Annotated in this window: 54 protein-coding genes and 2 riboswitches (1 of these 56 only partly in view); of the genes, 26 read left to right on the top strand and 28 right to left on the bottom strand. The window is 65.2% G+C overall.

Features of this window, described 5'->3' with window-relative positions:
• Positions 1-228: 228 nt before the first annotated feature.
• Positions 229-708 (top strand): SRPBCC family protein, encoded by a 480-nt coding sequence (locus AC5RUQ_RS14850; protein WP_493948087.1) that lies wholly within the window; start codon positions 229-231, stop codon positions 706-708.
• A 3-nt stretch (positions 709-711) separates the two neighbouring features.
• Here the strand turns inward: AC5RUQ_RS14850 and AC5RUQ_RS14845 are convergent, their stop codons facing one another.
• The gene (locus tag AC5RUQ_RS14845; RefSeq protein WP_493948086.1) at positions 712-2,436 is read right to left on the bottom strand and encodes a CAP domain-containing protein; all 1,725 of its coding nucleotides are present in this window, start codon (positions 2,434-2,436) and stop codon (positions 712-714) included.
• Between the two features lie 133 nt (positions 2,437-2,569).
• Between AC5RUQ_RS14845 and dcd the strand changes: the two genes are divergently transcribed.
• Positions 2,570-3,145 (top strand): dCTP deaminase, encoded by a 576-nt coding sequence (dcd, locus tag AC5RUQ_RS14840; protein WP_163167536.1) that lies wholly within the window; start codon positions 2,570-2,572, stop codon positions 3,143-3,145.
• A 20-nt stretch (positions 3,146-3,165) separates the two neighbouring features.
• On the opposite strand, the gene AC5RUQ_RS14835 is transcribed toward dcd, so the two are convergent.
• The 7 genes from AC5RUQ_RS14835 to AC5RUQ_RS14805 form a co-directional block, all read right to left on the bottom strand.
• Positions 3,166-4,347: a cation:proton antiporter gene (locus AC5RUQ_RS14835; protein WP_493948085.1), complete on the bottom strand. Its 1,182-nt coding sequence runs from the start codon at positions 4,345-4,347 to the stop codon at positions 3,166-3,168.
• Positions 4,348-4,352: 5 nt separating this feature from the next.
• Entirely contained in the window at positions 4,353-4,835 is a 483-nt protein-coding gene (locus AC5RUQ_RS14830) for a cation:proton antiporter regulatory subunit (protein WP_493948084.1), read from the bottom strand.
• Positions 4,832-5,890 carry a LacI family DNA-binding transcriptional regulator gene (locus AC5RUQ_RS14825; protein ID WP_493948083.1) on the bottom strand — a complete coding sequence of 353 codons (1,059 nt, stop codon included), beginning with the start codon at positions 5,888-5,890 and terminating at the stop codon, positions 4,832-4,834. Before AC5RUQ_RS14825 ends, AC5RUQ_RS14830 begins: the two co-directional genes overlap by 4 nt.
• The gene (locus tag AC5RUQ_RS14820) at positions 5,887-6,621 is read right to left on the bottom strand and encodes a cupin domain-containing protein (protein ID WP_493948082.1); all 735 of its coding nucleotides are present in this window, start codon (positions 6,619-6,621) and stop codon (positions 5,887-5,889) included. Before AC5RUQ_RS14820 ends, AC5RUQ_RS14825 begins: the two co-directional genes overlap by 4 nt.
• Positions 6,618-7,601 carry a DUF6807 domain-containing protein gene (locus AC5RUQ_RS14815; RefSeq protein WP_493948081.1) on the bottom strand — a complete coding sequence of 328 codons (984 nt, stop codon included), beginning with the start codon at positions 7,599-7,601 and terminating at the stop codon, positions 6,618-6,620. Before AC5RUQ_RS14815 ends, AC5RUQ_RS14820 begins: the two co-directional genes overlap by 4 nt.
• Positions 7,598-8,698 carry a Gfo/Idh/MocA family protein gene (locus tag AC5RUQ_RS14810; protein ID WP_493948080.1) on the bottom strand — a complete coding sequence of 367 codons (1,101 nt, stop codon included), beginning with the start codon at positions 8,696-8,698 and terminating at the stop codon, positions 7,598-7,600. Before AC5RUQ_RS14810 ends, AC5RUQ_RS14815 begins: the two co-directional genes overlap by 4 nt.
• A 173-nt stretch (positions 8,699-8,871) precedes the next feature.
• The gene (locus tag AC5RUQ_RS14805; RefSeq protein ID WP_493948079.1) at positions 8,872-10,275 is read right to left on the bottom strand and encodes an MFS transporter; all 1,404 of its coding nucleotides are present in this window, start codon (positions 10,273-10,275) and stop codon (positions 8,872-8,874) included.
• Between the two features lie 195 nt (positions 10,276-10,470).
• On the opposite strand from AC5RUQ_RS14805, the gene AC5RUQ_RS14800 reads away from it, so the two are divergent.
• Genes AC5RUQ_RS14800 through mnhG form a run of 6 tightly spaced genes read left to right on the top strand, consistent with a single transcriptional unit; the run spans position 10,471 to position 16,899 of the window.
• On the top strand, positions 10,471-13,563 hold the full coding sequence (locus tag AC5RUQ_RS14800) for a Na+/H+ antiporter subunit A (RefSeq protein ID WP_493948078.1): 3,093 nt from the start codon (positions 10,471-10,473) through the stop codon (positions 13,561-13,563).
• Positions 13,560-14,081: a Na(+)/H(+) antiporter subunit C gene (locus tag AC5RUQ_RS14795; RefSeq protein ID WP_493948077.1), complete on the top strand. Its 522-nt coding sequence runs from the start codon at positions 13,560-13,562 to the stop codon at positions 14,079-14,081. Before AC5RUQ_RS14800 ends, AC5RUQ_RS14795 begins: the two co-directional genes overlap by 4 nt.
• Positions 14,078-15,682: a Na+/H+ antiporter subunit D gene (locus tag AC5RUQ_RS14790; protein WP_493948076.1), complete on the top strand. Its 1,605-nt coding sequence runs from the start codon at positions 14,078-14,080 to the stop codon at positions 15,680-15,682. Before AC5RUQ_RS14795 ends, AC5RUQ_RS14790 begins: the two co-directional genes overlap by 4 nt.
• Positions 15,679-16,224, top strand: a complete 546-nt coding sequence (locus tag AC5RUQ_RS14785) for a Na+/H+ antiporter subunit E (protein WP_493948075.1) — start codon at positions 15,679-15,681, stop codon at positions 16,222-16,224. Before AC5RUQ_RS14790 ends, AC5RUQ_RS14785 begins: the two co-directional genes overlap by 4 nt.
• Positions 16,221-16,499 carry an MrpF/PhaF family protein gene (locus AC5RUQ_RS14780; RefSeq protein WP_163167559.1) on the top strand — a complete coding sequence of 93 codons (279 nt, stop codon included), beginning with the start codon at positions 16,221-16,223 and terminating at the stop codon, positions 16,497-16,499. The genes AC5RUQ_RS14785 and AC5RUQ_RS14780 overlap by 4 nt, the downstream gene beginning before the upstream one ends.
• Positions 16,489-16,899: a monovalent cation/H(+) antiporter subunit G gene (mnhG, locus tag AC5RUQ_RS14775; RefSeq protein WP_163167561.1), complete on the top strand. Its 411-nt coding sequence runs from the start codon at positions 16,489-16,491 to the stop codon at positions 16,897-16,899. The genes AC5RUQ_RS14780 and mnhG overlap by 11 nt, the downstream gene beginning before the upstream one ends.
• Positions 16,900-16,968: 69 nt before the next feature.
• Here the strand turns inward: mnhG and AC5RUQ_RS14770 are convergent, their stop codons facing one another.
• From AC5RUQ_RS14770 to AC5RUQ_RS14740, 7 genes are all read right to left on the bottom strand, one after another.
• The gene (locus AC5RUQ_RS14770) at positions 16,969-17,232 is read right to left on the bottom strand and encodes a DUF4235 domain-containing protein (protein WP_163167563.1); all 264 of its coding nucleotides are present in this window, start codon (positions 17,230-17,232) and stop codon (positions 16,969-16,971) included.
• Positions 17,233-17,353: 121 nt separating this feature from the next.
• On the bottom strand, positions 17,354-17,569 hold the full coding sequence (locus AC5RUQ_RS14765) for a CDGSH iron-sulfur domain-containing protein (protein WP_458780117.1): 216 nt from the start codon (positions 17,567-17,569) through the stop codon (positions 17,354-17,356).
• Positions 17,566-18,630, bottom strand: coding sequence for a glycosyltransferase family 2 protein (locus AC5RUQ_RS14760; RefSeq protein ID WP_493948074.1), 1,065 nt, complete (start codon positions 18,628-18,630; stop codon positions 17,566-17,568). The genes AC5RUQ_RS14765 and AC5RUQ_RS14760 overlap by 4 nt, the downstream gene beginning before the upstream one ends.
• Positions 18,627-19,688 carry an iron-containing redox enzyme family protein gene (locus AC5RUQ_RS14755; RefSeq protein WP_493948073.1) on the bottom strand — a complete coding sequence of 354 codons (1,062 nt, stop codon included), beginning with the start codon at positions 19,686-19,688 and terminating at the stop codon, positions 18,627-18,629. Before AC5RUQ_RS14755 ends, AC5RUQ_RS14760 begins: the two co-directional genes overlap by 4 nt.
• Before the next feature lie 84 nt (positions 19,689-19,772).
• The gene (locus AC5RUQ_RS14750) at positions 19,773-20,231 is read right to left on the bottom strand and encodes a DUF4383 domain-containing protein (protein ID WP_493948072.1); all 459 of its coding nucleotides are present in this window, start codon (positions 20,229-20,231) and stop codon (positions 19,773-19,775) included.
• Positions 20,232-20,352: 121 nt separating this feature from the next.
• On the bottom strand, positions 20,353-20,562 hold the full coding sequence (locus AC5RUQ_RS14745; RefSeq protein ID WP_493948071.1) for a hypothetical protein: 210 nt from the start codon (positions 20,560-20,562) through the stop codon (positions 20,353-20,355).
• A gap of 106 nt (positions 20,563-20,668) precedes the next feature.
• Positions 20,669-21,211 (bottom strand): heme-degrading domain-containing protein, encoded by a 543-nt coding sequence (locus AC5RUQ_RS14740; RefSeq protein WP_493948070.1) that lies wholly within the window; start codon positions 21,209-21,211, stop codon positions 20,669-20,671.
• Positions 21,212-21,283: 72 nt separating this feature from the next.
• Positions 21,284-21,424, top strand: a riboswitch (TPP riboswitch).
• Positions 21,425-21,489: 65 nt separating this feature from the next.
• Here AC5RUQ_RS14740 and AC5RUQ_RS14735 point away from each other — a divergent pair.
• Genes AC5RUQ_RS14735 through AC5RUQ_RS14725 form a run of 3 tightly spaced genes read left to right on the top strand, consistent with a single transcriptional unit; the run spans position 21,490 to position 24,466 of the window.
• Positions 21,490-22,113 (top strand): ECF transporter S component, encoded by a 624-nt coding sequence (locus AC5RUQ_RS14735; protein ID WP_493948069.1) that lies wholly within the window; start codon positions 21,490-21,492, stop codon positions 22,111-22,113.
• Positions 22,113-23,669 carry an ABC transporter ATP-binding protein gene (locus tag AC5RUQ_RS14730; protein ID WP_493948068.1) on the top strand — a complete coding sequence of 519 codons (1,557 nt, stop codon included), beginning with the start codon at positions 22,113-22,115 and terminating at the stop codon, positions 23,667-23,669. The genes AC5RUQ_RS14735 and AC5RUQ_RS14730 overlap by 1 nt, the downstream gene beginning before the upstream one ends.
• Positions 23,666-24,466 carry an energy-coupling factor transporter transmembrane component T family protein gene (locus tag AC5RUQ_RS14725; RefSeq protein ID WP_493948067.1) on the top strand — a complete coding sequence of 267 codons (801 nt, stop codon included), beginning with the start codon at positions 23,666-23,668 and terminating at the stop codon, positions 24,464-24,466. Before AC5RUQ_RS14730 ends, AC5RUQ_RS14725 begins: the two co-directional genes overlap by 4 nt.
• A gap of 20 nt (positions 24,467-24,486) precedes the next feature.
• Here the strand turns inward: AC5RUQ_RS14725 and AC5RUQ_RS14720 are convergent, their stop codons facing one another.
• A complete protein-coding gene (locus AC5RUQ_RS14720; RefSeq protein WP_493948149.1) occupies positions 24,487-25,314 on the bottom strand; it encodes a glycoside hydrolase family 25 domain-containing protein in 828 nt (275 codons plus the stop codon).
• A gap of 191 nt (positions 25,315-25,505) precedes the next feature.
• Between AC5RUQ_RS14720 and AC5RUQ_RS14715 the strand changes: the two genes are divergently transcribed.
• Together AC5RUQ_RS14715 and AC5RUQ_RS14710 are read left to right on the top strand one after the other, a co-directional pair.
• Positions 25,506-27,029, top strand: coding sequence for a UDP-N-acetylglucosamine 1-carboxyvinyltransferase (locus tag AC5RUQ_RS14715; protein ID WP_493948066.1), 1,524 nt, complete (start codon positions 25,506-25,508; stop codon positions 27,027-27,029).
• A 67-nt stretch (positions 27,030-27,096) separates the two neighbouring features.
• The gene (locus AC5RUQ_RS14710) at positions 27,097-28,326 is read left to right on the top strand and encodes a glutamate--cysteine ligase 2 (protein ID WP_493948065.1); all 1,230 of its coding nucleotides are present in this window, start codon (positions 27,097-27,099) and stop codon (positions 28,324-28,326) included.
• Here AC5RUQ_RS14710 and AC5RUQ_RS14705 read toward each other — a convergent pair.
• Positions 28,323-29,951, bottom strand: a complete 1,629-nt coding sequence (locus AC5RUQ_RS14705; RefSeq protein WP_493948064.1) for an HNH endonuclease signature motif containing protein — start codon at positions 29,949-29,951, stop codon at positions 28,323-28,325. The genes AC5RUQ_RS14710 and AC5RUQ_RS14705 overlap by 4 nt on opposite strands.
• A 203-nt stretch (positions 29,952-30,154) precedes the next feature.
• On the opposite strand from AC5RUQ_RS14705, the gene AC5RUQ_RS14700 reads away from it, so the two are divergent.
• A complete protein-coding gene (locus AC5RUQ_RS14700; RefSeq protein WP_493948063.1) occupies positions 30,155-30,457 on the top strand; it encodes a DUF1905 domain-containing protein in 303 nt (100 codons plus the stop codon).
• 59 nt (positions 30,458-30,516) lie between these two features.
• On the opposite strand, the gene AC5RUQ_RS14695 is transcribed toward AC5RUQ_RS14700, so the two are convergent.
• Genes AC5RUQ_RS14695 through AC5RUQ_RS14685 form a run of 3 tightly spaced genes read right to left on the bottom strand, consistent with a single transcriptional unit; the run spans position 30,517 to position 32,411 of the window.
• Positions 30,517-31,725 carry an O-succinylhomoserine sulfhydrylase gene (locus AC5RUQ_RS14695; RefSeq protein WP_493948062.1) on the bottom strand — a complete coding sequence of 403 codons (1,209 nt, stop codon included), beginning with the start codon at positions 31,723-31,725 and terminating at the stop codon, positions 30,517-30,519.
• On the bottom strand, positions 31,726-32,136 hold the full coding sequence (locus tag AC5RUQ_RS14690) for a rhodanese-like domain-containing protein (RefSeq protein WP_493948061.1): 411 nt from the start codon (positions 32,134-32,136) through the stop codon (positions 31,726-31,728).
• Positions 32,133-32,411 (bottom strand): DUF1737 domain-containing protein, encoded by a 279-nt coding sequence (locus tag AC5RUQ_RS14685; protein ID WP_493948060.1) that lies wholly within the window; start codon positions 32,409-32,411, stop codon positions 32,133-32,135. Before AC5RUQ_RS14685 ends, AC5RUQ_RS14690 begins: the two co-directional genes overlap by 4 nt.
• A gap of 13 nt (positions 32,412-32,424) precedes the next feature.
• Positions 32,425-32,539, bottom strand: a riboswitch (SAM riboswitch).
• 162 nt (positions 32,540-32,701) lie between these two features.
• Between AC5RUQ_RS14685 and opgC the strand changes: the two genes are divergently transcribed.
• From opgC to AC5RUQ_RS14670, 3 genes are all read left to right on the top strand, one after another.
• Positions 32,702-35,251 carry an OpgC domain-containing protein gene (gene opgC, locus AC5RUQ_RS14680; RefSeq protein WP_493948059.1) on the top strand — a complete coding sequence of 850 codons (2,550 nt, stop codon included), beginning with the start codon at positions 32,702-32,704 and terminating at the stop codon, positions 35,249-35,251.
• 143 nt (positions 35,252-35,394) lie between these two features.
• On the top strand, positions 35,395-36,999 hold the full coding sequence (locus AC5RUQ_RS14675; RefSeq protein ID WP_493948058.1) for a flavin monoamine oxidase family protein: 1,605 nt from the start codon (positions 35,395-35,397) through the stop codon (positions 36,997-36,999).
• Positions 37,000-37,049: 50 nt separating this feature from the next.
• Positions 37,050-37,721, top strand: coding sequence for a Rid family hydrolase (locus tag AC5RUQ_RS14670; protein WP_493948057.1), 672 nt, complete (start codon positions 37,050-37,052; stop codon positions 37,719-37,721).
• Positions 37,722-37,785: 64 nt separating this feature from the next.
• On the opposite strand, the gene AC5RUQ_RS14665 is transcribed toward AC5RUQ_RS14670, so the two are convergent.
• Positions 37,786-38,040, bottom strand: coding sequence for a hypothetical protein (locus AC5RUQ_RS14665; protein WP_493948056.1), 255 nt, complete (start codon positions 38,038-38,040; stop codon positions 37,786-37,788).
• A 231-nt stretch (positions 38,041-38,271) separates the two neighbouring features.
• On the opposite strand from AC5RUQ_RS14665, the gene AC5RUQ_RS14660 reads away from it, so the two are divergent.
• Positions 38,272-38,982 carry a TetR/AcrR family transcriptional regulator C-terminal domain-containing protein gene (locus tag AC5RUQ_RS14660; RefSeq protein ID WP_493948055.1) on the top strand — a complete coding sequence of 237 codons (711 nt, stop codon included), beginning with the start codon at positions 38,272-38,274 and terminating at the stop codon, positions 38,980-38,982.
• 274 nt (positions 38,983-39,256) lie between these two features.
• Here AC5RUQ_RS14660 and AC5RUQ_RS14655 read toward each other — a convergent pair whose 3' ends face one another.
• Complete coding sequence (locus tag AC5RUQ_RS14655) at positions 39,257-40,186, bottom strand: aminodeoxychorismate lyase (RefSeq protein WP_493948054.1); 930 nt, start codon at positions 40,184-40,186, stop codon at positions 39,257-39,259.
• A 98-nt stretch (positions 40,187-40,284) separates the two neighbouring features.
• Here AC5RUQ_RS14655 and cls point away from each other — a divergent pair, with 98 nt between their 5' ends.
• Positions 40,285-41,757 carry a cardiolipin synthase gene (cls, locus tag AC5RUQ_RS14650; protein WP_493948148.1) on the top strand — a complete coding sequence of 491 codons (1,473 nt, stop codon included), beginning with the start codon at positions 40,285-40,287 and terminating at the stop codon, positions 41,755-41,757.
• A gap of 14 nt (positions 41,758-41,771) precedes the next feature.
• On the opposite strand, the gene pabB is transcribed toward cls, so the two are convergent.
• The 5 genes from pabB to AC5RUQ_RS14625 form a co-directional block, all read right to left on the bottom strand.
• Positions 41,772-43,856: an aminodeoxychorismate synthase component I gene (gene pabB, locus AC5RUQ_RS14645; RefSeq protein ID WP_493948053.1), complete on the bottom strand. Its 2,085-nt coding sequence runs from the start codon at positions 43,854-43,856 to the stop codon at positions 41,772-41,774.
• 36 nt (positions 43,857-43,892) lie between these two features.
• Complete coding sequence (locus tag AC5RUQ_RS14640; protein ID WP_493948052.1) at positions 43,893-44,423, bottom strand: low molecular weight protein-tyrosine-phosphatase; 531 nt, start codon at positions 44,421-44,423, stop codon at positions 43,893-43,895.
• Positions 44,424-44,549: 126 nt separating this feature from the next.
• A complete protein-coding gene (locus AC5RUQ_RS14635) occupies positions 44,550-45,173 on the bottom strand; it encodes a LysE family transporter (protein WP_493948051.1) in 624 nt (207 codons plus the stop codon).
• 164 nt (positions 45,174-45,337) lie between these two features.
• Positions 45,338-46,156: a methyltransferase domain-containing protein gene (locus AC5RUQ_RS14630; protein ID WP_493948050.1), complete on the bottom strand. Its 819-nt coding sequence runs from the start codon at positions 46,154-46,156 to the stop codon at positions 45,338-45,340.
• Positions 46,157-46,176: 20 nt separating this feature from the next.
• A complete protein-coding gene (locus AC5RUQ_RS14625) occupies positions 46,177-46,683 on the bottom strand; it encodes a MarR family winged helix-turn-helix transcriptional regulator (protein WP_493948147.1) in 507 nt (168 codons plus the stop codon).
• A 215-nt stretch (positions 46,684-46,898) separates the two neighbouring features.
• Here AC5RUQ_RS14625 and AC5RUQ_RS14620 point away from each other — a divergent pair, with 215 nt between their 5' ends.
• The 7 genes from AC5RUQ_RS14620 (at position 46,899) to AC5RUQ_RS14590 (ending at position 54,510) form a co-directional block, all read left to right on the top strand.
• Positions 46,899-49,091, top strand: coding sequence for an MMPL family transporter (locus AC5RUQ_RS14620; protein WP_493948049.1), 2,193 nt, complete (start codon positions 46,899-46,901; stop codon positions 49,089-49,091).
• Positions 49,092-49,139: 48 nt separating this feature from the next.
• Positions 49,140-49,436 carry a hypothetical protein gene (locus AC5RUQ_RS14615; RefSeq protein WP_493948048.1) on the top strand — a complete coding sequence of 99 codons (297 nt, stop codon included), beginning with the start codon at positions 49,140-49,142 and terminating at the stop codon, positions 49,434-49,436.
• A gap of 240 nt (positions 49,437-49,676) precedes the next feature.
• A complete protein-coding gene (gene dnaK / locus AC5RUQ_RS14610; protein WP_493948047.1) occupies positions 49,677-51,554 on the top strand; it encodes a molecular chaperone DnaK in 1,878 nt (625 codons plus the stop codon).
• Between the two features lie 2 nt (positions 51,555-51,556).
• Entirely contained in the window at positions 51,557-52,246 is a 690-nt protein-coding gene (locus AC5RUQ_RS14605) for a nucleotide exchange factor GrpE (protein WP_493948046.1), read from the top strand.
• Between the two features lie 271 nt (positions 52,247-52,517).
• On the top strand, positions 52,518-53,489 hold the full coding sequence (locus AC5RUQ_RS14600; RefSeq protein WP_493948045.1) for a DnaJ C-terminal domain-containing protein: 972 nt from the start codon (positions 52,518-52,520) through the stop codon (positions 53,487-53,489).
• A gap of 13 nt (positions 53,490-53,502) precedes the next feature.
• Positions 53,503-53,928 carry a heat shock protein transcriptional repressor HspR gene (locus AC5RUQ_RS14595; RefSeq protein WP_493948044.1) on the top strand — a complete coding sequence of 142 codons (426 nt, stop codon included), beginning with the start codon at positions 53,503-53,505 and terminating at the stop codon, positions 53,926-53,928.
• Positions 53,929-54,123: 195 nt separating this feature from the next.
• On the top strand, positions 54,124-54,510 hold the full coding sequence (locus AC5RUQ_RS14590) for a hypothetical protein (protein WP_493948146.1): 387 nt from the start codon (positions 54,124-54,126) through the stop codon (positions 54,508-54,510).
• Positions 54,511-54,566: 56 nt separating this feature from the next.
• Here AC5RUQ_RS14590 and AC5RUQ_RS14585 read toward each other — a convergent pair whose 3' ends face one another.
• Positions 54,567-55,088, bottom strand: partial view of an aldehyde dehydrogenase family protein gene (locus AC5RUQ_RS14585; protein ID WP_493948043.1) — the 3' portion only. Its footprint extends 888 nt past the window's final position; only the last 522 of its 1,410 coding nucleotides appear in the window; its start codon lies off the right edge, out of view; it ends in the stop codon at positions 54,567-54,569.

The raw sequence follows: 55,088 nt of genomic DNA, 5'->3' as shown, positions 1-55,088 counted from the left end.
GTTCCAGGGGCAGAACATAGCTTAGCGCAGATGTGGCGGCGGGCCGTCCAAGCGGCGGGCGGGGTGCGCGTGTCCCAACATCTGGGACGTCATCCAGTAACTCTTCAATAACGTCGCGGGCGCTGGCTAGGTGGGGGCGGGGGAGTGCGGGCTAACCTGATCCGGGTAGCTGCAAAGCCGGGGGGTGCAGCTGCTGCGGCAGGTAGACGTCAACTATGAAAGATCCCGATGGCATTCGCAGAGCATGAGGTCCTCATCCGCCGCGATGCCATGGCTGTGTACCTCTACCTGCTCGATGCAACCAACCTGCCGCTCTGGCGGGACGGCGTCCGCAGCGTCAAACTGCTGCGGGGCTCCGCAGGAACCAAGGGCGCCGTGTACCGGCAGATGGTGGCAGGGCGGTCCGGCCTGAGCATCCCGGCCGACCTGGAAATCACCCAAGCAAGGCCTGGGGCTGAAATCCAGTTTGATGTCGTTTCGGGCCCGTCATGCCGGTCGGGCGGCTATTACCTGAGCACGGAAACGTCGGGCACGCGCGTCCGGTTCGCGGTTGAAGCCGAGCAGGAGGGGCCCTATGGGTTCCTGAACCCGATGACTTTCCTGAACCGGCTCGGTTTGCTTAACACGATGATGCAGCGGAGCCTCAGCTCCGAGGTAGGCCAGCTGGAGCGGCTCAAGGCCGTCTTGGAGCTCCAACCGGCCATATAGCCTTTACTGCGCCAGCCGCTGCCCCGTCCATGGGCCTGTAATGTTCGACGGCGAGGCCAGGCTTCCTGACGTCAGGTCCCAGTACTGCACCACGTCCGAGGCCCGGCGGAGCGCCACCCCAGTGGAGTTGAGTCCGGTAACGTCCCGCAGCGGGCGAATCCCCGTAACGTCGCCCCAGCCGGTGGCAATGGTCAGCCTTGTCTCCGCGCGCAGCGCGGTGGTGCCCCAGCCGCGGTGAAGCTGGACGGATCCGTCCGACCGCACGGCCAGGATGTCCTGGAACCCGTCAGCGTCGTAATCCACCATGGACAACTTCCGGGCGGTACCGATGTTCCCAATCAAAGCGCGCTCGGAGAGATCTCCCAGCCCCTTGTTGGGGTACAGGTAAAGGTTCCCGCCTCCGTCCAGTGCCAGAAGCTGGGGGTACCTGTTGTTGGCGCACCAGCCGCCCACTGCAAGGGTGAGTGTTTCCCAGCCGCCGCTCCCAAGCGTGACCGGCACCTGGAATCCGCCGGCGGCTATGCCGCGGTGCAGGGTGACGGTGCCGTTGGTCCATTGCGTCAGGAGGTCGTATGCGCCGTCGCGGTCCCAGTCTGTAGTGAACACGTCCTTGGCGCCTGCGAAGCCTGACCCGATGGACCGGGCCGCGGCGTAGGTGCGCGCCCCGGTGGCCGCGCGGGCGAGGAGTTGGCCCGCTGAGTCAACTGCCACGAGGTCGGCTGGCCCCTTGATGGCTGCGGCCGAGAGGTCCAAAGTGGGCGGCATATGCCGGCCGGGAGCGTCGCAGATGCTGGGCGTGGGCGGGGGGAACGCAGGGCCTGACACTGCGCCGCCGGGGGAATTCACGGTGCCGGCCGGCAGGCTGGTGTAGCCAAAGAAGTTCACCACGCCCCAGATTTTGTACGTTCGGTCCGTGTAAGAGATCCCGGCACCCATGACATTAAAACGTGGATCGAGCAGCATGGCGTTGTGGCCGGCAGACCCCTTCCACCACTCCACCAGTTGTGCGGCGTCACGGTCCGTGCGGATGGCGATGACTTCACCGGCGCCGTTGTTGGCATTCATGGCACGGGCGTCAGTCCAGAAACTGGCGCGGTGCTCAATGACTTCACGGGAGGCGATGCTGTCCGACCACTCCTGCGCCAGCCCTGCCACGGTGGGGTGGTACTTCACCGGGTTCAGGCCCTTGGATGCCCGGTACTCATTGATCCTGTTGAACACCGTGAGGACCGCCGCGGCATTGCTGTCCTGTATCAACGCCTCGGTCGAGGGCAAAGCAGCAGGGGACCCGGGGGCCGCCAGGCGTTGGGGCGATGGGGCCGGGTCCCCGTCCGGCCCCCAGAGCGGCGGGATCCAGGGGACTTCGGGGGCTGGTGCTGCGGCTGGTTCTGCGGCTGCGGCGGTGGCCGGCGCAGGTGCGGTGAGGGCCTCCGTGGCAGTTGCTCCCGCGGCTGGCTCCGCAACGGCCGGACCTGTGGTCCCGGCCGGTGATGCCGGCCGGATGTCCGGTTCGACGGCGGGGGTGAGCCCGGAGGCAGCCGAAGGGTCGCTCGAGGAAGCGCCGCCGTCGTCGTTCACGCTGACTGGGCCCAGGGTGACACTCCGCGGTCCCGCCGCGCTCACTGCCTGGCTCGCCGTAAGCGGCAGGGGTGCGGTGCCTGCGGACGAGGAAACCAGCGCCAGCGCGCAGAGCACGCCAATAAAAGAGGGCGCGACCAATTTATTCACTACATCCCCAGCTCTGTTGGGCCATCCGGGAGACCATCCGGCGCCTGAATCACTGAGGCAACATTAGCCCCACTAGATCACAGGAACAACGAAAGAATGCGGCTGTGGATAACCGATACGGTAATTTGGGACGGTGCTGATCTCTGACCGCGACATTCGCGCCGAAATAGACTCCCAGCGGATCGTGCTGGAACCGTACGAACCGGCGATGGTGCAGCCGTCGTCGGTGGATGTCCGAATCGACAAGTTCTTCCGTCTGTTCGACAACCACAAGTACGCGCACATCGATCCGGCCGAAGAACAGCCGGAGCTCACGCGCTTGGTGGAAGTGGAGCAGGACGAACCCTTCATCCTGCACCCGGGCGAGTTCGTCCTTGGCTCCACTTATGAGACGGTGACGCTTCCCGACGACATTGCTGCCCGGCTGGAAGGCAAGTCTTCGCTGGGCAGGCTTGGGCTGCTGACCCACTCCACCGCAGGTTTCATCGACCCCGGCTTTTCAGGCCACGTCACCTTGGAACTCTCGAACATGGCCACGCTGCCCATCAAGTTGTGGCCAGGTATGAAGATTGGCCAGCTGTGCTTCTTCCGGCTGACCTCGGCGGCCGCCTACCCCTATGGGCAAGGCGATTACGGGAACCGCTACCAGGGCCAGCGTGGGCCAACAGCCAGCCGCAGCCACCTGAACTTCCACCGCACCGCTATCTAGGCTTTCGCAACAACCGCTGATTAGGCTTTCGCGGCAATGCCCGCAGGGGGCAGCACCGTTTTGACCAGCGGTTCCACGTAGCGTGCCGCCAGTGGACCAACAACCGCCATGATCAGCACATAGGCAGTAGCGAGGGCGGCAAGTTCGTCTGGAATTGCCCCGGAGGCCAGGGCCAGCCCGGCGATGACAATCGAGAACTCGCCGCGTGCTATCAGTGTGGCTCCCGCACGGAACCGGCCGGGACGGGCGATGCCCACCCGCTTTGCAGCCCAGATCCCGGTTGCCATCTTGGTGGCTGCGGTGATGAGGGCCAGCACGAGTGCCCAGCCGAGCACCGGCGGAATCGACGTGGGGTCCGTGTTGAGCCCGAATGCCACAAAGAAGATGGCGGCAAACAGGTCCCGCAACGGTTCCAGGATGCGGGTGGCGTTGTGGGCGGTGGCGCCGGAGATGGCGATCCCGAGCATGAAGGCCCCAACCGCCGCGGACACCTGCATGGCTGAAGCCAAACCGGCCACCAGCAGCGCGGCGCCCAGGACATTCAGCAGGAATACCTCTGAGTTCTCGCTGTGCACGGCCTTCGACACCCGGTGTCCGTGGCGCAGCGCAATCATCAGGACGAGGCTCACCACGGCCAGCGCGACACCCACGGTGGTCAGTCCGCCGAGGAAGCTCACGCCGGCCAGCATCGCTGTGAGGATGGGCAGGTAGACAGCCATCGCCAGGTCTTCAAAAACCAGGATGGACAGCACTACGGGAGTTTCACGGTTGCCCAGCCGGCCCAGGTCCGTGATGACCTTCGCCGCGATTCCCGACGAGGAGATGTAAGTGACGCCGCCCATCACCATGGCGCCCACCCCGCCCCAGCCCAGCAGCAGGGCAAGGGCGGCTCCAGGGAGGAAGTTCAGGACCAGGTCGAGTACGCCGGCCTGCCAGGAGCGGCGAAGGCCAGTGAAAAGCTCGGCGGCCGTATATTCCAGTCCGAGCATAAGCAGCAGCAGGATGACGCCGATTTCCCCGGAGAGGTGGGCAAACTCATGCATGCCTTCGAGCTTGACGATCCCGCCGGCCCCGAAGGCGAGCCCGCCCAGGAGATACAGCGGGATGGGTGACATTCCGATCCGTCCGGCCAGCCTGGCCAGGAGGCCGAGGCAGAACACAACGGCCCCCAGTTCGATGAGGGTCAGGGCCAACGGGTCCATCGCGTTTATCCGTTACGCAGGATATCGGCCGCCGAGTCGAGGCCTTCCTGGGTGCCAACAGCTACCAGCAGGTCGCCAGAGTGAAGGACGACGTCGGGCCCCGGCGAGGGGAGCACCTCGCCTTCGCGCATGATGGCCACGATGGAAACGCCACAACGGGTGCGGATGCAGGCCTTCCCCATGGGCTGGTTCTGGAACGGGGAGTCCGGCGCGATCGAGAATTGCCGGGTGACGATGCCGGGAACATCCTTGTGTTCTTCAGTCAGCTTCATGGCCAGGTGCTGCCCGCTTAGGAGGTTTCCGAGGGCTGCAGCCTCGTCCCCGGTCAAGGGAATCGAAGCCTGGCACGTATCGGGATCATCCCAGGTGGAAACGATGAGTTCCATCTGGCCTTCCCGCAGCTCCACCACGCCGATTCGGCGGCCGGATGCAGTCATAAAATCTTTCCGCCGGCCGAGGCCCGGAAGATCCGTCTCATCCACGTTCATGAACCAAGCCTAGTCTGCCGCAACCCGCTTGGCGCTGGTCCTGAGGATTCCCGCACGACCAGCCGCATCGCGGTAGGGCCGGGCTCCGGGGGAGCGGGGGCATCAGGGGTAAGCGCAGCGAGCAGCTGGTGCATGGTGCTGCTTCCCAGGGCCTCCAGGTCCATCTGCACGGTGGTCAGCGAGGGCACCAGGAATGCGGACTCCGGGTGGTCATCCCACCCCACCACACTGACATCCGCAGGCACACTGTAGCCAAGGTCGTGGAGGGCGCGCATGGCTCCGATAGCCAGTTGGTCATTGGCGGCGAAGATGGCGGTGATGGAGGTATCGGCCATCAGGGTTCTTGCGGCCCTGTAGCCGGAGGCCGAGCTCCATTCCGCGTCTGCGACGCCGGCGTCCTCCAGGCCTTCGTCGCTGAGGGCCCGCCGGTACATGGCCAGGCGGTTGCGCGCGGCTGGCCACTCCTGTGGTCCGGCAATGTGGGCAATCCGTCGGTGTCCCAGGCTCGCGAGGTGTGCCACGATGGCCTGCGCTGCGGAGCCGTCGGAGATCCGGCCCTGGCCGCGCATCTTGTCGTCGTACTCCCCGGCGACTACCACTGGGATGCGTTCCTGCGCCTGCAGGAGGTCGCTGTTCGAAATCGGCACAAAGGACAGGGCCCCGGCGAACGGACCGCCATCGAGGATCTTCCGCAGCCTCGCTGTCCGCTCCGGCCCCGTTCCTTCCAGGGCCACGACGTCGAGCTGGTAGCCCGCTGCATGGGCCGTGTCGGCTGCCCCGCTGAGCATCCGGGACGGAAAATACGGCGAGGCGCCGGGCACCAGGGCCAGGAGCCGGTACGTGGCCTTGGTCCGTAGCGAACGGGCCGTCAGGTTGGGCGAGTAGTTCAGTTCCGCCATGGCCCGCTCCACCTTCTCGGAGGTGGCCGCCTTCAGCTTCGAACGGTCCGCCATGTACCGCGAAACCGTCTGGTGCGAGACGCCGGCGAGCCGCGCCACCTCATAAATGGTGGCGGCGCGGGCGGGTTGCCGGGACTCGGCCGGGGTTTGTGTCACAGCCTGGAATCTTCCCACGTGGTCAGCCGGCCGCACATGCCGTAGCCCTCACCAGTTCGCTGCCGGCCCCGGACCACTGCCGCTCCCGCCATCGAAGCTGCCGACCCGTCCTCCAGCTCCAGCAGCGCTTGCTCCGTTGCTGCCACTTGGCTGCGTACGTTCGCAGCCCAGATTTCCTTCCAGCGCTCCACTTTCGGGCGGACCAGCGCCGCGGCGAGGAGATGGAATTCAGCCAGGACCTCCGGCCCGTCACGAAGGACCGACTGATGCAGCTCGGCGTATCCTTCCAGCGCAAGGTCCCGCCGCCGGCGGGCGGCGGAGGAAATCACTGATTGATCCGCGTTCGGCGGGAGGGCCGCGTGTTGCGCATAAAGGTCCGGGTCCTGCAGGATGTGCCGCGGGAAGGTCAGCACGGAATCCCCCGCCTCCGGCAAGCCTGCGTTGGACATAATGACGTTGAGCGTCAGCTCTGCAGTGTTGACCAGGCGGTGGATTGTTCCGGGGCTGAACCAGAGCAGGGATCCTGCAGTGAGGTCATGCTCGGCCGGGCCCTCCATTGAGATGGTGTGGACCTGGCCGGCCCCGCTTGTCACCAGGTAGGCCTCGGAGGACACCGTATGCAGATGCGGGGAGCCGCCGCACAGCCCGTCACTCGCCTCCCAGTCGTAGACCCGCAGCCCACTGACGGCAGTACCGCCGGGGAAGCCGTGCACCGCATCGGATGAATTCATCGTTCCGTTCCCCGGCCTGCCCGCGGCTCAGCCGCACCTGCCAGGACATCGCGGGCGGCGGCGGCAAGTGCTTCAGCCCGGCCGGCATCCGACCCGCCGTCCGCTATCACCACCCCGTACCGGTACCGCAAGGTGGAGCCGGCCGGGAACAGGACTTCCTTGCTGAAGAACGGTGCCGGGCCCATGCAGGCGAAGGGCTCGGACCGGGCAAACCACTCCGGCTGGGGGTGATCACTGTGGGGGTCGTCAACCATCACAACCGTGGAAAAGCGGCACGTTTCATCATGCTGGCCCACGAAGGAAAGCCACGGTGCCCGCTGTCCACGCAGCTCCTCACCTGTGGCCCCACCGGGTCCGATGATCGCTCCGCCGGCGAAGGACCGGGGGCCGCGCCAGAACAGTCCGCCATAACCGGCGTTGTCACGTCCCTCCGTGGTGGGCGATCCGATGTGGATGTCCTCGCCGGAGACGTTGGTCATGGCTGAATCGAAGACCAGGATGTAGCTGTCGTCGTTATCCGGCACTACCTGGAAGGACCGCTCCTCCTCAACCACGAGCGACCCCGCCTGGGTAATCCACTGCACGGTATGAGCAAAACTGAACCTGCCGCCGTCGTCCGCGGCCTGGCGAAGCTCGCCGTGCCGCATGGCGCCGTTGTTGGGCAGCCACTGGTAGTCCTGGCCGCGGCGGTAGCTGGGGCCGCCCCAGAAGTTGTCCGGGCCCAGGTGCGGCAGCGACCAGGCGATGCCCTTGTGCCAGACGTGATCGTGCGGGCGGTAGGCGCTCACCAAGTCGCCGGTCCGCGTCCGGACAGGGTGGAAATAGGGCCTGGGTGACTCCACCTGGGGATCATCGGCGGCGTAGGTGTAGGTCAGGACAGGGACGCCGTCGAGGGACACGGCGACGGCAGCCCCGTCGTCAACCCAGCTGAAGGGGCCGGCAGTAGAGGTGGTGGAGGATGCGGGGGCGGCAGTGCTCATGCGTTGCTCTTTTCGAGTTTCCAGGGTTCGAGCCGGCCGTCGGCGCGGTCGAAGAACGGGTTTCCTTCAGTGATTTCGCCGCGGCGGACGGTCTTGCCGGTGATGGCGGAAGCGTAAATTGCGGCGGCGAGTTCCATCGTGGGGTAGGCCTCTGCAAGGGTGACCGGCGGAACGGCGCCGGAGCTGATGGCGCGAATGATGTCTGCGTACTGGGCCGGATGGCCGCTTGGCGTGACGGCGGAGCCGTCTGCCCAAAGGTCGGCGAGGTGCTCCTGTCCGGGGGCCGGGGTGAAGCGCCAGTGGGAGTCGTCGTAGCCGTAGAGGTGCTCGAGTTCAACGGTGGCGTTCTCGTAGTCGAACCGGAGTTGCGAAGTTTCGCGCGGTGAAATGACAGAGTTGATGACAGTGCTGAGGGCACCTGACTCGAAACGGACGATTGCCGTGGACACGTCCTCGGTTTCCGTGCGGCGCGCCAGCCTGCCGGCAAAGGCGGTGACTTCCTGCCACGGGCCCCAAAGGTGGAGCAGCATGTCGAACTGATGGATGCCGTGGCCCATGGTGGGCCCGCCGCCTTCAACGTCCCACTGGCCCCGCCATGGAACGTCAAAGTATTCCTGGTTGCGGAACCACAGCGTGTTGCAGAAACCGGTGAGTGCGGCGCCCAGGGCGCCGGACTCCTGCAGCGCGGCCAGCTTGCGGGCGCCGCTGCCGAACCGGTGCTGGAAGACGCAGCTGACGTGCTTGCGGGAGGCGCGTTCGGCCGCCTGCAGCTCCCGCATCTGCCGCAGCGAGAGTGCCGGAGGTTTCTCCAGCACCACGTTCAGGCCAAGGGACAGTGCCTCCAGGGCCAGGGACGCGTGCGACGACGGCGGGGTGCAGACGGCGACGACGTCCAGGCCGGCTTCGGCTGCAGCGGCCAGGCTGGGCGCCGTCTGGGCGAAGCCCATTTTCTCCGCAAATGCTGTTGCGCGGTCTGCGTCGATGTCCACCGCGACCACGAGCTCTGCGCCAGCGAGTTGAAGGGCTTCGGCGTGGGCGTGGGCTATGCCGCCCGTGCCGATGATTCCTGCTCGCGGGCGGCGGGAGGCCTGCTCCATGGATAGTGCTCCTCGTCATTGAAAGGATTCATTTTCTCGATCAGTTCAAGTATGTGATCGATAACAGAAGGAGTCAATACCTCAAGGGCCAACACGGCAGGGTAGCTGGTGGCTGCGGCGGGCACAGCAAAAGGCGAGGCAGATGCGCGTGCTGCCGCAGCGTTCGGGGAAAATCAGGCCGCGGGGATGACCGCGATGGGGGCCTTGTCCGGTGACTTCACCGGCAGCAGAACCAGGAGCCCGGCCAGGAGAACCACCATGATTCCCAGGATGCCCCAGCGTTGAGCTTCACCCGGGGCCACCAGCGGGGTGGCCAGCGTAATGCAGAGGGTAAAGAGCGCCGGCGCCAGGAAACTGACGGCCCGGCCGGTGGTGGCGTAAAGCCCGAAGAGCTCGCCGGATTCGCCATGCGGGGCAAGCCGGGCCAGGTACGCCCGGGACGAGGATTGGGCGGGACCCACAAACAGGCAAAGGAACAGCCCGAACACCCAAAAGGTGGTGCTGCCGGGCCAGTCCATGCCGAAGAAGTCATAGTTGCCGTTGCCCAGGACCAGGATGACCGTGCCGGCGATGAGCAGGCCCACCAGGGATCCGATAATCACTGACTTGGGCCCGATCTTGTCATCAAGAAAACCGCCGATGATGGCGCCCACAGCGGCCACCACATTGCCGAAGATGGCGAAGAAAATGACCTCAGACAGTTCGAAGCCAAAAGTGCCCGCGGCGATGATTCCGCCGAAGGTGAAGACCGCGGCCAGGCCGTCCCGGAAAACGGCGCTGGCCAGCAGGAAGTAGATGGTGTGCGGACTGGTGGCATAGATCGCCTTGATCCGGCGGATCAGCAGCCCGTAACTGCCCATGATTCCCAGGCGGCCAACCTGCGGAGCCTTTGGCAGTTCGGGCACGGCAAACAGCACGGGCAAGGCGAACACAAAGAACCACAGGGCAGAGAAGACTGCCACGAGCCGGATGTTCAGGCTGTCCTCCGTTGAGGCGCCGAACCACTCGAAGCTTGGTTGGACGAACAACTGCAGGACGATCAACAGCGCAACGATGCCGCCCAGGTAGCCCGCCCCCCACCCTAGGCCGCTGACCTTTCCGATGTTCCGCGGCGTGGAGATCTGGGCAAGCATGGCGTTGTAGTTGACCCCCGCGAACTCGAAGAACACGTTGCCAAGGGCGATGAGGGACACTCCCAGCAGGAGGAATTCGGGCCGGGGGAATACAAAGAAGCACAGTGCAGTGAGAATGGCGACGGCGGCCGTGTTGACTCCCAGCCAGAGCTTGCGCCTGCCGCCGGCGTCCGACCGTTGCCCGGTGACCGGAGCCAGTAAAGCGATGGCCAAGCCGGCAACGGCCAGCGCCCCGCCCAGGACAGCCGACGCCTGGTCTTCGCCCCCGAACGCGTTGGACGTGAGGTACACGGTGAAGACGAACGTGGTCATGACGGCGTTGAAGGCGGCCGAACCCCAGTCCCAGGACGCCCAGGCCAGAACCCGGCCCTTGCTGGTTGCCTGGTTCCCGGATTCAAGTTCCGAGGACGGATGGGTTGCCCCGGGAGCGCTGGCGCTGTTCATATGATGCATCGTATCCGCCGATGGCGAACAGGCGGCGGACTTCGAGCCCGTCACGCCGGGGAATGCGGGGGCAGGATACAACACGGAGGAAGGAAGAGGAGGCCGGGTCTTGATAAACTGGCTCCTCCCGAACCCAACCAAAAGCCGCCTGCTCCAACTTTTGACAATCGAATCCCTGACGTTGCGGAGATAACAGTGATCACAGTCCTGGCCGTGCACTTTACGGTGGCTGTGGTGGCGCCGTTCCTCTTCAGGGCATGGGGCCGCAATGCTTTCTGCGCACTGGCGGCTGTTCCCGCTGTCTCCTTCATCTGGCTGCTGTTCCAGCACGGCCCTGTTTACTCCAGGGACGGGGCGGTCGCCGAAGTGGTCCCCTGGATCCCGGGCCTCCAGCTTGAGTTCGCCTTCCGCATGGATGCCCTGGCATGGGTCATGTCCCTGTTGGTGCTGGGCGTCGGCTCGCTGGTCCTGGTCTACTGCGCAAGGTACTTCAAAAAGAAGGACCAGGACCTTGGCGCCTTCGGAGCCCAGCTCCTGGCCTTCGCCGGAGCCATGTTCGGCCTGGTGGTGGCGGACGACCTCCTGCTGCTGTTTATCTTCTGGGAACTCACCACCATCCTGTCCTATCTCCTGATCGGATTCGCCCGCACCAGGCTGGCAGCGCGGCGGTCTGCACTTCAGGCACTTATGGTCACCACCGCGGGCGGCCTCGCGATGCTGGTGGGCCTGATCATGCTTGGCTACGCGGCCGGCACGTACCGCATCTCGGACATCCTCCAGCAGGCGCCGGCGCTCGTAAGCGGACCTGCGGGCTCCTTGGTGGGTGCCGCCGTCGTACTCATCCTGGTGGGTGCCATCACCAAATCGGCGCTGGTTCCCTTCCATTTCTGGCTCCCCGGAGCCATGGCGGCCCCCACCCCGGTCAGCGCCTACCTCCATGCCGCGGCGATGGTCAAAGCGGGCATTTACCTCGTTGCACGGCTGGCCCCGGGCTTCGCCGAGACGTCCTTCTGGCAGCCGGTGGTGCTGGGCCTCGGGCTGGCGACGATGCTGGTGGGCGGTTACCGGGCGCTGCGGCAGACCGACATCAAGCTCATCCTTGCCTACGGCACGGTAAGCCAGCTGGGCTTCCTCACTATGGTGGTGGGGCTGGGCACGCCGGACGCGGCCCTCGCCGGCCTGGCCATGCTGTTGGCCCATGGCCTGTTCAAAGCCACCCTTTTCCTGGTGGTGGGCATCATCGACCACCAGTCCGGAACCCGCGATGTCCGCAAGCTTTCCGGGGTCTTCAAGTCCTCGCGCGCCCTGGGAACTGTGGCCGGCATCGGCGCCGCGTCCATGGCAGGTGTGCCACTGCTGGCGGGCTTCGTGGCCAAGGAATCGGTGTTGGAGGCCTTTGTCCACCACGCAAGCGACCCTGCCGCCGGTCCCTGGGGGATGGTGGTCCTGGCCGGGCTGGTCCTGGGGTCCGTCCTTACCTTCGCGTACAGTGCACGCTTCATGTGGGGTGCGTTTGCGGTCAAGGCGGGAGTCGAGCCCACACCCTTCAAGGCCGTCAAGCCCTCTTTCCTCGCCGCGCCGGCCATCCTCAGCCTCCTGACCATTGTCTACGGCCTGTGGCCGGTCCCTGTGGACGCATGGATCCAGCCGTACGCCGCGCTGTTTGCTTCGTCCGCTCCCGACGCCGGCACGCCGGCTGAGCAGGCAGGCCACCTTGCCCTGTGGCACGGTTTCACCCCGGCGCTTGGTTTGACTGCCCTGACCTTCGCGCTGGGTTTGGCGATGTACTTAGGCCGCAACACTGTTACGCGGGCCCAGTCCCTGGTGCCGCCGTGGGTGGACTCGGACAAGGCGTACCAGTACACCATCGGGGCATTGGATGACGTAGCTGTGTGGATTACCGGACGCACGCAGCGCGGTTCGTTGTACTACTACCTCGCCGTCATCCTCAGCGTCGCCTTTGTGCTGCCCCTGGCGGCCATCCTGCTGGCGGGCAAGCCGCTTCCGGACGGGATCTACCTTGTGGATCCGGGTTCGCCGCTCCAACTGGTGGTGGGTGCGGGCATCGTGATTGGCGCCCTGGCCGCCGTCAAGGCCAACAAACGGTTCCTGGCGGTCCTGATGGTTTCCGTCACCGGCTACGGCATCGCACTGATGTTTGCCCTCCAGGCCGCCCCGGACCTGGCCCTCACCCAGATGCTGGTGGAAACCATCGTCCTGGTGGCTTTTGTCCTGGCGTTGCGGAGCCTGCCGCCAGAGCTTCGGGACCGCACCGGCGGCAGATACCGCGTGGTTCGCGTTATTATCGGCCTTTGCTTCGGCGTCACCATGGTGTTCGCCGCGATCTACGCGATGGGCGCCAGGACAGCCATCCCTGTTTCGCTGGAGTTTCCGCGCCTCGCTTACGAAGGCGGCGGGGGACTGAACATCGTCAACGTCACGCTCGTAGACATCCGGGCCTGGGACACCTTCGGTGAAATCACCGTCCTTGCCCTGGCAGCAACAGGTGTCGCAAGCCTCATCTTCGTCCGTGGCCGCGGCGACCGGATCAAGAACTCCGCCAGCGTTGCCGCCGGCACTGTGGGCCGCTACCGCGGAGCCAGCCCCGGTTCCCGTGACGCCGCTGCGCTGGCCGTGAGCCGGAAGTTCGCCGCGTCTGCCCGGGACGCGTGGATTGTGGCGGGCAGGACCCTGGCCCCGGAACGGCGCTCCATCATCTTCGAGGTGGTCACCCGGCTGATCTTCCACTCCATGATCATCTTCTCGCTCTACCTCCTGCTGGCCGGCCACAACCTTCCGGGCGGTGGTTTCGCCGGTGGCCTCACCGCAGGCCTTGCCCTGACCATCCGCTACCTGGCAGGCGGGCGGTTCGAACTGCGCGAGGCCACCCCCATTAGCGCCGGCGCCCTGCTGGGCGTCGGGCTGGCAGTTGCCGCAGCCTCAGGCGTAGTGCCCTTGCTGCTGGGCGGCCAGGTGTTCCAGACGGCCATCATCGAACTCTGGCTGCCTGTGTTCGCAGACATCAAGTTCGTCACGTCCACCATCTTCGACATCGGTGTCTACATTGTGGTGGTGGGCCTGGTGCTGGACGTCCTGCGGAGCCTCGGGGCCGAAATCGACGAGCACTTTGAAAAGGGTTCCGCCGCTGTGTCCCATGACATGGCCGACGACGGGCAGGAATTTGCCGGGGACGCGCACGCCGCTGGCATAGCAGCGCAGGACGCTTCCGTACGGGATAACGGTCCGGAAGGCCTCTCCGCCGAGACCACCGGAAAGGGCCAAGCATGAGCATAAACCTGACCCTGCTGATAGTTATGGGTTCCCTCTATGCCTGCGGCATCTACCTGATCTTGGAACGCAGCCTCACGCGGGTGCTGCTGGGACTGATGCTCCTGGCCAATGCCACCAACCTGCTGATCCTGGCGACCGGCGGATACGCCGGGCTTGCCCCGCTGTATTCAAAGGACATTGCGGCCCAGGACTACAACGATCCCCTTCCGCAGGCGTTGATCCTCACGTCCATTGTGATCTCCTTTGCCGTCACGGCCTTTATGCTCGGCATCATCTACCGCACGTGGGTCCTGGCCCGCCAGGACGAAATCCAGGACGACATCGAAGACCGCCGCGTGGCGGAAACGCCAAGCTTCGACGCCGAAGACGACGCCGAGATCCCTGCCGAGACCTCCGAGTTCCCCGTGGCAACGGTGGTGGCCGGAGGCCGGGAGATATCCGCCGAGAGCGCCGCTGCAGAAGAAAAACCCGGCTCCAGAAATGTGGCCCTTGGCCCGGAAGGAGGCGGAAAGTGAACATCGCAAGCTTTGCCCCGCTCGCCGTCGTACTTCCCATCCTGGGCGCCGCACTGACCTTCCTGCTGATCCGGCACTCACGGGCGCAGCGGGCGGTCAGCATCGCGCTGCTGTCCCTCACGCTCCTGCTGGAATGTTTCCTCCTGGCCTCCGTCTGGGACGGCGGGACGGCTGCCGTGACCATCGGCGGCTGGCTGCCGCCATGGGGCATCGTGATGGTGGTGGACCAGTTCTCCTCGCTCATGCTGGTGGTGTCCTCGGCCGTGAGCCTCGCCGTGCTGGTGTATGCCACAGGGCAGGGCATGGCCGACGGCGACCAGGACGCGCCCGTCTCGATCTTCCACCCCACCTACCTGATCCTGGTGGCCGGCGTCTCCAACGCGTTCCTCTCGGGGGACCTGTTCAACCTTTACGTGGGCTTCGAGATCCTGCTGACGGCTAGCTACGTCCTCATGACCCTTGGCGGCACCGGGCCGCGGATCCGCGCGGGCGTTACCTATGTGGTGGTGTCCGTGGTGTCATCGGTGCTGTTCCTGATCTCCATCGCCATGGTTTACGGTGCCACGGGAACCGTCAATATGGCCGACCTTGCCATCAAGCTCGGCGAACTGGACCAGGGCACCAAAACGCTCCTGCACGTAATGCTGCTGGTGGCTTTCGGCATCAAGGCCGCTGTCTTCCCGCTGTCCTTCTGGCTGCCGGACTCCTACCCCACGGCGCCCGCGCCGGTTACTGCCGTGTTCGCAGGCCTGCTCACCAAGGTGGGCGTTTACGCGATGGTGCGCACCGAGACCCTGCTCTTTCCCGGTGACACCCTTAACACCCCCCTTATGGTGGCCGCACTGCTGACCATGGTGGTGGGAATCCTTGGCGCGCTGGCCCAGAACGACATTAAGCGTCTGCTCTCGTTCACACTGGTGAGCCACATCGGCTACATGGTGTTTGGCCTGGCGATGTCCTCTACGGCCGGCCTGGGCGCGGCGGTTTTCTACGTGGCCCACCACATCACCATCCAGACCAGTCTTTTCCTGGTGACGGGGCTAATTGAACGCCGTGGCGGCAGTTCGTCCGTGGACCGCCTGGGCGGCCTCGCGAAACTCTCGCCCTTGCTGGCGCTGCTGTTCTTTGTTCCCGCCATGAACCTGGCCGGCATCCCGCCGTTCTCCGGATTCCTGGGGAAGGTGGGGCTGATGCAGGCCGGCATCGAACTGGGCACGCCGCTGGCCTACGCGCTGGTGATCGGCGGAGTTGTCACCAGCCTCCTGACCCTGCTCGCGATCGCCAGGGTGTGGAACCGCGCCTTCTGGCGCAGCCCCGGCGACGCCGAACATCCGGATCCCGTGCTGCTGGCCCCGCCGATGGCAGCAGTGGCCGGACCGGGTGCCAAGCGGAATACCGTGACGCTCCTGCCGCGCACCATGGTGGGTTCCACCCTGGGCCTGGTGGTCCTCGGCGTTGCGCTCACTGTTTTCGCGGGTCCGTTGTTCACCGTCTCCGACCAGGCCGCCGAGGACATGCTGGACCGGTCTTCCTACATCCAGGCCGTGCTGGGCGAGGACACCACGGTCCCCATGGTTCTCACGTCCGGAGGAGGAAAATGAGCCGCCGGCGCATCTCGCTGCGCCAGGAACTTCCGCTCCTGGTGTGGCTGGTCATTGTCTGGGGCGCCCTGTGGCAGGACTTCAGCCCCGGAAACCTCCTGTTCGGTGCGCTGTTGGCCGTAGCCGTAGCCCGGCTGTTCTATCTCCCGCCGGTGGAACTCAGCGGCCGCTTCAACATCCTCTACGCCGTCCCCTTCGCACTCACGTTCCTGGCCAAGGTGGTGGTTGCCAGCGGCCAGGTCCTGTACCTGGCAACAGCGCGCGGGCCGCGGGTCAGGAACGCTGTGGTGGCTGTGACCCTGCGGAGCCACCAGGATCTTTTGGTCACGGCCACCGGGCACGTGATTTCCCTGATTCCCGGTTCGCTGGTGGTGGAGGTGGACCGGTCAACCTCCACCCTCTACCTGCATGCACTGAACATCAGCTCCCCGGAGGAGGTGGAGAACCTCCGGCAGGAGGTGCGGTCCATCGAAGCCGGGCTGATCAGGATCATGGGTACCAGGGAAGAACTCGAAACCGTTCGTATGGAGGCAGCATCATGATGCAGACCGTCCTGGTTGTTACAGCCGTCATTTTCTCGCTGGCCGCAGCCGGCGCCATCATCAGGATTTCGCGCGGGCCGTCGCTGCTGGACCGGGTGCTTGCCACAGACGTCCTGCTCGCCATCCTCGGCGGCGCGTTGTGTGTGGACATGGCCGTTAACCGGCACCTGAACAACCTGATGCTCGTGGTGGCCATCTCCATCATCGGCTTCATCGGGTCCGTGACTGTTGCCAGGTTTGTGGCCGATCGAAGGGAACAGCCCATTGAATCCTGAAGCCACTGCCCTCGACGGTTGGATCGACCTGCTGTCAGCCGTCTTCATGGTGGTGGGTGCCGTGATGTCCCTGGGCGCCGCGATCGGCCTGCTCCGTTTTCCGGACCTGCTGAGCCGCATGCACGCCGCCACCAAGCCGCAGGTGCTGGGGCTGTTCCTGCTGCTGGCAGCCATCGGCCTGCAGATGCGTACCTGGTGGGTGTGGCCCGTGCTGGTGGTCGCCTGGATTTTCCAGCTGTTGACGGTGCCGGTGTCCGCCCACATGGTGGGCAGGGCGGGCTACCGGACCAAGCACCTGCACCGCGAGCTGCTGACGGCGGATGAGCTGGAGGCGGTAGTGCAGAAAGCCGCCGCCAAGACCGCCCGTGAGGACGGTACCGGCGACGGCTCCCAGCCTTAAGAGTTTTTGTCCAGATATGCTGGCTTCCGAACGATTTAGCCCGGCTTACCTGGACAAAAACTACGTTTGTTAGACGATGTCCTTGCTCTTGGCGAACCGGGTGATGGCCCGCTGGGTGCCTCGGTTGGCCAGGACCTGGATGATGGTGCTGACCGAGGCCGAGATCAACGCGAAGGTCAGCGCCGACTGCAGGCTGGTGGGGATGTCCTCGTCCTTGCCGGTAGGCGGCTTCCGTCCTGTGGACTTTTCCCAGATGGTGTTGACCAGCTTGGTTCCGACGAAGCCGGCGCCAAGGCTCACACCGGTGCCGAGCAGCTTGATGAAGAGGTTCATTCTTAGTACTCCTTGCGGGCGGAAAACGGGCTGACTTCAGCCTAGCGGCATCATGGCGGCGCCCGGTGCGGCAAGGCGCCGGTTCGCTGCTGGCGTTGCGCACTCAGTGGAGGAGTGCTGTTCAAGCAACGGGCGGTTCCGTCCGAAACTTGATCATCTTGTGGGTGCCATCGCAGTAGGGCTTGATGGCCGAGGCGCCGCAGCGGCACAGTGCTACAGTCTTACGCTCGCGCGGGACGGGGTCGCCGGAGGGCGTCACGATTTCGAAGTCGCCCCGGACAATCAGGGGCCCATCCGGGCACACCACGATCGAGCTTTCGGCGGGTTCCTGGTTCATGGCTGCTCCTGGTCTCGGTTGCTGGCTGACGGCTTGATGTCTTGTTGGCGCAAAGTGGCCAGTTTTCCGGAATGCCTGCGCTGCAGTTCAGCCTCCGAGTGGGCAGCGGTCCCTAGCCGTGTCCCGGCATAGGGAACGCCGCCGGCGATGCGGAATGCCAGCGCGATCCAGATACAAACAGCCCGTTCCAGGGCCCACAGCGGGGCGCACCACACCGCCCGGAGGGGGAAGACGGCTGCGCCGTTGTTCCGTTGCCGCCCAATGCCGGCGAAGATAACCGGCGCGGCCGCCAGTCCGAGCAAGGCCCGCCCGCGGAGCCCCCGGGGGAGGCAGGCTGCTGCGGCTATCGCCGGAAGCAGGGATAACTCCGCGGCGAGGCGGCGGGGCTGGGCGAAGTCATCGTAGGCCTGGCGGGTGCGCTGCTTGAGGAAGTGCCGCGGCCCGGGCGGCCGGCGGGCAACAAACAGGTCCGGCAGGATCTTTTCCTGGCCGCCAGCTGCCTTCACGGTCCTGATGAGCTCGAGGTTCTCGAAGAGCACCGGATCGTAACCGCCGGTGGCGAGCAGTGCACTCCTCCGCACGGCCAGGGTTCCCGGGTAATCTGCGGACCAGGCCCGGTTGATCAGTGTCCTGGCCGTGTCCCACCACGCATGCCACGGCAGGGGCTCGAAGTAGTTTTGCGGCCGCACTACGTCCGCTGAGGCAAGGTGATTGACGACGGCGGTGAGCGATTCGCGCGTGTAGCGCACGTCGTCGTCGGCTATCACCAGCAGCTCAGCCCTGGCGGCACGGACGCCCGTCATGACGCCGGCTACCTTGCCGTTGCCTTCGCCCCTGCTGTGGCTGTCCCCGCCGCCCTGCATCGGACGGAGATGGCGAACGCCAGCCGGGAAGGCTGCCGCATGCCGCTCGAACAGTTCCGGGTCGGAGCCGTCCACCACGGTGACGGGTATCCACTTGACCAGGCGCCCAAGGTACGCGGCCAGGTCCGGCAGTTGCGAATCCTCGGTCCAACGCAGCGGCAGGATGTACTCTGCGGACACGATGCCCTTAGCGTTCATGCCGCCGCCGGCACTGCCGCCCTCAGCGAGGTCTCGCCGTTTTCCCAGCAGGCCAAAAGGTGCGTGGAAATCCTGCCGTCGATCGCCATTGCCGCCGTTGCACCCAACAGGACATCCCCGAGTAACCCGGGCTCAGCTTCCACCAGCCCACCCGCAAGGTCGCGGCCCGCTATCTGCTCGTGGACGGCGTCGGCTTCAACGTGCTCGTCGAAATAGTGGGTCACCTCGGTATCGAAGCCGTGCCGCCGGAAGCCGTTGCCGTACAGGCGGTTGGGCCGGGACGAGGTCATTTCGTAAAGTGCCAGGTGTCCCGTGATGGCCCCGCGAAGCCGGCGGTTGAGCCCGAAGAGGGACATCATGTTCACCGCCGCGAGGGAGATGGCGGGTACCGCGTTGACATAGGCGCCGTATTGGTCGTCCATTCCCAGTCCCCGCATGGTGCGGGCGAAGAGCGCGCTGTGCATCCGTTCCGGGCGTCCTCCGCCGTACTCGTCGGCCTGAATTTCCACCAGCGCCGCCTTCGGCCGACCTGTAAGCCTGGGGATGGCCCAGGTGTGCGGGTCCGCTTCCTTCAGCTGGTAGACGGACTTGTGGATGAGGAACTCCTTGAGCTGGTCCAGGCTCGCCTTTTTCGCCACGTAGCGGGACACGCTGGGCCCGGTGTCGGTTCCGGCCAGTCCAAACAGGACGTCGGCCACTGCGTCACTGGTCATCTCTGCTGCCGGCGGTAGGTCCAGCTCCCCGGCTGCCGCCTGGGCAGCGGCCCGTAGCGCTTCCTCGAACGGCCTTTCGAGCAGGCGGCGAACCTGGATAAGGCCCGGCTCCCACTCCCAGTCGTCGCTGACGCCTTCAAGGCCGGAGTAGTGGAGCTCATAAAGGCAGAAAAGTGCCAGCTGGACGTCGTCGTCCCCGATGATGTCTGTGGCTGCAGCGAGCCCTGCCGTGACCAGCCGGCGCAGTTCTTCGACGCGCGTCGTGGCGTCGTCGGTGCCGGCGCCAACGGCCAGGGAAGTAAAAAGGGCGCTGCTAAGGGGGCCTCGGGCTTCGGGGATTTTCATGATGCTCCTTATGGGTGGCAGTGGTACTGCCGGTGCTGCCTGTGCTGCGGCGTCGACGGTGACGGTTTCGGTTTGGCCGGCGGGTCAGGTCCGGGGCGGCGTTTTTGGGGTGGTCCGCGGTGACAGCAGGATGGCCAGGATGATCATGCCCAAGCCTAGGGCCAAGTGCAGCCAATTGTCGGCGCCGTTGAGGGGGACAAAGTTGGCGGGGGTTTGATCACCCACCAGGAGTCCGTACAGCCAAAGGACCAGGTAGACAACGCCCCCGTAGATGAGGAAGCTCCTTGCCTGCTGGTGGGTCCGGGCCAGCAACAGTCCCGCCGCCCCGAAGGCCGCGTGCACGATATTGTGCAGGATGGACACCTGGAAAACTCCCAACAGCAAGGCCCCGGAGCCGTGCCCGGCCAAGCCCAGGGCTTCATAATTGCTGGTGATCCCGGGGATGAATCCCAGGACACCCACCAGGAGGAAGAGGGCGCCCGTTGCAAGCGCTGCCTTCTGCAGGCCGGTCCTTGCTCCGGTGGCCCGGGTGCTGACTGTCATTGTCCTGTCTCCTCAAAAGCCGGGAGACAACATAGTAAGCATGATTACTAATAAAAGCTAAGTACGCTTTCCATCTGGCGGACAGCCAGCACGCGGCGGACCCCGCTGCCGGTGGTGGCACTCACCCCTCCGAGGTACTCCACACATAGGGGTTGGCCCGGTGCCCGCCCCGGCGTCCGTGCTCGTACCCTTGCTGCCAGGCCTTCCCGACGGCGGACACAAGTTCCGCCAGCAGTGGATAGTAAGGGTGGTCCGGGCCGATATAGATCATTTCCTCGGCTGCCTTGTCCACCGCCGCACGCACTTGGTTTTCGGCTGCAGGACCGATCATGGCGTCCTCCTGTTTGGAACTCCGGCCGCTGGCCTCGAATGTACTCCCAGCATTTCGCGGCGTCCATAGTCCGCTTTGATGCTGCAGTCCGTCCGCCCACTGGAGGTCAGTCCGCCCGCATGGAACCGAGGATCTCGCGCAGGGCCTGTACCACCAGGTCATGGTCCTGCACCTGGGGAAGCCCTGAGACGGTCACGGTTGCGACTGCGCCCACCCCTGTGACGTAGACCGGGAAGGAGCCGCCGTGGGCCGCATACCGGCTTTGATCGAACCAGGCGTTGTCCTCGATCCGTCCGCCCTTGAGCCGGGCGCGCAGCCCCACCAGCAGGGAAGGCACCTCATACCGGGCGGCCGTGCGCTGCTTCGCACGGATCCAGTGCTCGTTGTCCGGGGTGGCGCCGGGCAGCGCCACATGGAACAGGACCTGCTCACCCTTGGTGATGTCTATCGCGATGGAAAACTGGCCCTCCTTGCCCAGCTCCACCAGCAGCAGCCCGAGGTTGAGTGCATCGTCCAGGGAGAAGCCGGGAAACTGTAGCTCGTGGATTTCGCCTTCGATCCGGGCGATGAGCGCTTGCAGGGATCCTTCCTGCTGGATGGCATCGGAATCCGGATCGAACTCGGTCACATGCGGGGAATTGGCAGTCATGGCCCACAATCTACCCCTCCTCCGGTGTAAACTGGACCCCGCCCACAAGGGCGATTATTTACCGACAGAAACATTCAACGACAGGGGAGCGCCGCCGTCGGGCATCACTGGCCATGCCAGGGACCGCAGGTGGGCGCTGAGAGTGCGGACAGCCGCAGACCCTCGAACCTGATCCGGTTAGTACCGGCGCAAGGGAGTCGAGTTCTCGAAGTGTGCGGCAACGGCGGCAGCGCCGGTTGCTGTATCCACTTTCCCCTCCTGTTCCTCAGGAGGATCGCATGGCAACGACAGCAATCAAGAAGACCACCAGCAAGTCCTGGCGCGTTGTGGACATCGTGGTGGCAGCCCTCATCGCCATCGCCGGCGGCGTCATTTTCTGGGCCTGGTCCCAGGGCGCAGCCGCAGTCTCGGCACCTATGAACGCCGTCTATCCACCGCTTACCGGCTTGTTGGCCGGCGGCTGGATGATCCCCGCGGTGCTGGGCATGCTCATCATCCGCAAGCCGGGCGCCGCACTGTTCTGCGAGACCGTGGCGGCCACCGGCGAACTGCTCATGGGCTCGCAGTACGGCGCCTCGGTGCTGTTCTCCGGGTTTGTCCAGGGCCTGGGCGCCGAGATCGTCTTCGCGATCTTCGTGTACCGGAAGTTCAACCTGCCGGTAGCCCTGCTCGCCGGCGCCGCTGCCGGACTTTTCTGCGGCCTGAACGATTCGTTCGCGCCGTGGGGCTGGAACATCGCCTACTCCGGCGGGGACAAGCTGGCCTACATCATCTTCACCGCCATTTCCGGGGCCGTGATCGCAGGAGCCCTGTCGTGGATCGCCACCCGCGGCCTGGCGAGGACCGGCGTCCTGAGCTCCTTTGCGTCACGCAAGGCAGCATCGGAGCCCGTCTTCTCCTGATGACTGCTCCTTCCCTCCACAGCTCTGCGGTGGCGGCGCGGCCGGCTGCAGTCACGGCCAGAGGCTGGGGCTGGCGGCATGCCGGCCGCTCCAAACCCGCTGTCCGTGCCCTCGACCTGGACATCCAACCGGGTGAACGCGTCCTGCTGCTGGGCCCGTCCGGCGCAGGCAAGTCCACGCTCCTCCACGCGCTGGCTGGGGTGCTGGGGGACGCACATGCCGACGACGCTGACGCCGGCGATTCCGATGAGTCCGGGTCGCTGCTGATCGACGGCGCTTCCCCCCGGGAGCAGCGCGGCCGGGCCGGGCTGATGCAGCAGGACCCGGAGACCCAGGTTGTTCTCTCGCGCGTAGGTGACGACGTCGCCTTCGGCGCCGAGAACCTTGCCGTGCCCCGCGATGACATCTGGGCTCGCGTGCACGAGGCGCTGGACGACGTCGGGCTTTCCCACCTGCCGTTGGACCATCCGACGTCGGCACTGTCCGGCGGGCAGAAGCAGCGCCTTGCGTTGGCGGGCATCCTTGCCATGCGGCCGGGGCTGATCCTCCTCGATGAGCCAACCGCCAACCTGGACCCTGCCGGCGTGGTGGAGGTGCGCGACGCCGTGGGCCGCTGCCTCGACAAAACCGGGGCAACGTTGGTGGTGGTGGAGCACCGCGTGGCGGTGTGGAAGGACCTGGTTGACCGGATTGTGGTGCTGCAGCCCGGCTCGTCGACCGATTCCGCCGTGCTGTTGGACGGGCCGCCGGATCAGGTCCTCAGCGAAGCCCGGAGCATGCTGATCGCGGCCGGAGTCTGGGTGCCCGGCTACGTCCCGCCGACGCGTCTGCGTGCTGCCGCTTCGGCTCCCGGGACTGGCGACCTGCTGCTTGCCGCCGAGGAGCTGGCGGTGTCGCGTGAACGTCCGCGCCGCAAGCGCTTCCGGAAGGTGCCGCCGGTGCCGGTGCAGCAGGGCATTTCCGCGCAGGTCCGGGCCGGGCAGGCGCTGGCCATCACCGGGCCCAACGGCGCGGGAAAGTCGACATTCGCGCTGACCCTCGCCGGGCTGCTGGAGCCCCTAGACGGCAATGTTTCCGCCACGCTGGCGCTCAGCCGGGGAGCTGGGATTGACCCTTACCAGTGGAAGGCCGAGCAGCTGATCGAGCGCGTGGGTACGGTGTTCCAGGAGCCTGAGCACCAGTTCGTCACAGGGAAAGTACTGGACGAGCTGCTGTTCGGCCCGCGGCACCTGGGCCACGGGGAGGAGCGGGTGGATGAACTGCTGGAGCGGCTCCGGCTCACGGGACTCGTTGACGCCAACCCGTATACCCTTTCGGGCGGCGAGAAACGGCGCCTCTCCGTAGCCACGGTCCTGGCAGCGCATCCCCAGGTCCTGGTCCTGGACGAACCAACCTTCGGGCAGGACGCCAATACTTGGGCTGAGCTGGCATCCTTCCTGTCCGAGCTCCTGGACGCGGGCACGGCCGTAGTGTCCGTGACCCATGATGCCGAGTTCACGGCAGCGCTGGGCGGAATGGAACTGCGGTTGGCTGCTGCGGCGGCGGTGGCGCCATGAGGCAGGAGCTGAACCTGCGCGGCAACCACGCCCTGCTGACCCGCGCCAATCCGCTGAGCAAGTTCGCCGCCGTCTTCCTGATCACCGCAGTGTTGGCGCTGTCCATTGACTGGGTGTCCGCGTCGGTGGCGCTGGTCTTTGAGTTCCTGCTGTTCCCCTTGGCGGGCCTCACCCTGACTTTGCTGTGGCAGCGGGGCTGGCCGCTCATCCTTGCCGCAGCCGTGGGTGGCTGGAGTACCTCCATCCTGGCGCCGGACAGCGGAGCGACGCTTATCGACGTCGGCATCTGGACCATGAGCGAAGGGTCCCTGGAGCTGGGGGCCGGGTTCATGCTGCGGGGGCTGGCGATTGCGCTGCCGGCGGTCCTGTTGATGAGCTGCACCGATCCCACCGACCTGGCCGATGCGCTGGCGCAGAAGGCACGCCTTCCGCACCGGTTCGTGCTGGGGACCTTGGCCGCCATGCGGCTCGTGGGGCTGATGGCGGAGGAATGGCAGACCATTGGCATGGCCCGCCGTGCCCGCGGCGTCGGCTCCCGCGGCAGTGCCCTCCAGCGGCTGAAGGCGACGCTGGGGCAGAGCTTCGGGCTGCTGGTTCAGGCTATCCGGCGTGCTTCCCGGCTTGCCGTCACCATGGAGGCACGCGGCTTCGGCGGCGGAAGGCGGACCTGGGCGCGGGAATCCACGTACAGCGCCCTCGACCTTTGGGTTCTGGCTGCCGGGGTGGTGATGGCAGCTGCAGCGTTTGCTGCTGCGATGTGGGCGGGCACCTGGAATATGGTGTGGCTGGGGAGCTGATTTCTCACACGTCTGCTGCGTCAGCCGCAGGAGTGGTTGTAGTCGAAGCTTCTCGCCACGAACTGGGTGAGCGTGACTTCGCCGCCTGCGGTCAGCGGCGGGCCTGCGCAACTGGCTTTGGCTCCGGCTACGTCGCGCGCCCCCGCCAGCCAGCTCGGCAGGGAGTGCAGGTTGCTTGAGCTGCTGACGGTTCCCACAATCCGGCTCCATTGAAGGCCGGTTGAGTAGATCCCAACACCCTTGACGTCGATGCTGTGGAAGAAGTCCGTCATGCCCTCCAAGACTGCGCGGTTGGCATCCTTGTCAGTGGTGGACCAGGAATTTTCGCTTTCCACATCCAGCCACCAGACGTAGTCGGAGGGGTTGCTGATTCCGCGGATGTAGGCATCGTCCCAGGCCTTGGCGTAGCCGTACATGTAGGCGCACGCCGTGCCGTAGTCCTTTTCCTTGCAGGAGCCATAGGGGTTATGGACGGCCGATCCTATCGGGTACTCGTTGCTGGAGGGCCACCATGAGCCGCTGCTTCCCGGGTTGGCGGTGTTCACGTAAAGGGACACCTCAGGCTGGGTCGAATTGCCGGTTGAGCCCGCAGCCCACTCGAGCTGTTCCCGCAGGCAAGGGTTGGTGTTATTGGCCAACCCGTTGTTGACGCCGACGATGGCAAAAGCCTGGCCCGTGGGAAGGTCCTTGCGGCATTGGGGCCATGAGACGTCGTTGCCCAGTGTTGACTGTCTGCCTTCCCCTGGCGACGGCGCTGCGGAGGCCGGCCAGCCGGGGACCAGGAGCACGATGGCGAAGATCAGGCCCGCCAGCGTGGCTGCCGCTGCGGGGCCTCGTTTCCGGCGCATCAGCACCTCCGTCGTCGTCGAAGGATGAGGTTCCATCCAGTCTCCTCCGGCCCGGCCAGTAGGGTCAACAACCGGGTGGGCCGGAGGAGAGGTCACGATTTCTATCGCATGTAGTGGGTAATTGCGGGCCAGGGTAGGTTGCATCCCCGCGAATCGGCTCAAAACTAACTCATTTATGATATATTTTCGGCATGACGCAGGAAACTACGGAACACGTTGCCGCCATGCTCCGGGATGCCCGGGGCGAGAAAGGCTGGACCCAGGGCCAGCTGGCCGCAGAACTCGGAACCAGCCAGAGCGCCATTGCCCGGATGGAGCAGGGCAAACAGAATTTGAGCCTGAAAATGATCCAGCGGCTCGAGACCATCTTTGGCCGGAGCATCGTCAATGTGGGCAAACCGCAGATGACACACCTTCGCGTGGAGGGCGGGCACACGCTGTCAGGAGCCGTGGACGTCAACAGCAGCAAGAACGCCGGCGTCGCACTGCTATGTGCGAGCCTCATTAACCGCGGTACAACTATTCTTCGCCGGCTTGCGCGGATTGAAGAAGTTAATCGCATCGTCGAGGTGCTCAGCAGCATCGGGGTCGAGTGCACCTGGCTCAATGATACCGATCTCCAGCTACGCAGGCCGGCCGTCCTTGACCTGGCGGCGATGGATGTGGAAGCTGCCCGCCGCACGCGCAGCGTCATCATGCTGCTGGGGCCGCTGCTGGACGAAACCTCGGAGTACCGCCTTCCGTACGCGGGTGGCTGCGACTTGGGCACGCGCACCGTAGAGCCACATATGCAGGCGCTGCGCCAGTTCGGGCTGGCAGTGGAGGCGACGGCCGGCTTCTACAGCGTTCAGGCTCCCTCGGCCGATACCCGCGACCGTTCCTTTGTCCTGACCGAGCGCGGCGATACTGTCACCGAGAACGCCATCATGGCTGCCGCTCACCGTGAGGGGACAACGGTGATCCGCAACGCCAGCCCGAACTATATGGTGCAGGACCTCTGCTTCTACCTGCAGATGCTGGGGGTGGCCATCGACGGCGTCGGCACCACTACCTTGAAGATCACCGGGCGTCCCATGATCGATGCCGAGATCGAATACTTCCCCTCCGAGGACCCCATCGAGGCAATGAGCCTCATCACTGCCGGTATCGTCACCAACTCCGAGGTGACCATCCGCCGGGTCCCCATCGAGTTTATGGAGATCGAGCTGGCCACGCTGGGGCAGATGGGCCAGCAGCTGGAGATCTCCGGCGAGTACATGGCACGCAACGGCCGGACCCGACTGGTGGACGTCACCACCAAACCTTCGGAACTGCACGCGCCGGAGGACAAGATCCACCCCATGCCGTTCCCCGGCCTGAACATTGACAACCTGCCCTTCTTTGCAGTCATTGCCGCGAATGCCAGCGGACAGACCATGATCCATGACTGGGTTTACGAAAACCGGGCCATATACCTCACGGAGCTGAACCGGCTCGGTGCACAGGTTCAGTTGCTGGATCCCCACCGGATCTACGTCAATGGGCCCACCAAGTGGCGCGCTGCAGAGGTCGGCTGTCCACCTGCTTTGCGTCCCGCAGCCTGCCTGCTGCTGGCCATGCTGGCAGCCCGGGGAGTCTCCGAGCTGCGGAACATCTACGTTATCGAGCGCGGGTATGAGGACCTGGCGGAGCGGCTGAACACTATCGGGGCCAAGGTGGAGTACTTCCAGGACTGAGCATTCACGCTTCGTCATGAAGTCCTGAGGACCTTCAAAAGTCCCTCAGCTGCCGCAGAATGTGAGTATGCGAACATTCGGCGTTGAGGAAGAGCTCCTGATCGTTGATCCGGACAGCGGGGAGCCGCTTGCCCTCGCTGACGCCCTGCTGTCCCTCCGCCGGTTGGCGGCAGACGACGCTCCTGACGAGCCCCGGGATCTCGTAACGGAAGACAAGACCGTTTACGCCGACGACGAGATGGGCCTGAGTGCCGAACTCAAGCTGGAGCAGATCGAGACCCAGACGCGCCCGTGCCTGGAGTACGGTGTGCTGCTTGACCAGATCCGAGCGGGGCGGGCACTCGCTGACACGGCTGCCAGGAAGCATAATGCGCGGGTGGCGGCGCTGGCCACGTCGCCCCTTGGGCTGGCGAGCCACACCACCCCTGATCCACGCTATGCCCGGATGCTGGAGCGCTTTGGCCTGACGGCCCAGGAGCAGCTGACCTGCGGCTTCCACGTCCATACCTTTATTGAGTCACCCGACGAGGGTGTGGCTGTGCTGGACCGGATTCGTGACAAGCTTGCCGTCCTCACGGCAATGAGCGCGAACTCACCGTTCTGGAACGGGCTTCAAACGGGGTTTGAAAGCTACCGCACCCAAGCGTGGAACCGCTGGCCCACAGCGGGACCCGCTGGTATTTATGGGACGTATTCCGCGTACCGGAGGGTGGTCACCCGCCTTCTTGACAGCGGAGTGATGCTGGACGAAGGAATGCTCTACTTCGACGCCCGCCTGTCCCGGAACCACCCCACTGTCGAGGTCCGCGTTGCAGATGTCTGCCTCCGGGCCGAGGATGCTGCACTTCTTGCCGTTCTTGTCAGGGCTCTGGTGGAGACTGCGAGCCGTGAGTGGCACGAGGGGGTTGAGCCCGCCCCGGTACCCACCGTACTTTTGCGGATGGCTTCCTGGCAGGCCAGCAGCGGCGGACTCAGCGGGGAACTCCTGGATTTCGGTACTTTCCGGCCCGCGCAGGCTGCCGATGTGGTGCGTTCCCTGGTGGACTACCTTGCACCGGTATTGCAGGAGCAGGGTGAACTCGCCCTGGCCCGTCAAGGCGTGGAGGACATCATTGCTCGCGGGACGGGGGCAGCTGAACAGCGCTGCATCCGCGACAGGGCTTTGGCCGCGTCAGCCCCGGAGGACCTGGGCTTTGGTGCAGTGGTCAAGCATGCGGTGGATGTAACGATGCGCGGCTCCGTCAATCTTTCTGCTGGGGACGGGTCCCCGGAGCTGCTGCGCGTCCGCCAGTCTTAGCGGGCAGAGGTAGCCGTATCCAACCAGAGGTGCCAGTCCGGAAACGGGTCCTGGGGCAGTTCGTCTTCAGAAGGGCCGGGGTCCTCGGGCACATCAAAATCTGGCAGTTCAGGATCTTCCGGCGGGTCCGGGTCTTCCTGGCGGTCCAGGTTTTCGGGCAGGGCAAAGTACCCAGGCACGTATAGGTCCGAGGGCTCCGAGTCGGCCTGAACGGAGGCATCCCAAAGTTCCTCAATCCATTTCGGCCAGTGGGGTGGTTCCCAGTTCTGGTGTTCGCTTTTGTAGTGCCGGCCGGTGGGTGAGGTCCAGCCGGGTGGTTCGGTTGTGGTGGCTGGTGTTGGTTTCCAGCCGCTGGTGTGGCGGAGTTTGTGGTGTTTGGGGCAGGGCTGGCCCAGGTTCGATATTCCGGTGGTGCCGCCTTGGTGCCAGGCGAGGAGGTGGTCTGCTTCGTTGTCCAGGGAGTTGTTGCTGCAGCCCGGGAACGGGCATTTACCGTCCCGCAGCCGCAGCCAGTTCCGCATCGCCTTGGTCAGCCGGTAGCTGGTCCGGCCGATCTCCAACGGTGCCCCGTCCCGGGGGTCCACCAGCACCCGGTAAAAGGAGTCCGCTCCGTTGGCGACGAGGTTCCGTGCCATCGAGGCGGGGATCGGGCCGTGCCCGTCCAGCGTCGCCGGCTCGTCAGTCAGGCCCAGCAGGGAGAACACGGGAACGGTGACCAGCACCTGCGCCCGGGGTGCGGGGATCTCGGTGGTGGTGCCGCCCAGAAGCCAGCCTGCAGCGACATCGGCCCGGAGCTGGGTGAGGGTGCGGGTTTCGTCCGGTCCCTGCATCCCCCGGGAAACGGTGGTGAGCCGGTCCCAAATGGCGGACGCCTGGTCCGCGGGCAGACACGCGGCGACCCAACCCATCCCGTCACCATCAAGCCAGTACTCGACCCGCCGGTCCGCCACACTCCGAGCGTGCCGCTGCTCCAGGCTCTCCGGGTGGTGGCGTTCCCGCCAGGCCCGGGCCTTGGCTTTGAACCGGTACGCCGGCATCTCCCCGACCGTGGCGGCTGCTCCCGGTTTCGGCGTGTCCGGGTCCAGGAAGTGCGCCTCCAACGCAGCCGCGCCTTCACGGTCTAGGCTCGCGGTCTGGTCCACCATGGTCCGGGCGTGCGCCCAGGAAATCGTCCCGGCCTGCAAAGCAGCCAGGGTCCGGGGCAGGGAAGTGGTGAGGGCATGGGAGTCGGCGATCAGGGCACCGGCGGCCCGGTCACCGATTGCCAGCACACACCCCACCTCCGCGGCCAGGCTCCGCTCCTGCGCCGTCGCCCCATACGGCGAGGCGGCTGGAGCGTTCAGCGCTTTCGTGGCCACAGCGAAGACCGCGACCGCCTGTGCCTTCAGGGCTGCCAGTTTCGCTTCTGACCGTGCCACCGCGGCCAGGACATCCAAAGCCCCGTCAACAATCCGCTGCAACGGATCATCATCAAAACCCGCCGCAGCGTACGGGCCGACCGCGGCGTCAAGTTCACCAGCGCCACCGGAAGCAGCGACATCACCGCCAGCCAGCGCCGCAGCAAGCGCAGCGACTGCAGCCACAACAGCTTCCTCCGCCTGTGCCACTGCCGCGTTCGTTTCCATACCCCCATCATGGCGAGGGGGTCTGACAAAACAGGGCCTAAAAGTCCTCCTGCTGGAAAAGAAACTAAAAAAACTTTTCAGCCTGCAGTTCAATCCCCCGGCACGCCTGATGCTCGCTTCAGCGGCGCGAACAGCAGGGCAACAAGACAGGAAAAATCAGCAACGGTGGTGCCCCGGCAAGGGGGGCATGCCATACTCGGCGCGTGACGGCGTCGTACTCCTTCAAAGCTGAGCTGTGGCTTTACCCGGGCGAAGCAGGGTGGCATTTTTTGACGCTCCCGGCAAAAGTCGCGGATGACATCCACGAACAAAGCGCCGGCGCCAGCAAGGCATTCGGATCCGTCAGGGTGACCGCGGAGATTGCCGGGCACTCCTGGCAGACCTCGCTGTTTGCGGACCAGAAAGCCGGTTCCTACCTCTTGCCCGTGAAGAAGGCCATCAGGGACAAAGCCCGGATTAGGGAAGGCGACGAAGTGGCCGTCCAGCTCTCCTTCGAAGAGGTCTGATAGAGCCCCGCCCACATAACCGCGCCGGTGCCGGAGCCCGGCCCCACAGTCAGGTACCTCTAGATCTGCTTGAGCGCCTGTTCCAGGTCGCCAATTAGATCGTCCACGTCCTCCAGGCCCACCGAAAGCCGCACCACGCCGTCGCTCAAGCCAATGGCTGCCCGCCCCTCCGGACCCATCGCACGGTGGGTAGTAGTGGCCGGGTGCGTGATGAGGGACTTGGCATCCCCGAGGTTGTTGGAGATGTCGATGATGCGCAAACCGTCCAGCAGCGCAAAGGCGGCCTCCTTGCCCGAGCGGCCGCCCGTCGTCGCAAGCTCCAGGGTGAGAACCGTGCCGCCGGCGCTCATCTGCTTTGCCGCCAGTTCGTACTGCGGGTGAGACTTCAGGAGCGGGTACTTCACCCAGCTCACGGCGGGCTGCTGCTCCAGCCACTCGGCCAGCCGCAGGGCGGACGCGGATGAATGGTTGACGCGCAGGGCCATGGTCTCAAGGCCCTTGGTGAGCACCCAAGCGTTGAAGGCGGACAAGGACGGGCCGGTGTGGCGCATCAGCTGCTTCACCGGCCCCTCGATAAATTCCTTGGTGCCCAGGACGGCGCCACCCAGGACTCGTCCCTGGCCATCGATGTGCTTCGTGCCGGAGTAGACGATGACGTCGGCACCTAGCTGCCCGCAGCGCTGCAGCAGGGGAGTCGCAAAGACATTGTCGACGACGACGGTGGCGCCTGCCGCGTGCGCGAGGTCGCTGACCGCGGCGATGTCGACGATTTCCTGCATGGGATTGGAAGGCGACTCAAAGAAGACGGCAGTGGTGGGCTGGGACAGGGCGTCGCGCCACTGTTCCAGGTCAGGACCGTCCACGAACACCGTCTCCACACCCCACCGCGGCAGGATCTCGTTCAGGATCACAAAGCAGGAGCCAAACAGCGAGCGGGCGGCCACAACGCGGTCGCCGGCGGCCAGCAACGCACCCAGGGCGGTAAAGACGGCAGACATGCCGGACGCCGTCGCGAAGCACGCCTCGGTTCCCTCAAGGAGGCGGAGGCGTTCCTGGAAAGTGGCCACCGAGGGGTTGCCGTAGCGGGAGTACACAAAGCGCTCATCCTCGCCCGTGAAGGCGCGCTCGGCAGCGGCGGCGGATTCGTACACGAACCCGGAGTTCAGGAATACAGCCTCGCTGGTTTCCTGGAAGTTGGTGCGGTCCAGTCCGCCGCGCACGGCCTGGGTGTCGGGGCTCCAGCCGGCAGCGTCTTCGTTGAAGGTCACTTAGTTCTTTCCAAGGTTGGTGGGCAGTCCCCGGTTCTTCCAGCCGTTGACAGTGCGTTCGCCGTAACGGTCCGGCTCGCCTTCAAAGCCTTCCAGCACGTTGTAGGAGGTGAAACCGGCCTGGGTGGCGGCAATGGCGGCCGCGATGGAACGCTGCCCGGAGCGGCACAGGAATACCAGTTCGGTAGACGGATCCTCAGGCGCCTGCTGGGCCAGGGAGCTAATGAAATCAGGGTTGGGAATGCCGCCCGGGAACGTCCACTGGATGAACAGCGGATCGTTGTCGGTGGCCTTGGTGTCAGGGATGCCGATGTGGGCCCATTCGCCCTCAGTGCGGACATCCACCAGGATGGCTCCCTGCTCCAGCTTTTCCCACGCCTCCTGGGGCGTCAGGTCTCCGGCGTAGCTCATGCGTGGCCCTCACCGTCGAACTCGAGGTCTTCGCCTGCGGATTCGAGGTTATCCACTGCGGTGGCGACGGCGGCATCAGCCGAAGCGATGGCCGCCGGCAGGACCAGGGCCTGGGCAACGATGACGCTGCTGCCGTTGAACGTTGCCGCCGGGCTGCCGTGCAGCACGTAGCCCTCGGCCAAGGCGGTGGAAATCCGTTCACAGAAAGACCTGTCATCCGGACCGGTGACAAGCCGGTACGACAGTCTCTCTTCAGGGGCAGGTGCGTCGGACACGACGGATCTCCTTCTCTCACGCTTGCAACTCGAATCGGTCGATATGCCGAGTATTCACCTGAGGCACCCCGCCGCGAAAGGAGGGTTGCCGACCGGCCAGTCAGGGCTTGGCGCCGGTACTCATTACTCCCCAGAAACGTAACACTTGGCGCGCAGGGGCGCACCGCCGCCGTCGTCATGTTCCGTAACTGAACGGGGCGCGGTGCAGCAGGCGGCGATTTCCGCCACACCGGAGGAACCGACGGCGGCGGCATCACCGCAGGTGGGCCCCCTTTTCCGGCCTTTGGCGGATGCGCCGCCAGATAAAGTTTCATACGGGGCAGCCCCCATCATCAGAACCAGCACCGGGGGTCCACATCAGCACGCTAACTGCCGCGCCACAGCACCCTGCCGGCCCTTACCGGGTACGCCGGCTGCGCGTAGTTGGGGCGCTCCTTGCCACACTGCTGGTTGCCCTCGTGGCAGTGGTGTTGCCTGCAGGGTCAGCCCAGGCCGCGCGGAGTTTTCCTGAAGAGGGAAAGCCGCTGCTGGGCGCCGTCCTTGAATGGGGTGAGGACTCCGCCGCCGGTTTCGCCGACCGGCTGGGTGCTTCGCCGGCTATTTTTGGCCACGACATAGCGTTTCCCTACCGCTCATCAGAGCAAAACGACATCGAGGGATTCCTGGAACAGTCCTCCCGGCAGGGTGCCCACGCGATGCTCACAGTGAAGCCCACGATGCCGCTGGACCAGATCGACGCCGCGGCTGCGAGGCCCTTCGCCGAAAGGGTGCTGGAGCTTGCGTCCAGTTTCAAAGGACAGCTGCTGGTCCGGTTCGCCCCGGACATGAACGCAAGCTGGGTTGAGTGGGGCCAGCAGCCGGCTGCCTACCGGGGGGCATTCAAGGCTGTGACAGCGGCGTTCCGGGAGGTCGACGGCGGTGGGGGCGTTGTGATGGTCTGGGAACCGTACCTGGGCACGGATTATCCGTTCGACCGGAACCGGAACGCGCCCGCACAGGGAAGTGATGGGTTCGCGCTGCTTGATACCAACGGCGACGGCGCCTGGAACGGCTCGGACGCAGCTTACGGACCCTACTATCCCGGGGACGATGCGGTGGATTGGGTTGGCCTGACCGCCTTCCACGACGACACCGCCGGTGGTGCTGCCGTCAACACAGTTCCCCGCGCCGGCCAACTGCGGGAAATGCTCACGGCCTCCGGCGGTGAAAACTTCTACGCCAGCTATGCAGAGGGAAGGGACAAGCCGTTCCTCCTGCACACCTCCGCGTTCTACAGCCCGGCCTCCGGCGGCGCATCCGAAGCGGCCATCAAGGCCGCTTGGTGGGACCAGGTGGTGGGGACGGCCACCGCTGCCGGGTTCCGCATGACAGGCGCGGTGGTGTGGGACGAGCGGACCAGTACGCGGGACACCGGAGTGGCAAGCATCGACTGGCGGCTCACCGGAAACCCGGGCATCGCCAACGCCGCCCTGGGCACATTGGAAGCGTCCCCCATCGTCGCAGGCCCGGTCACCGAGGTCAGCTCCGGCAGCAGCACGTACGTCCGGGCAAACACCCTTACGGGGGCCGTTGCCGGGACCGTGGGCGCGGCGCTCCTCATCCTCCTGGTTGCCCTGTGGCAGATTCCCCGCCGGGTCAATGCCGCTACGGCATGGGGATATTCAGACCCGTCCAGCAGGGATGCGCGCGTGGATATGCTGCGCGGCCTGGCCATTGTCTTTGTTGTGGTCAACCACTTGGGCATGACCTCGCTGTTCCAGCTGCTCACGCAGGAGGCGGTGGGCTTTGTTTCGGGTGCCGAGCTGTTCGTCCTCTTCTCCGGACTGGTGGTCGGCATGGTGTACGGGCCCAGGGCCAAGGATGACTTCGGAACGGTGGTTGAACTAACCTCCCGGCGGGCCGGCAAGCTTTACCTGACGGCACTGATAGTCCTCATTGGCGTCTTCCTGGTCTCATTGCTGCCGATCTTCCGGACTGACCCCCTCACCACCTTTGTGGACCAGGGAACGGGCGGGGCAGGGCACGACGGCGCCGGCCGTACCTATGACCTTTATGCCGGCATGGAATCCCTGTTCCAGTTCCCGGTGCCGCCGCAGGTGCTCCCTGCCATCCTGCTGCTGCAGTTCGGACCCTGGCAGTTCAACGTGATGGGCCTTTACGTGGTGCTGCTCCTTGCCAGCCCGCTGATCCTGGCTGCGCTCAACCGCATGAAGGCAATCTGGGTGCTGGCCGGAACCCTTGCGGTCTACGCCGTGGGAGCTGCCACGAGGATCCGGCTCCTGCCCTCACAGTTCGAGGACTCGTTCCCGCTGCTCGTGTGGCAGGTGCTGTTCGTGATCGGACTCGTCGCCGGCTACCATCGGCGCAGCATCGTCGCCTGGTTGGCGGGACAGACCTGGCTGGTGGCCGCGTGCACCGCCGTCGCACTCCTGTTCGCGTTTCTCTCGTGGGGCAACCCCTACCTGGCGAACGGCTTCGATGTCCGCCTCGCCGTCATCCCGGACGCCGTGTACCGGAGCATGTACGACTTATTCTTTGGCCGCACGTATCTGGCGCCGGGCCGGCTTCTTAACGTCCTGGTCCTGGTGGTGGCGGCCTACGCCTTCCTCACCGCATACTGGAAACCCGTGCAGCGCGCACTCGGCTGGTTCCTGATTCCGCTGGGCGGCGCCACCCTCTATGTGTTCATCATGCACCTGGTGCTGATTGCCGTGGTGGCCAATATTCCAGCACTGCAGCAGGAGAACGTGCTGCTCAATACCGCCGCATATGCCGTAGTGCTGGGGCTCCTGTGGGTCATGGTCCGGACCAGGTTCCTCTTCCGGATTATTCCCACATAGCGCATTCGCGGGAGTTTCCTGCACCATCCGGGAAGCGTTTACTTCGTGGAAATATGAACGCTACAACACCGACATTGTCACAGCATTTGACGAAACATTTCCCCCATACGATCACCGCGTAACACTCCGGTGAAAGGGAAAAAATGACAGATGCGACTCGCAGGAACTTCCTCCGCTACGTGGGCATGGTGGGAGGAGCCGGGGTGATGTACGAGACCATGGCCGCGATGGGCCTGGCTCCCGATACGGCCGCTCCTGCCTATGCTGCGCCCCGGGCCAATGACCTGCAGGGCAAGGGGAAGAGTGTCGTCATCCTGGGCGGCGGCATCGCCGGCCTGACGACCGCTTATGAGTTGGGCAAGGCGGGCTACAAAGTCACCATCCTTGAGGCCCGGATGCGGCCGGGCGGACGCAACTGGACGGTGCGTGGGGGAACCGAGGAAACGGACCTCCTCGGAGTTACCCAGCGGGCGACGTTCTCCAAGGACCAGTACATGAATGCCGGCCCCGGCCGCATTCCCCAGCACCACATCACCCTGGACTACTGCAAGGAACTGGGGGTGGCGATCGAGCCGTTCACCAACCAGAATGCTGACGGATATCTGTTCCGGGAGGGCAACACCAAGCTCTCCAACACCCCTGTGCGCCACCGCGCCGCCAAAGCCGATGTCTACGGTTACGTCTCCGAACTCCTCGCCAAAGCCACAGACCAGGGTGCCCTGGACAGCTACATGAGCGCAGCGGATAAGGAGAACCTGATCACCTTCCTGCGGAATTTCGGCGCCATCGGCGGCAAGGTTCCCGGCAATGCGGCGGCAAGCTTCAAGTACACCGGCACGGGCCGCAAGGGCTACTCCGTGGCTCCGGGCGCCGGGCTGGAAGCGGGAACACCCCTGGCGCCGGATGCCCTTTCGGATGTTTTTGCCAGCGGCGTCGGCAACTATTTCTCCTTCGAATTCGGCTGGGACCAGGCCATGATGATGTTCCAGCCCGTGGGCGGCATGGACCGCATCCCGTACGCGTTCGAAGCCACCATTGGCAAGGACAAGTTCATTTACGGGGCCCAGGTCCTGTCCATGAACAACACCGCCGCCGGGGTAGCGGTGGAGTACACCAACCCGGGCGGCCAGGCCAAGAAGATCGAAGCGGACTTTGCCGTCTGCACCCTGCCGCCGCACATCGCCGCCAAGGTTCCGGGCAACCTCCCCACAGACGTGCTCGATGCCCTGAAATTCGCAAGCCCCACCGACGCCGGCAAGATCGGCATCGAATACTCGCGCCGCTGGTGGGAGGAAGACCACCGCATTTACGGCGGCATCACCAATACCAATATCGATCTCGGCAACATGTGGTACCCGTCCACCGGCTTCCACGGGCAGCGCGGCACCATGGTGGGGTACTACAACACCGGCGCCAGCGCCCGCGTGTACAAGGAACTCAGCCCGGAGAAGCGCCTGAGCCGCGCCCTGGACCAGGGTGCCAGGATCCACGGCGACGTTTACCGCAAGGATGTCGCGGCGTCGTTCTCGGTTGACTGGGGGAACACGGCCTTTTCCGAAGGCGCCTGGGTGGGCTGGGCGTCGCAGGCGGACGCCAAATACGCCAAGCTGCTGGAACCGTCCGGCAACATCTACTTCGCCGGCGACCACCTGAGCCACGCCATCGCCTGGCAGCACGGCGCCATGACCTCCGCCAGGGCCGCCGTCACCGCCCTGCACACCCGGGCGGCAGCAATGGTGGCTGGATGAAGCCCCTCCCTGCTCCCGCCATAACTCAAGCCAAACACCGAAAGAAGCCCATGCTCCGTCGCAAACTTTCCCTCATCGCCGCCGGTATCGCCGGAATCAGCCTCACCGCTACCGCAGCCTTCGCCGCACCAGCGGTCTTCAAGGACCTCACCGATCCCAAGCCCGGAACTACGGTTTCCAGCCTTCCCGCCGGACAGGACAATCCGATGATTGCCAGCGGCGTGGCAATTGGTGCGAACACTCCCATTTACAAGACCAGCGGCTTGGGGCCGTCCGCGCTTAACACCGCGGCCCCCGCCGGCAGTGAGCAGCGCTACGTGGACACCGCAGTCTTCCCCGGCGGGGTCCTCCCGCCCGGTGTCACCATCACCGAGGCGCAGGGAATCAACGCCCTCCGCAGGATTGGCGAAAACCTTGCCCAGGCTGGATTGGATTACGACGACGTCATCACCATGCGCGTCTTCCTCCAGAACCCCGCCGGTGCAGAAAAAGCCGACTTCGACGGCTGGAACCGTGCGTACCGGCAGTATTTCGCCAACACCAGCCTGTCCGACGGTTCCGCGTTCAAGGTTCCGCTGGGTTCGGCTGCTCCCGCCGAACCCTTCGTCGTCAATGCTGCCCGGCCCTCAAGGTTTGCCCTTGAGATCGAGAACCTGCCCGTGAACGGGTGGCTCGTCGAGGTGGAAGTAGACGCCGCCTACCCGGCTCCAGGAGGTAAATAGGGAAAAGGCGTGGACCGCGGCCCTGACGGGCTGCGGTCCACGCCTTTTTCGTGTTCGCGGCTTCCTAAACGAGCCCGGGGTAGCTCGCCAGGATATAGTCTGCGGCGGCCGGGCCCTTCATCCTCAGGCCGTTGCAGCCGGGAGTGAGGCGATGCTTCATGGCGTCCCAGAAGGCGGACTCCCGGCCCGGCGCCTGCTTATTGATGAAGCACCAGCTGGTGTACAGGCCGTAAAGGCGGTCATCGTCGAGGCTGTGGTCGTCGGCCCGGTCAAACTGGGTGGCTTCCTGGAGGAAAATATCGAACTGCGAATGTGCCATGACGGCGTCCCTTCGCTACGTGCGTGGTTGCCGCCGTTCGGCTACAGCAGCGTTAACATCCGAGCCTGCACAAGGCCGTGGTGTTTTGATCGATTCCTGGGGGAAACGACGGTTCAAGGCGGCGTCAACACCTCATCTACAATGTAGACTTTAGCCGTAGACTGCAAATACGGCAAGCGTCTGGAGTTACTTCCGGGCAGCGCTTGCTGCCGGCTCCAGAATGGAAAACTCATGTCCTCGCCCAAGAGCTCAGGCACGAAAGGCCGCGACCGCAAAGAGAAGCTGAGCCGTGATCTGGTGCTCACTAAAGCTTTGGAAGTTGTGGACGCGGAGGGCTTGGAGGCCCTTACCATGCGGCGCCTGGGGCAGGAGCTGGAGCGAGACCCCATGAGCCTGTACCGCTATGCGGAGAACCGGGCGGCGCTTCTGGATGGCGTCTCGGAGCTGGTGCTCAATGAGCTGCCCATCCACCCCGAGGACCCCGACTGGAAGGCCCAGCTCCGGCTCATCGCGCACAATTTGCGGCGGCTCGCGCTCCAGCACCCCAATGTTGTACCGCTGCTGGTGACCAGGCCGCTTTCCACGCCACTGGGGCTACGGCCCCTGGGCACACTGCGCCCGCTGGAGCAGATTCTCTCCTTGCTCATTGGCGCTGGCTTCAGCCCAGCCGACGCCCTCCACGTTTACCGCGCCTACTACGGGTTCCTCTATGGCCACATTTTGAATGAGCTGCAGGAATTCGTTGTGGACCCGGAAGAGAACGAAGTGCTGCTCCGGCTGGGACTGCACCGGCTGCCATCAAAAGAGTTTCCCCGGCTCCGTGCACTGGCCCCGGCGCTCGCTGACTATGACGGCGAGCGAGAACTGGACCAAGGCATAACCATCCTGCTGTCGGGCCTCGAAGCGCAGCTGACCCTCGAACCTCACGCTTCTTCCGCCTAACTGGCGGGAGTGCCGCGGGCAGCCCCTCGAAGGAAGCCCGCCGGCGGTCAGCAGTGCGGGTGTTCCAGACGTCCGGCCAGTTCACCTTGAAGCGGCGGCCGGTTATGTGCTGACAACCTGATGTAGTGGGCTTTCTCGCCCGCTGCCAGGGTTCCAGGCCCAGGCCGTCCACGGCATCCTTGTCCGCCTGGTCCTCGATGACCTCAGTGTCCTTGACCGGGAAGATCCCCGGATGGCCGTCCACCACCAGGCCAAGGCGGCCCAGGGTGTCCTGCTATTCGATGCCCGCGAACAGCTCGTTCAGCTCCGCGGTGAGCTCCTTCTGCACCGAGGGCATGCCCACCTCGTTGCCGTCAATGCGGTTCACCGGCGCAAGCATGCGCACGCTCGAAATCAGCCAGACCGCATCGGCGTCCAGCAGGTCCTGGGGCTCCAGCGGGCCGTACCCCAGTTCCCAGCCGGCCGCTTTGGCCGCAGCGAACAACGCACCTTGAGAGGTGCCGGCCAGGATGCCGCTGTCCAGCTGCGGCGTGATCAGGCGCTTGACGGAGGCGCCGTCGTCGGACGTTTCCACGTGCGCCATCAGCACGGTGGACGTGGGGCCCTCCAGGACCCGGCCGTCGGAGGAGATGAAGATGACGTCGTCCGCGCCCTGCTTGTGGGCGTGGCGCAGGGCTGCCATGTTGACAGCGTAGGAGAGCGTTTTCGCGCCGAGCAGCAGCCATGGGGCGCGCTCGGCAACGTCGCTGTCGTAGCCGCGGTCCAGGAGGATGACGTCGATGCCGGCCTCGCGCTGGCGGCGCCCGGCCGCCCCGACAGGGGAAACCTGGACCCAGGAGGTGGGGGCAGAGGCGCCCTCCACACCACGGGTCACCACGAGCTTGACCACTAGTTCGTTATCGGCCCCGGGGGCGGGCGGATGCTGGGCGAGGTGTTCGGACACGGCGGTGGCGACTGCACGGCGCCACTCCGCCTCGCCGGGAATGGCGAGGTCCAGCGCCACCGCGGAACCCGCCAGGCGGTCCAGGTGGGCCTGGATCTTCCGTACGCTGCCGTCCACTGCGAGCATCGTCTCGAAGATCCCGTCGCCCCGGGTGGCGCCCTGGTCCGTCACCAGCAGCTGGGGCTTGGTCGCATCGGCCAGCCGGCCGTCCGGGAAGGAGGGGTCGAGGAATACGAGAACCACGGAAGCTGGAGAGGTCATGGCTCCAGCTTAGTGCGGCGTCCCGCGGATAAGCTGGGCAGAGTGCCCCGGCTGGAAACCGTCCGCCGGCAGCCCGTCTCCCGGGGGTTATTCGCGTGTTGTGGCCATTTTCGCTTGCCGGTTCCGCTCCGACGTGGATCGTGGTGCTGCTGGGTGTCGCCGATCTGGTGATCAGGGTGCTGGCCGTGGGCATCATCCCCGGCAACCGGCGGCCCACGACGGCGATGGCCTGGTTGTTGGGCATATTCTTTGTCCCGTTTGTGGGCCTCATCCTTTTCCTGCTGTTCGGCAACTTCCAGCTTTCGAAGCGGCGCCGGGATCAGCAGCAGCTGGTCAACGAGAGGGTACGCGCCGGGATCTCGTCCCTGGCGGACGTGGAAAGCGACTACCCGGGCCCGGAATGGGTGACGTCGGCCGCGGAATTGAACCGGAGGCTGGGTTCGCTCCCCATGGTGGATGGCAACTCCGTGGACCTCATCCCGGGCTATCCGGACTCCATCCTGCAGATGACGGAGGCGGTGCGGAAGGCGAAGCAGTTCGTTAATGCCGAGTTCTACATCATGAGCACAGACCACATCACTGATGACCTGTTGACCGCCCTGGAGGAAGCGGCCGAGCGCGGAGTGGAAGTCCGGGTGTTGTTCGACCACATCGGCACCCTGCGGGTCAAGGGTTACAAAGACCTGTTGAAGCGGCTCAGGGCCGGCAAGATCCAGTGGAAGCGGATGCTCCCGCTCCTGCCCATTCACGGCCAGTGGCGCCGACCCGACCTGCGGAACCACCGCAAGATCATGGTGATCGACGGCGAAATCGCCTTCACCGGCTCCCAGAACCTGATCGAGCCCTCCTACAACAACCCGCGGCACCGCAAGGCCGGCCGGGAGTGGGTGGAGCTGATGGCCCGCCTCCATGGGCCGATCGTCACCACCCTGAACGTCGTCTTCGCCACCGACTGGCTGAGCGAAACCGACGAGTCCCTGGAACACCAGCTGCAGCTCCCGTCCAACCCGCATCCCGGGAACGTCACCGCGCAGGTGGTGCCGAGCGGCCCCGGGTTCATCACCGAAAACAACCTGCGGCTCTTCAACACCCTCATCTACTCCGCGCAGCACCGGATCTCCATCTGCAGCCCGTACTTCGTCCCGGACGATTCGCTGCTCTATGCCATCACGACCGCTGCTCAGCGCGGCGTGGACGTGGAGTTGTTCGTCTCCGAAAAGGGAGACCAGTTCCTGGTCCATCACGCCCAGCGTTCCTACTACGAGGCGCTGCTGGAGGCGGGCGTCCGGATCTACCTGTACAAAGCCCCGTTTGTGCTCCACGCCAAGCACTTCACCATCGACGACGAAGTGGCGGTCCTCGGCTCCAGCAACATGGACATGCGCTCCTTCTCGCTGAACCTGGAGGTGTCCGTGATGCTGCTGGGAGCCGACATCGTCACCAAGATGCGCGCTGTGGAAGACACGTACCGCGACATTTCGCACGAGCTCAAGCTGTCCGACTGGCTTAGCCGCCCGCTGGCGGCACGCTATGTGGACAACGTGGCCAGGCTGACGGCGACCGTTCAGTAAGCCACCCAGGAGGCTTAGTCCTCCGGGAACTGGGCACCCAGCGTTGACAGGACCCCGAAGGCCTTGGTCCGGATCTCCTCGTACTCCTCGCCGGCGTTGGAATCGGCAGTGATGGCCCCGCCGACGCCGAGGGTCAGTTCCGCGGTTCCATCACTGGCGTCGCGGATCACCAGAGTCCGGATGGCGACGGCGAGGTCCGTCGCCCCGTTCAGTGAGAAGTACCCGACGGCGCCGGAGTACATGCCGCGTCCTTCGCCTTCCAGCCGATCCAGGATGGCCATAGTGCTGATTTTGGGCGCGCCGGTCATGGAGCCGGCCGGGAAGCAGGCTGCCACCGCCTCTGCCCGCGACGACCCACGCCGCAGTTGGGCGTCGATGGTGCTGACCATCTGGTGGACGGTGGCGTAGCTTTCGATGGCACAAAGCCTGCTCACGGTAACGGAGCCGGGGACCGCGAAATGGCTGAGGTCGTTCCGCAGCAAGTCAACGATCATGATGTTCTCGGCGCGGTCCTTGAGGGACGTTTCGAGCTCTGAGCGCAGCCGGGCGTCTTCCGCCGGATCAGAGGCACGGCGGCGGGTGCCCTTGATCGGCTCGGCCCGCATGCCGCCGTCGGACGCTATCTTCAGGAACCGCTCTGGCGAGGTGCTGGCAAGCGTGAGGCCCCCGAACCGGAGGTAGCTGGCAAAGGGTGCGGGGTTCCTGCGCCGCAGGGCGAGGTACGTCTGCCACGGGTCCAGCTCTGCGGCCGGAACCTTGGCCGAGAGTGTGGTGGTCAGGCACACTTCGTAGCTGTTTCCTTCGGCGATTTCGTGCTGCGCGGCGGCGATTTTTGCCTTGTATTCGGCGCCGGTATCCCGGCTGCTGAACGCTGGCGGATTTGAAAGTACGACGCCGCTGCTGCCGCCGGCGTTGGGGGTCCCCTCGGCATTTGGAGTAAGTGCGGAGGCAGTTTGGACGGCGGCCCGCGCGTCCCTGAACCACTCGTCCGCATCCGGAACGTCCAAGGCCAGGAGCCAGGCGGTACCTGCGGCGTGGTCCAGGACCACTGCCCTGCCAGCGAAGATCAGGGCGGCGTCCGGGCTGGGTGCTGCACGATCGGATCCGCCGGTTTCCCGCTTGAGTTCATAGCCCAGGCAGCCAACCCAGCCCAGCGCGAATTCCCCGGGGTAGCTGTCGGGAGTCTGGACCGTTGCGCCTCCCCACACGGTGTCCAGCCAGCGGAAGAAGGGCCCTTCAATGGTGGCGCTGGCGCAGCCCGCGCGGATCAGGCTGCGGCCGGAATGGTGCGTCACGTACTGGCCGGACAACCCGCCGTCGTCCGCCATGATGCTATAGCGGCTACGCTCCGCAGCTGAGTGCCCGGATCCGTGGGGCGGTGTCCCTGCCGCGCCCGTGTTGGAGGAGTCTAGCCAGACTGCGTTGGGTGAGCTGCCGTAGAGGGCGCTGAACAGTGCGGCGGCTTCCGGTCGCAGGTTGAGGCATTCGGCGCGGAGGCTCAGGTCGCGGCGGGCCGACAGTTCGGGGGAGAGGGCGGTGGCCAGCGCGGGAAGGTAGGGAAGGAGCCGGAGTACGTCGGCGGGGGCGGTACCGTCTGCGCGGTTCAGGACGTGTACGTCAGCGTGGCCGGGAACGTCGTCGCCGCGCAGCCACTGCTCTTCCTGTGCTGCCCATTGGTCCCAGAACGGTTCGTACGTACCGCCATCACGGTCCAGTGCCCGGGTCCGGCGTACGTCCTCGGGCGAGTCAGCCCAAATGACGGCACTGAGGAAGGGGCGCGCAGCGGCGGCAGCGGAACCCACACCTTCAACGATGATGATCTCGGCGGGCAGCGTGACGCGGACGTCGCCGTCGTAGTGTTTCTCCCAGTCCCAGCTAACCCAGGCAGCCGCCTCGCCCCGGCTCAAGGGTGCCAGCACGGTGGAGACGTAGCGGTCCACGCCGGTTATCAGCCCGTTCCAGCCCGGGTAGATGTCCTCGAGGTGGAACAGCGAGACCTTGTGGTGCGCCCGCAGCCGTGCAGCCAGTTCAACGGCGAGCGTTGTCTTTCCTGCGCCTGAGCGCCCGTCGACGGCGATGATGACGGGGGCAGGGCTCATGGATTAGAGCGTACCTTTATCCCCGCAGGGCTTTCATCAGTGCTGTAGCTGGGCGCTTTGGAGGACAGCGCCTTTGAGATAACCCACCAGCCCGGGCAGGGCGGCGTGGATCTGGTGCCAGACGGCGTCGAAATCTGCGTGCCCGCCGTACCAGGGGTCCTCGATGCCCTGGTCCAGCAGGTCTTTTTCTGCCAGCCGGGGATCAAAGCTCCGGAGCATACGGATCTTGTTCCGGGACTCATCGTCCGGCGCGGACTCGCTCAGCCATGCGTAGTGGTCGATGTCCAGTGCCAGGATCAGGTCCCGTTTACGGAACCATGCCGGTTGCCACTGCCGGGCGACGTGCTTGTCCGAGATGAGCTGCGTGGCATCCAAACGCCGTGCGGCCCGGGGGTCTATCGGGCGGCCTGCCTCATACCCCGTGGTGCCTGCGGAATCCACGGTTACCAGGCTGTCCAGCCCCTCGCGTTCCAGCGCCGCGGCGAGCATCAGCTCGGCCATGGGGGACCGGCAGATGTTCCCGGTGCAGACGGCGATAACTCGGTATGGGCTCGACGGTGAGTTCATTTACTAAGCATGCGTGCTAATGGCCATGTTGGCTAGCGGCAGGTTCATAAAGGTTGACTACGTTGTAAAGAAGCTGTGCTCTGCGGTCACATGACGCGACGGGAGCACTTGGAACGCCTAGACGGGTTAGTGGAGGAAAGCCAGCAGGATGCCCACGGCGACAAAGAGCACGCCAAACGACCGGTTCAGGACCAGTTGTCCTCGGCCGCTACGGGTAAAGCGCTCGAAGGACTTGGCTGCGGCCGCAAAGAAGAACCACATCACCAGGATGTCGATGGCGACGACTGTTGCCGCCAGTACTGCGTATTGGGCCAGGAGGGGCTGGTCCGGGCGGATGAACTGGGGCATAAACGCGAGGAAGAAGACGATTGCCTTCGGGTTCAACAAGTTCACCCAAAGGCCCCGCCGGAAGATGGACCAGGCTGGCTCGTTCTTCAAGCCCGCAATCTTTTCGTGTTCAAGGTCCGGCTTGCTAAGGAACTGCCTGATGCCCAGGTAGACAAGATATGCGGCTCCGGCGTAGCGGATGACGTTGAAGGCCACCGGCGAACCTGCCACCAGTACGCCCACACCCAGTGCCACAATCACGATGTGCACCACCAGCGCCAATTGCTGCCCCAGAATGCCCCAGATGGAGCGGCGGAAACCGGCGGTCAGGGAGTTGCTCATGGTGTTGATGGCTCCGGCGCCAGGGGTGAAGCTGATGAGGGCACCGGCGCCCGCCAGGGCGAGCCAAAGGGAGAATTGCACCCGCCAAGTTTAGTGGCAGTTCGGGGCAGGTACTCACTTGCTCACCTGCTTTTTGGGCTGCAGCTGCTCAACGTGGAATGCGACCACTGCAGCATTGTCCTTGGCAGGTTGCTGAGACCCATCAGCACCAGGTATAAGCCCGCTTTGCCTATGTGGACAACCTCCTACGCCCGGGCGATGACCTCGCCGTTGGGGATCAGGAACCAGCCGTCGTCGGTGGATCCCCAGCGGTGCCAGCCGGCGGAGATCCTGGCGAGGTCGGCGGGGTTGGCGAAACCATACTCCAGTGCCTGCTCTGCGAAAGCTGAGTGCAGCACGCGTTCGCCCCAGACGCGTGCTTGCCAGCGGCGCTGCTGCCCTGTGGCGTAGAGCCAGTTGCTGCTGGTGGGTGCGACGTCGGTGAAGCCGGCCGACTGCGCCCAGCTCACCAGCCGCCGCCCGGCGTCGGGCTCTGCACCGTTCCTGCGCGCGATCCGCTGGTACAGCTCCATCCACTCGTCCAGTTCAGGAATGGCAGGGTACCAGCTCATGCCGTGGAAGTCGGCGTCACGAACGGCAACGATGCCGCCCGGCTTTGCCACCCGTCGCATCTCCCGCAGCGCCTCCACGGGGTCGGTGAGGTGTTGAAGCACTTGGTGGGCGTGCACGACGTCGAATGTCTCGTTGTCGAAGTCGAGGTCGTAGATATTGCCCGCCACGAACTCCACGTTGGAAACCTCCCGCTCGGCGGCGAGGGCTTTGGCCTGGGCGATGATATCCGGTGAGCGGTCCAGGCCGGTAACTTTTCCGGGGTCGACCAGAACGGCGAAATCGCAGGTGATGCTGCCCGGGCCGCAGCCGACGTCGAGCACTTCAGAGCCGCGCGCGAGGTGCGGCAGGACAAATGCCGCGGAGTTCTCGGCTGTCCTGGCGGCATGGGCGCGGACCACGGACTCGTGGTGGCCGTGCGTGTAAACGTCGTCTTCGGGCTGCTGCGCACTCATAACCAAACGCTACCCCCAACCTACCTGGGCGTGCTGGACGATTCTTCCCGCGCGGCAACCGTGGCTTCCACCATGGCCGTCATAAAGCGGGTCACTGTTTCCAGTTCCTCCGCGCTGAAATTCGCCATGGCACTGCCCATTTGGCGCGAGAGGGGAGCGAAGATGGCACCGCCGTCCTGGAAGGCCTTGGGCGTCATGCGAAGGTGAACCTGCCGGCGGTCGGAGCTGTCCCGCTCGCGCACTACGTGTCCGGAGTTGTCCAGCCTGTCGATCAGGGCCGTGGTGGCGGGGGAACTCAGGTTCAGCTCCTTGCGCAGGAGCCCCGGCGTGACGGTACCGCCGTTTGCGGTGTGCCGCATGATGACCGCCAGCGCGTTCAGGTCCGTCCGGTGCATGTCCTTGCGGCCGCCGGCTGTGTCCACATAGCGGTTGGCCTCGAGGGTGAATTCCTGCAGGAGCCGTACCAAGGGGTGCGGCCCACCGGCCGCCGGAGGGCCGGGGGCAGCGGACGTCTCGTCGCCTGCCATGTCCGCCTCCAAGAATTTGTGCTCCATGCGGGCAAGTTTCCCCGCCTGAGGCGCCGACTGTGCCGCTTAACCGTACTGACGGATATTACTTCAGCTGGGCCTTTCCCCTCTTCTCCGTCTAAAAAGGAGAAAAAGCTAGGGAGCCACTTATCTCTATGATGGAGATACTCTAATATGGAATCAATTCTACTCCTGACAGCTGCCCGGAAGGCACCATGAAATCCCATTCCCACGCCAAGGAGCGCGTCCCGTTCTGGCTGCGCTGGCTCCTCCCCGTAATCCTCGTGTTGACCTGGCTGGCGCTCGCCGGGATCGGCGGACCTACCTTCGGCCGGCTCGAAGAGGTGTCCTCCAATGACCAGGCATCATTCCTCCCCGCCAGCGCCGAGGCCACTGCCGCGCAGGACTGGCAGGCGAAATTCCGGGAGTCTGATGAGGTCCCCGGCGTGATTGTCCTGGAAAGCGACGAAAGCCTCACCCCGGCCCAACTGGGCGGGGTCGCGTCCCTGCGGAGCGAGCTTGAAGGCCTGGAACTGGGCAGTACGGTGATTGGTCCAATTCCGTCGGAGGACGGCAGGGCGGTCCAGTTCATCGCCCCCGTCGACTCATCGGTCGAAATCAAGGAGGCTGTCCAGGAGTTGCGGGACACCGTTGCCGAGGCAGCGCCCGAGGGCATGCGAACCTATGTCACCGGTCCTGCCGGGCTGGCGGCAGATCTCACAGCGGCCTTTGCCGGCATCGACGGCATCCTCCTGCTGGTTGCCCTTGCAGCGGTCTTTGTGATCCTGCTGATTGTCTACCGCTCGCTGTTGCTGCCGATCATGGTGCTCCTGACCTCGGTCTTCGCCCTGTGTGCGGCCATCCTGCTGGTGTTCGGCATGGCGAAGGCCGGCTGGATCCAGCTCAACGGCCAAAGCCAAGGCATCCTGTCCATCCTGGTCATCGGCGCCGCCACGGACTACGCCCTCCTGTATGTGGCCAGGTTCCGGGAAGCCCTGACCCACACCACCAACCGCACCGCCGCCGTGCTGACCGCCTGGAAGGCCTCCTTCGAGCCCATTCTCGCGTCCGGCGCCACCGTGATCATCGCGCTGCTGTGCCTGCTCTTCTCGGACCTGAACTCCAACAAAGCCCTGGGTCCCGTGGCAGCTGCCGGCATCCTCTGCTCGCTGTTCTCGGCCCTGACCCTGCTGCCTGCCCTGATGGCACTCCTGGGCCGCGCCGCGTTCTGGCCCTTCCGCCCGAAACTTGCCCCGGCGGACGAGCGCGAGCCGGAGCTGATCACAGGACTGGAAGGCCAAAAGGGGCTGTGGCGCGCCACAGGCTCACTGGTCTCGCGGCGTCCCCGCATCGTCTGGGTTGCCTCGGTCCTGCTTCTGGTGGCCGGTTCCGCCGGCGTCCTACAGCTGAAGGCCAACGGGGTACCGCAGACTGACGTCATCCTTGCGGCGTCCAACGCCGTGGACGGCCAGGACGCCCTGGCGCGCCATTTCGACGCCGGCAGCGGCAGCCCCGCGGTTGTGGTGGTGGACCAGGGCAAGGCGGAGGAGGTGCTGGACACTGTGAAAGCGGGCGACGGCGTCGGCGAGGCCTACCTGTTGGCGCAGGGTTCCGTGCCCATCACCGGAGCCCCCGGCGCTCCCAGCGCTCCCGACGTCCGCGACGGCAAAGTGCTGATCAATGCCACGCTGAACTCCGCCGCGGATTCGCTCGAAGCGGAGGAGGCCGTAAAGGCCCTGCGTGAGGAGGTCAAGGCTGTGGACCCCGACGCGCTGGTGGGAGGGGTGACCGCCACGGCGCTGGATACCAACACCACTGCCCAGCGTGACCTCGTGATCATCATCCCGGTTGTCCTGGTGGTCATCCTCTTCATCCTGATGCTGCTGCTCCGGAGCGTGGTTGCACCGGTCCTACTGGTGCTCTCAGTGGTCCTCTCCTACGCGGCTGCCATGGGTGTCTCGGCCTTGGTGTTCAACAACATCCTGGGCTTCCCCGGCGCGGACGCCACTGTTCCCCTGTTCGGCTTTGTGTTCCTGGTAGCGCTCGGGGTGGACTACAACATCTTCCTCATGAGCCGCGTCAGGGAGGAATCGCTGAAGCACGGCACCCGGCCAGGCATCCTTCGCGGACTCGGCGTCACCGGTGGTGTGATCACCTCCGCCGGGGTGGTGCTGGCAGCCACGTTCGCCGCCCTGGGCGTCATTCCCATCATGTTCCTGGTGCAGCTGGCATTCATCGTCGCCTTCGGGGTGCTGCTGGATACCGTCCTGGTGCGCTCGCTGCTGGTGCCCGCCCTGGCGTACGACATCGGTCCGCGGATCTGGTGGCCGGGCAAGCTGGGCCGGCAGGACGCGGAGCAGCGCCCGGGCCAGGCTGAGGCCCTGTTGGCGGAAACGCCGGCTCGATAGACTGCCCCTGCGCCCGCATGGACGCGGAACTCAAAGGAGAGATGCACCATGACTGAGAACCAGGAATCCGCAGCGGAGCAGCCCCGCAGGGGAAACAGCGCCCCCGGACTGGAAGGCGAAGGCGGCCAGTATGTGGATGGGGACTACGGTGACGCCGGCACTGTAGGGGACCCTGCCGGGAACCTCGAGGACGGCGAATACCCGGACGGGGATTACGGGGATGCCGGTACCGCTGGAACCGGGCACGAAACTGACGCCGTCCGGGAAGGGCTTACCGACGGGCAGGTCAACACCACGGCTGAAGAGCGGGGGCCCCTTCACGGCGACCGGGACAGCGACAGGTAGCCCCGCAAGGCAAGCAGCCCGGCGGCGCCGTTCTCCAGCAGCGAAAGGGCGGCCGCCGTCGACTGCTGTTTAGGCCCGCCATCCCGCGGAACTCCCGGCCAACCCGCCACTGCCCAGAACAAAGTTGAGCGTACTCCACTCAACTTGGATTGACATCGCTGGCGCCCTGAGTAAAGTTGAGTGCAGAACGCTCAATCATCAGGGCGCCAGTAAGTTTCCAAGGAAAGAAGGAAGCAACACATGTCACGTGCAGTAGGTATCGACCTCGGAACCACCAACTCCGTCGTCTCCGTTCTCGAAGGTGGCGAGCCCACCGTTATTGCCAACGCCGAGGGTGGCCGCACCACGCCGTCGGTCGTTGCATTCTCCAAGTCCGGCGAGGTCCTGGTTGGCGAGATCGCCAAGCGCCAGGCCGTCAACAACATCGACCGCACCATCGCCTCGGTCAAGCGCCACATGGGTACCGGCTGGACCGTGGGCATCGACGAGAAGAAGTACACCCCGCAGGAAATCTCCGCGCGCATCCTCATGAAGCTGAAGAACGACGCCGAGTCCTACCTGGGTGAAAAGGTCACCGACGCTGTGATCACCGTTCCGGCGTACTTCAACGACGCCGAGCGCCAGGCCACCAAGGAAGCCGGCGAAATCGCCGGCCTGAACGTCCTCCGCATCGTCAACGAGCCCACCGCGGCCGCATTGGCCTACGGCCTGGACAAGGGCAAGGAAGACGAACTCATCCTGGTCTTCGACCTCGGCGGCGGTACCTTTGACGTTTCCCTGCTGGAAGTCGGCAAGGACGAAGACAACTTCTCCACCATCCAGGTGCGCGCCACGGCCGGTGACAACCGCCTGGGCGGCGACGACTGGGACCAGCGGGTTGTTGATTACCTGCTGAACCAGCTCAAGGTCAAGGGCATCGACCTGTCCAAGGACAAGATCGCCCTGCAGCGCCTCCGCGAAGCAGCCGAGCAGGCCAAGAAAGAACTGTCCTCCTCCACCAGCACCAACGTCTCCCTCCAGTACCTGTCCGTCACCCCCGACGGCCCGGTCCACCTGGACGAGCAGTTGACCCGCGCCAAGTTCCAGGACCTCACCAAGGACCTGCTGGAGCGCACCAAGAAGCCGTTCCACGATGTGATCAAGGAAGCCGGCATCAAGCTCTCCGACATCAACCACATCGTCCTGGTCGGTGGCTCCACCCGTATGCCCGCAGTCTCCGAGCTGGTCAAGGAACTCGCCGGCGGCAAGGAGCCGAACAAGGGCGTCAACCCGGATGAGGTTGTGGCCGTTGGCGCAGCCCTGCAGGCCGGCGTGCTGAAGGGTGAGCGCAAGGACGTCCTCCTGATCGACGTCACCCCGCTGTCCCTCGGTATTGAAACCAAGGGTGGCGTGATGACGCACCTGATCGAGCGCAACACCGCAATCCCCACCAAGCGGTCCGAGACCTTCACCACCGCTGACGACAACCAGCCGTCCGTGGCCATCCAGGTCTTCCAGGGCGAACGCGAGTTCACCCGCGACAACAAGCCGCTGGGTACGTTCGAGCTGACCGGCATCGCCCCGGCTCCGCGCGGCGTTCCGCAGGTCGAGGTCACCTTCGACATTGACGCCAACGGCATCGTCCACGTTTCCGCGAAGGACAAGGGCACCGGCAAGGAGCAGTCCATGACCATCACGGGCGGTTCCAGTCTCTCCAAGGAAGACATCGACCGCATGGTCAAGGATGCCGAGGAGCACGCAGCCGAGGACAAGGCCCGCCGCGAGGCAACCGACACCCGCAACACCGCTGAGCAGCTCGCCTACTCCGTGGACAAGCTCATCGCCGACAACGCCGACAAGCTGCCTGAAGAGGTCAAGACCGAGGTCCAGACCGACGTCGACGACCTCAAGAAGGCCCTCGAAGGCACGGACGACGCCGCTGTGAAGGCCGCCTTCGAGAAGCTGCAGGCTTCCCAGGGCAAGCTGGGCGAGGCCATCTACGCCCAGTCCGGTTCTCCCAACGGCGCGACCGGTGCCGCAGGTGCTGAAGGCGCCGCTGGTGCCGCAGGCGGGGAGAAGGCTGCCGACGAGGACATCGTCGACGCCGAGATCATCGACGAAGACGAAGCGAAGAAGTAGCCATGCCGCACCACGGTAACGAGGAAGAGCACATCTCATCCGCGCGCCAGGAGCAGCAGGGCAACGGCCACCAGGAACCGGTCATCCGGGACAACCGCAAGGTTGACCCGGTGACCGGGCAGGCCCGGCACCCTGAGGGCGCCGAGTCGGCCCCGGGCGACGGTTCCGAAGTGGACTCCGACGGCGACGCGCTCGCCCAGGCCGAGGAGATCCTCAACGGCATCGAAGTGCCGGCCGAGGAATCCGTGGCCCAGGGGGTTCCGGCAGGCTCCACCACCGCAGAGGCGGCCGAGCTGAAGAACGACCTCCTCCGGCTGCAGGCTGAGTACGTCAACTACCGCAAGCGCGTTGAACGCGACCGGGCCGTGGCAGGGGAGATGGCCGTCATCGGCGTCCTGAACTCCCTGCTTCCGGTCCTGGACGACGTCGACGCCGCCCGGCAGCACGGCGACCTCGCCGACGGCCCCTTCGCTGCGATCGCCACCAAGCTGGAGAACGCACTGAAGACCTACGGCCTGGCACGCATCGATGAGACCGGCGTGGAGTTCGATCCCACGATCCACGAGGCCCTCATCCAGCAGCCCGGCGAGGACATCGAAGTTGACACCGTCAGCCAGGTTCTCCGTTCCGGCTATAAGTCAGGCGACCGCGTCCTCCGTGCCGCACAGGTGATCGTGGCCGTTCCGGCCTGATGGTCACCAAGGCGCTACGCCGGATATGGGGCGGTGCCCGCTCCGCGGTGCCCTCCACACCGCCGCCCCATATCCGGCCTCCGCGTCGGCGGTGATCTCGCCTAAGGTGAGGTAATCACAAAGCTCGGAGCGGTACAGGGGCCCCGGGAGTGGCATCGGGCCTGCCGGAGCGTGGTGGCTTGGTCCGACAGGACCGAGCCACCACGCGTAGGGGCGGGGGCCCCTGTACCGCGGAGAGCTGTTAGTTAGAAGACTTTGAAAGGAAACGCCATTGGCTAGCCAGGATTGGGTGGACAAGGACTTTTACGCGATCCTTGGTATCGCCAAGGACGCTTCCGACGCCGACATTAAGAAGGCTTATCGGAAGCTGGCCAGGCAGCACCACCCTGATACGAACTCGGGGAACTCTGCTTCCGAGAAGAAGTTCAAGGACATCTCCGAGGCCTACTCTGTACTTTCCGATCCCGAAGAGCGCCAGCAGTATGACGCCATCCGGGCCATGGGCGGCGGAGCACGTTTTGCTCCGGGCGGTGCCGGTGCGGGCAACGGGGGATTCGAGGATATGTTCGGCGGCCTGTTCACGGGCAACACCGGACGCCACGCTGGCGGGTTCAACCCCTCCTCCGGCGGTATCCCGCCGGAGTTCGCCGATCTGTTCGGCGGCGGGTTTGGGCAGACGGGTTTCCAGCGGACCCCGCAGAAGGGCGCTGACCGTACTGCCTCCACGAGTATTTCCTTTGCGGGTTCGATCCGCGGCACCACCATCGGGCTGCGGGAACCCAGCGGTGAGGTCATCGATGTCCGTGTGCCCGCCGGCATCAAGGACGGCCAGAAAGTCCGCATCCGCGGCAAGGGCCAGCCCGGCGCCGCCGGCAACGGTGACCTGGTGGTGTCCGTTTCCGTCCAGCCGCACCCGTTCTACACGCGCGACGGCGACAACCTGCGCATCCACGTTCCCGTCACCTTCCCCGAGGCTGCCCTGGGCGCCGACATCGAAGTGCCCACCATCGAGGGCGAAAAGGTGCGGGTCCGCGTTCCGGCCGGGACGCCGTCTGGCCGTACCCTCCGCGTTAAGGGCAAAGGCGTGAAGACGTCCAAGGGGACCGGTGACCTGTTGGTGACCATCGACGTCGCCGTTCCCAAGAACCTGAACAAGGAAGCCGAAGCCGCGGTCAAGGCGTTTGCCGATGCCACGGCGGGAGCTGATGTCCGTGAGGGCCTGGCCGCCAAGGCCCGGCTTTAGCAGCGGGTGAGCCATGGACATCAACTCAGACCAGCCGATCTTTGTGATCTCGGTGGCGGCTGAACTGGCGGACATGCACCCCCAGACACTTCGGCAGTACGACCGGCTGGGCATCGTCTCGCCCAGCCGCGCGCCCGGCAAGTCCCGCCGCTACTCGCAGCGTGACATCAACATGCTGCGCGAGGTGCAGCGGCTGTCGCAGGAAGGCGTGTCGCTCGAAGGCATCAAGCGGATCCTGGAACTCGAAAACCAGGTGGCTGCACTCCAGCACCGTGTAGCAGAACTGGCTGAGGAACTCAGCCGGCGCCCGCAGCCTTTCGATTCCCGGATCTTTGCGGCGGGCGCAGCGGGGGACGTAGTGAGCCTGGCACGCGGCCAGCGCCCCCGTCCCCGCTCGCAGGCTGTGGTGCTCTGGCGGCCCCGCGCGATCGGACAGTAGCTCCTCCTTCGGCTCCGGCCTGAATTAGAGTACTCACTACTCGTGACGGGACAGCCCCCGGAAACTTGAATGGAACCACTGCTGCTGGATCAGCAGCAGTGGTTCCAAGTTTCTGGGGGTTTTCATGTTTGGTACTCATGGGCGGACGCCCGCCTTTTGTCGCTCACGCCACGGGGACCACCGGTGAGCCCGGGGATGGAAGCGGTCGCCTCATTCAGCGGCTCGATTCCCGGCCAGATCCTGTTGGCACTCGGACAAACCGTCGTGGTGGTGTGCGTCTGCTTCGACATGGTGCGCGCGCTGTCCGTGCCGCGGTCGCACCGGCGATTTGTGGCGAGCACCGTCTTCCGGACCCTGGCCGTCCCGTCCATCATCGCCAACGGCGTGACCGTCCTGATTGCCCTGGTGCTGGCGTCCTGGATCGACGTGGTGATGGGCATCTTCGTGCTCATGGCCATCATCTTCCGGCTGCACCACGACAAGGACGAGGACAACTGGTGGAAGGGCAAGGGCAAGAAGCTCGCCCGCTGGGCCCGCCGACAGCTCGGCGGGCGGACCGCCGCCGCCCCAGCCATGGGGTAGGCGGCTGCGCCAGGCCTCGGGCGCGGGCCCTTGGGGCAGCGGCGTCCGGGCTGGGCTTAGCCGTTGATGACCTGGGGTATGCCGAGGGCTTTGAGGCCTTCGACGCCGAATTCGACGCCGTAGCCGGACTGCTTGGCGCCGCCGAAGGGGATGCGGGGGTCGACTGCGCCGTGGCGGTTGATCCAGACGGTGCCGGCCTGGATGCGGGCTGCGACGCCGCGGGCTGCTTCCAGGTTGGGGGACCAGACCGAGGCGCCGAGGCCGACGTCGAGCCCGTTGGCCTTCTCCACCGCTTCGTCGATGCTGCTGTAGCGGATGATCGGCAGGGCGGGCCCGAACTGCTCCTCGACGACGAGCGGGTTGTTGTTGTCGATGTCCGCCACCAGGGTGGTGGGATAGAAGAACCCGGGCTGGCTGGTGTCCGGGTTTCCGCCGAGCAGGATGCGGGCGCCGGAGTCCTTGGCGGCCTGGACGAGGTTGGCGACGACGTCGTACTGTGCCTTGTTCTGCAGGGGGCCCAGGACGTTGTTCTCGTCGAGGCCGTTGCCCATGGGCATCGTCTTGGCGACGGCCACGAG

The sequence above is a fragment of the Arthrobacter sp. MDT2-3 genome, from assembly GCF_059090465.1.
Note: the sequence above shows the minus strand (reverse complement) of the source record. Positions and strands in the feature narration are given on the sequence as shown.

What these genes read in the sequence shown, in the direction of transcription:
- AC5RUQ_RS14660 (WP_493948055.1), top strand. Translation starts at nt 38,272, where the DNA reads ATGTCCTCGCCCAAGAGCTCAGGCACGAAAGGCCGCGACCGCAAAGAG.
- AC5RUQ_RS14780 (WP_163167559.1), top strand. Translation starts at nt 16,221, where the DNA reads ATGATGCAGACCGTCCTGGTTGTTACAGCCGTCATTTTCTCGCTGGCC.
- AC5RUQ_RS14715 (WP_493948066.1), top strand. Translation starts at nt 25,506, where the DNA reads ATGACGCAGGAAACTACGGAACACGTTGCCGCCATGCTCCGGGATGCC.
- AC5RUQ_RS14605 (WP_493948046.1), top strand. Translation starts at nt 51,557, where the DNA reads ATGCCGCACCACGGTAACGAGGAAGAGCACATCTCATCCGCGCGCCAG.
- AC5RUQ_RS14730 (WP_493948068.1), top strand. Translation starts at nt 22,113, where the DNA reads ATGACTGCTCCTTCCCTCCACAGCTCTGCGGTGGCGGCGCGGCCGGCT.
- AC5RUQ_RS14830 (WP_493948084.1), bottom strand. Translation starts at nt 4,835, where the DNA reads ATGAACGTGGATGAGACGGATCTTCCGGGCCTCGGCCGGCGGAAAGAT.
- AC5RUQ_RS14750 (WP_493948072.1), bottom strand. Translation starts at nt 20,231, where the DNA reads ATGACAGTCAGCACCCGGGCCACCGGAGCAAGGACCGGCCTGCAGAAG.
- AC5RUQ_RS14770 (WP_163167563.1), bottom strand. Translation starts at nt 17,232, where the DNA reads ATGAACCTCTTCATCAAGCTGCTCGGCACCGGTGTGAGCCTTGGCGCC.
- AC5RUQ_RS14595 (WP_493948044.1), top strand. Translation starts at nt 53,503, where the DNA reads ATGGACATCAACTCAGACCAGCCGATCTTTGTGATCTCGGTGGCGGCT.
- dnaK (WP_493948047.1), top strand. Translation starts at nt 49,677, where the DNA reads ATGTCACGTGCAGTAGGTATCGACCTCGGAACCACCAACTCCGTCGTC.
- AC5RUQ_RS14590 (WP_493948146.1), top strand. Translation starts at nt 54,124, where the DNA reads ATGGAAGCGGTCGCCTCATTCAGCGGCTCGATTCCCGGCCAGATCCTG.
- opgC (WP_493948059.1), top strand. Translation starts at nt 32,702, where the DNA reads ATGCGCCGCCAGATAAAGTTTCATACGGGGCAGCCCCCATCATCAGAA.
- AC5RUQ_RS14665 (WP_493948056.1), bottom strand. Translation starts at nt 38,040, where the DNA reads ATGGCACATTCGCAGTTCGATATTTTCCTCCAGGAAGCCACCCAGTTT.
- pabB (WP_493948053.1), bottom strand. Translation starts at nt 43,856, where the DNA reads ATGAGCCCTGCCCCCGTCATCATCGCCGTCGACGGGCGCTCAGGCGCA.
- AC5RUQ_RS14690 (WP_493948061.1), bottom strand. Translation starts at nt 32,136, where the DNA reads ATGAGCTACGCCGGAGACCTGACGCCCCAGGAGGCGTGGGAAAAGCTG.
- AC5RUQ_RS14705 (WP_493948064.1), bottom strand. Translation starts at nt 29,951, where the DNA reads ATGGAAACGAACGCGGCAGTGGCACAGGCGGAGGAAGCTGTTGTGGCT.
- AC5RUQ_RS14795 (WP_493948077.1), top strand. Translation starts at nt 13,560, where the DNA reads ATGAGCATAAACCTGACCCTGCTGATAGTTATGGGTTCCCTCTATGCC.
- AC5RUQ_RS14835 (WP_493948085.1), bottom strand. Translation starts at nt 4,347, where the DNA reads ATGGACCCGTTGGCCCTGACCCTCATCGAACTGGGGGCCGTTGTGTTC.
- AC5RUQ_RS14655 (WP_493948054.1), bottom strand. Translation starts at nt 40,186, where the DNA reads ATGACCTCTCCAGCTTCCGTGGTTCTCGTATTCCTCGACCCCTCCTTC.
- AC5RUQ_RS14670 (WP_493948057.1), top strand. Translation starts at nt 37,050, where the DNA reads ATGCTCCGTCGCAAACTTTCCCTCATCGCCGCCGGTATCGCCGGAATC.
- AC5RUQ_RS14630 (WP_493948050.1), bottom strand. Translation starts at nt 46,156, where the DNA reads ATGAGTGCGCAGCAGCCCGAAGACGACGTTTACACGCACGGCCACCAC.
- AC5RUQ_RS14720 (WP_493948149.1), bottom strand. Translation starts at nt 25,314, where the DNA reads ATGCGCCGGAAACGAGGCCCCGCAGCGGCAGCCACGCTGGCGGGCCTG.
- AC5RUQ_RS14785 (WP_493948075.1), top strand. Translation starts at nt 15,679, where the DNA reads ATGAGCCGCCGGCGCATCTCGCTGCGCCAGGAACTTCCGCTCCTGGTG.
- AC5RUQ_RS14850 (WP_493948087.1), top strand. Translation starts at nt 229, where the DNA reads ATGGCATTCGCAGAGCATGAGGTCCTCATCCGCCGCGATGCCATGGCT.
- AC5RUQ_RS14810 (WP_493948080.1), bottom strand. Translation starts at nt 8,698, where the DNA reads ATGGAGCAGGCCTCCCGCCGCCCGCGAGCAGGAATCATCGGCACGGGC.
- AC5RUQ_RS14740 (WP_493948070.1), bottom strand. Translation starts at nt 21,211, where the DNA reads ATGACTGCCAATTCCCCGCATGTGACCGAGTTCGATCCGGATTCCGAT.
- AC5RUQ_RS14815 (WP_493948081.1), bottom strand. Translation starts at nt 7,601, where the DNA reads ATGAGCACTGCCGCCCCCGCATCCTCCACCACCTCTACTGCCGGCCCC.
- AC5RUQ_RS14710 (WP_493948065.1), top strand. Translation starts at nt 27,097, where the DNA reads ATGCGAACATTCGGCGTTGAGGAAGAGCTCCTGATCGTTGATCCGGAC.
- AC5RUQ_RS14615 (WP_493948048.1), top strand. Translation starts at nt 49,140, where the DNA reads ATGACTGAGAACCAGGAATCCGCAGCGGAGCAGCCCCGCAGGGGAAAC.
- AC5RUQ_RS14820 (WP_493948082.1), bottom strand. Translation starts at nt 6,621, where the DNA reads ATGAATTCATCCGATGCGGTGCACGGCTTCCCCGGCGGTACTGCCGTC.
- AC5RUQ_RS14725 (WP_493948067.1), top strand. Translation starts at nt 23,666, where the DNA reads ATGAGGCAGGAGCTGAACCTGCGCGGCAACCACGCCCTGCTGACCCGC.
- AC5RUQ_RS14640 (WP_493948052.1), bottom strand. Translation starts at nt 44,423, where the DNA reads ATGAACTCACCGTCGAGCCCATACCGAGTTATCGCCGTCTGCACCGGG.
- AC5RUQ_RS14675 (WP_493948058.1), top strand. Translation starts at nt 35,395, where the DNA reads ATGACAGATGCGACTCGCAGGAACTTCCTCCGCTACGTGGGCATGGTG.
- AC5RUQ_RS14620 (WP_493948049.1), top strand. Translation starts at nt 46,899, where the DNA reads ATGAAATCCCATTCCCACGCCAAGGAGCGCGTCCCGTTCTGGCTGCGC.
- AC5RUQ_RS14625 (WP_493948147.1), bottom strand. Translation starts at nt 46,683, where the DNA reads ATGGCAGGCGACGAGACGTCCGCTGCCCCCGGCCCTCCGGCGGCCGGT.
- AC5RUQ_RS14765 (WP_458780117.1), bottom strand. Translation starts at nt 17,569, where the DNA reads ATGAACCAGGAACCCGCCGAAAGCTCGATCGTGGTGTGCCCGGATGGG.
- AC5RUQ_RS14760 (WP_493948074.1), bottom strand. Translation starts at nt 18,630, where the DNA reads ATGAACGCTAAGGGCATCGTGTCCGCAGAGTACATCCTGCCGCTGCGT.
- AC5RUQ_RS14755 (WP_493948073.1), bottom strand. Translation starts at nt 19,688, where the DNA reads ATGAAAATCCCCGAAGCCCGAGGCCCCCTTAGCAGCGCCCTTTTTACT.
- AC5RUQ_RS14805 (WP_493948079.1), bottom strand. Translation starts at nt 10,275, where the DNA reads ATGAACAGCGCCAGCGCTCCCGGGGCAACCCATCCGTCCTCGGAACTT.
- AC5RUQ_RS14735 (WP_493948069.1), top strand. Translation starts at nt 21,490, where the DNA reads ATGGCAACGACAGCAATCAAGAAGACCACCAGCAAGTCCTGGCGCGTT.
- AC5RUQ_RS14745 (WP_493948071.1), bottom strand. Translation starts at nt 20,562, where the DNA reads ATGATCGGTCCTGCAGCCGAAAACCAAGTGCGTGCGGCGGTGGACAAG.